The organism is Streptomyces sp. LE64, assembly GCF_052606915.1.
On sequence record NZ_CP199708.1, the window covers coordinates 5,232,843 to 5,290,513 of the forward strand.

Below are 57,671 nucleotides of genomic sequence, written 5' to 3' on the forward strand. Positions count from 1 at the left end.
GGGAGGGGTGTCCCGACCGGTCGCGGGGCCGTCAGGCCGGGTGGTGCTCCTCCTGCTGGTCGCTCCCGACGAGCGGTGCGGACGGGAGCGCGGGCCTGGCCAGTCGGCGGTAGCCGAGCAGGCCGACGACCACGGCGAGGGCTCCCGAGACGCCCGAGACCGCGTAGCCGGCTCCGGCGTCGGCGGCGTCGATGACCCAGCCGGAGGCCGACGAACCGAGGGCGACGCCCACCGCCAGCCCGGTGCTCACCCAGGTCATGCCCTCGGTCAGTTGGGCGCGCGGGACGTGCTTCTCGACCAGGGCCATGGTCGTGATCATCGTGGGGGCGATGGCGAGGCCCGCCACGAACAGCGCCACGGACAGCGGGGCCAGCCCGTCGACCAACTGGAGCGGAACCATGCTCACGCCCATCCCCACCACCCCCACCAGCCACCGGCGCGGCGCCTCGCCGCTGAAGCGCATCAGCCCGAAGAGCACGCCCGCGAGGCAGGAGCCCGCCGCGTACAGGGCCAGCACCACGCTGGACAGCGCCTTGCGCCCCTGCTCGTCCGCGAAGGCCACGGTCACCACGTCCACCGATCCGAAGATCGCCCCGGTGGCCACGAAGGTGGCCACCAGCACCTGGAGGCCCGGCGAGCGCAACGCCGAACCCCGCGTGTGGTGGGCACGTGGGTGCGGCACCGGCTCGGTGGCCCGCTGGGAGGTCAACCAGAAGACGCCGACGGCGAGGAAGACCGCTGCCAGCAGCGGGCCCGCCGCGGGGAACCAGACCGTCGACAACCCGATCGAGATGATCGGACCGAAGATGAAGCACACCTCGTCGATCACCGATTCGAGTGAGTACGCGGTGTGCAGGTGTGGGGTGTCCCGGTAGATGGTGGCCCACCGCGCCCGGGTCATGGAGCCGACGCTGGGGGTGAAGCCTATGAAGGCGGAGAAGAGGAACAGCGTCCAGTCCGGAGCCGAGAACGAGGCGGACAGCAGGAGCCCCGTGGCGGCGGACAGGGTCACCAGGGTGGCCGGCCGGAGTATCCGGCGCTGGCCGTACCGGTCCACCAGGCGGGACACCTGGGGGCCGACGACCGCCGCCGAGAGGGCGATGGTCGCGGAGAGGGCCCCTGCCAGTCCGTAGCGGTCGGTGAGCTGGGACACCATGGTCACCACACCGATGCCCATCATCGACAGCGGGAAGCGGCCGATGAACCCCGCGAGGGAGAAGGAACGGGTGCCGGGGGCGGCGAAGATCACGCGGTAAGGGCTGGGCACGGCACGCTCCGTTGCGGGCCCCGCTGCGGAGCCGGTGGGCAGGGCATATCGATGGCCAATACAGCTTATTGGTCGATCGAGCTTACTTGTGGCGGAAGGGGCTCATCGTACCGGTGGTGAGGCAGCGCTCGCCGGGGCGCGCGAAGCGCCCGCGCGCGCATGGCCGTGTCGGTGCCGTCACCGCCGAGTGGCAGGATCACAGACATGTCCGACGTCTTCGATCCATCCCTGTCCCCCGCCCCGTACGACGCGCTGTTGCTGTTGTCCTTCGGCGGCCCCGAGGCCCCCGACGACGTGGTCCCGTTCCTGGAGAACGTGACCCGGGGGCGCGGCATCCCCAAGGAACGGCTCAAGGAAGTCGGACAGCACTACTTCCTGTTCGGCGGGGTCAGCCCGATCAACGACCAGAACCGCGCCCTGCTCCACGCCCTGCGCAAGGACTTCGCCGACCACGCGCTCGAACTCCCCGTCTACTGGGGCAACCGGAACTGGGCCCCGTACCTCACGGACACCCTGCGCGAACTCGTCCGGGACGGCCACCGCCGCGTCCTCACCCTGGTGACCAGCGCCTACGCCTCGTACTCCGGGTGCCGCCAGTACCGCGAGAACCTCGCCGAGTCGCTGGCCGCCCTCCAGGCGGAGGGGCTGCCGGTACCCCGGGTCGACAAGCTCCGGCACTACTTCAACCACCCCGGGTTCCTGGAACCCATGGTCGACGGCGTGCTCGCGGCGCTCGCCGAACTCCCCGCGGACGTCCGCGGCGGCGCCCACCTGGCGTTCACCACCCACTCCATCCCCACCGCCGCGGCCGACGCCTCCGGCCCCGTCGAGGACCACGGGGACGGCGGCGCCTACCTGGCCCAGCACCTGGAGGCGGCCGGCCTCATCGCCGCGGCGGTGCGGGAACGCACCGGCCGGGAGCACCCCTGGCGGCTCGTCTACCAGTCGCGCTCCGGCGCCCCGCACATCCCGTGGCTGGAGCCGGACATCTGCGACCACCTGGAGGAACTGCACGACGCCGGCGCCCCCGCGGCCGTGATGGTCCCCGTCGGGTTCGTCTCGGACCACATGGAGGTCAAGTACGACCTCGACACCGAGGCCGCCGCCAAGGCCGCCGAACTGGGTCTGCCGGTGAGCCGCTCGGCCACGGTCGGCGCCGACCCCCGGTTCGCCGCCGCCGTGCGCGAACTGGTCCTGGAACGGGCCGCCACCGAGAGCGGTCGCCCCGTGGAGCGCTGCGCCCTCGGCCGGCTCGGCCCGAGCCACGACCTCTGCCCGGTCGGCTGCTGCCCGGCGCGCACCCCGAAGCCCGCCGCGGCGGGGGCGGACGGCCCCCGCCCGGGGGAGGCGCCCCGATGAACCGCGCACCGGCCGAACTGCACGCCGAACTGCTCGACGTCGCGCTGGAGGCGGCCCGCCGCGCCGGTGACCTGCTGCGCGACTCCCGCCCCGCGGACCTGGGCGTCGCGGCGACCAAGACCAGCGCGGTGGACGTGGTCACCGAGATGGACCTCGCCTCCGAGCGGCTGATCACCACCCTGCTGGCCGACCGCAGGCCCGACGACGCGGTGATCGGGGAGGAAGGCGCCGACCGCGCGGGAACCTCCGGAGTGGAGTGGGTGGTCGACCCGCTCGACGGCACGGTGAACTACCTCTACGGCCAGCCCGCCTGGTCGGTGTCGATCGCGGCGCGCCGGGACGGCGAGACCGTGGTCGGAGTGGTCCGCGCCCCCCTGCGGGGCGAGACCTACCGCGCGGTGCTCGGCGGCGGCGCCTTCGTCAACGACCGGCCCGCCCGCACCCGCCCCGCCCCCCCCTTCGACCGCGCCCTGCTCGGCACCGGCTTCGGCTACCTCGCCGAGCGGCGCGCCCGGCAGGCCGAGGTGGTCGCCCGGCTGCTGCCCCAGGTGCGCGACATCCGCCGGGGCGGTTCGGCCGCGATCGACCTGTGCGACGTGGCCACCGGCCGGCTGGACGCGTACTACGAGCGCGGGCTGAACCCGTGGGACCTGGCCGCCGGGGACCTCATCGCCCGGGAGGCCGGCGCCCGCACCGGCGGCCGGCCGGGCGAGCCGGCCTCCGGCGACCTGGTGGTGGCGGCCCCGCCGGGACTCTTCGAGCCGCTCCAGGTGCGCCTCGACGAACTCGGCGCCTGGCACGACTGAACGCGTGCGTACGGGCCCCGGCGGTGATCACCGCCGGGGCCCGTACGGAGAAGGGGAGTGGGCCCGGGGCGTGGCCCGTACGGCGGATGCCTGCCGTCGGGCGGGAGCTCCGGAGCGGGTGCTCCTCGGTGGTTCGGTCAGACGTGCGCGGTGCTGCCCTGCTCGACGGTGACGCCGTGTTCGGCGGCCAGTCGGTGGAGGTCGTCCAATTCGGACTGCTCCACGTCGACAAGGAAGTCGTCGCCCGTTTCGCGGGCACGGCTCAGGTCGGACTCGGTCGTCCTGATGCGCTGCAGGAGTCCTGCGGTGAATGCGTCCATGGTTGCGCCCCCTCGTCCTGGGTCGTGGGTCGGCGGCACGGTGTGTGCCCTGGGGAGGGGCGATCACGTCGGAGCACGGCTCTGCGGTAGCCGTCGTGGCGTGCCACTGCACGGTGTGATCGCGGGTGTGTGGTCGTCCTCCCCCCGCTCCCCGCGGCGGAAACCTCCCCGCCGGAGAAACTGCGGGAAAGCCGGATGCCCGCCGGCCGTGCCGCGCCCGTTCGCCCCCGGTTCCCGACGGGTTCACCCGGGAGCCGGTCCGCGGGCGCGCCGGCCCCGGCCGGCGGCCGACCGGGAACGGTCCGGGCGTGCGGTGTCGCCCCCGCCGATCGGCTCCGCGCCGGCCTCCGCCTTACCGCCGGTTTATGAGCTCAGGGGGCAGGATGGAGCCTCACCCCACGATCGACGTCACCCCACCTCCCGCGGGCGGTGGGGTGCCAGAGGAAGGACTAACGACGTGCGCGTACTCGTCGTCGAGGACGAGCAGCTGCTCGCCGATGCGGTGGCCACCGGACTGCGCCGGGAGGCCATGGCCGTCGACGTCGTGTACGACGGTGCGGCGGCCCTGGAGCGCATCGGGGTGAACGACTACGACGTCGTCGTGCTCGACCGGGACCTCCCGCTCGTCCACGGGGACGACGTCTGCCGCCGGGTCGTGGAGCTGGGCATGCCCACCCGGGTCCTGATGCTCACCGCCTCCGGCGACGTCAGCGACCGGGTCGAGGGCCTGGAGCTCGGCGCCGACGACTACCTGCCCAAACCCTTCGCGTTCAGCGAGCTGATCGCCCGGGTCCGGGCGCTCGGACGGCGCACCAGCGTCCCCCTGCCTCCGGTGCTGGAGCGGGCCGGCATCAAGCTGGACCCCAACCGCCGAGAGGTCTTCCGCGACGGCCGTGAGGTGCAGCTCGCGCCGAAGGAGTTCGCGGTCCTGGAGGTGCTGCTGCGTAGCGAGGGGGCCGTGGTCTCGGCGGAGCAGCTGTTGGAGAAGGCGTGGGACGAGAACACCGACCCGTTCACCAACGTGGTCCGGGTCACCGTGATGACCCTGCGCCGCAAGCTCGGTGAGCCCGCGGTGATCATCACCGTGCCCGGTTCCGGATACCGGATCTGATCGACGTGGCCGCGACACCCCCGCCGCCGCCCGCAGCGCCCCCGAAACCCACCTGGCCCCCCAGACGTCCGGACGCGCCCTTCCCCTGGCTGCGGCCGACCATCCGGATAAGGCTCACCCTGCTCTACGGCGGCATGTTCCTGATCGCGGGCATCCTGCTGCTGTCGATCATCTACCTGTTGGCGGCGCAGGCCGTGCACGACGGCACGACGCTGCCGTTCAAGCTGATCTCCGGCGAGGTCCGCATCACCAGCCAGATGTGTCCGCAGCTCTCCGACTCGGCGAACAGCAAGGGGGAGGCGTTCAACAGCGCGCTGGACGCCTGCATGGGCAGCCAGCGCCGGCACGCGCTGGACGCCCTGCTGAGCCGGTCCCTGATGGCGCTGCTGGGGCTGAGCGTGATCGCCTTCGCCTTCGGCTACGCGATGGCGGGACGGGTCCTCTCGCCGCTGGGCCGCATCACCCGCACGGCGCGTCGGGTGGCCGGTTCCGACCTGACCCGGCGGATCGAGCTGGACGGCCCGGACGACGAGCTGAAGGAGCTGGCCGACACCTTCGACGACATGCTGGAGCGTCTGGAGCGCGCCTTCACCGCCCAGCAGCGGTTCGTCGGCAACGCCTCGCACGAGCTGCGCACCCCGCTCGCCATCAACCGCACCCTGCTGGAGGTCCACCTCTCGGACCCCGGTGCACCGCCGGAGCTCCAGCAGCTCGGCAAGACCCTGCTCGCCACCAACGAGCGCAGCGAACAGCTGGTGGAGGGGTTGTTGCTGCTGGCCCGGAGCGACAACCAGATCGTGGAGCGCAAGCCGGTGGACCTCGCCGAGGTCGCCTCGCGGGCCATCGAGCAGGTGCACGCGGAGGCCGAGCAGCGCGCCGTGGCGATCCGCGGGGTGCAGGAGCCCGTGGTGGTGCAGGGCAACGGCGTTCTGTTGGAACGGATCGCGTTGAACCTGGTGCAGAACGCCGTGCGCTACAACATCGCCCGGGGTGGCTGGGTGGAGGTGTCCACCGAGGCCCAGCACGGCCAGGCGGTGCTGGTGGTGTCGAACACCGGGCCCGTGGTGCCCGCCTACGAGGTCGACAACCTCTTCGAGCCCTTCCGCCGGCTGCGCACCGAGCGGACGGGCAGCGACAAGGGCGTGGGGCTCGGCCTCTCGATCGCCCGCTCGGTGGCGAGGGCCCACGGGGGACGTATCATCGCGGAGCCCCGCGAAGGGGGCGGGCTCGTGATGCGCGTCACGCTTCCGATCTGACACACTGCCCCCCGACACGCAGAGGATGTTCGCTTTGAGCGGAATTTTCGGGATTCGCTCCTGACGTCTTCCTGTGTGATCGATCACAGGGGCCGCATTCCGGTCGTCTACTCTTCGTGATCGTCCGTACCCCTGGAGGGCCGGGAAAGTCCGGGTTTTCAGGGGTCCCGGTCACGGGAAGTACACGGGGTGGCGCCTGTGAGCAGCAATGACGGGACCAGGTAGGGTCCCGACCGCCATCCACCCGGATCACCTCTGGGTCATCCGACTGGGTGTCGATTGAGTAACGGACCTTGATGTGAGGCAAAATCTCCGCTTCAGGTCGGGCACAACCCCGGCCTCCCATGCGTTACGAGCGCTGAGACACCCGCAGACACCCAGAGGGGGAGAGCGATATGGCAACGGACTACGACACTCCACGCAAGACCGATGACGACCTCAACGAGGACAGCATCGAAGAGCTGAAGTCCCGGCGGAACGACAAGTCGGCGTCCACGGTGGACGTCGACGAGTTCGAGGCCGCCGAGGGGCTGGAACTGCCCGGAGCGGACCTCTCGAACGAGGAACTGGCCGTCCGGGTCATGCCCAAGCAGGCGGACGAGTTCACCTGCATGAGCTGCTTCCTGGTCCACCACCGCAGTCAGCTGGCCCGTGAGAAGAACGGCCAGCCGATCTGCCGCGACTGCGACTGAGGCGGGGTCGGCCGTGACTGGCTCGACCCCACCCCGGAAGCGCCGCTTCCGTTGGCGGGGAGCGGACGAAGCGAGCACCGAACCGTCATCGGGACCGGCACAGCGGTCCACGGACGCGCATGACGACGAGCGGGGCCGTCCGGCCTCGCTCGAAGCGCGGGGCGGAGCGGACGGCGCTGCGGGGCACCAGGAGGTCACACCCGAGGGCGAGGCGGAGGCATGGGTGGACGCCCTGCACGCCACCGGAGCCGTCGTCGTGCCCGCGGACCGTCCCGGGGCGCCCGAGGAGCGCCCCCGGGGCCGCATGGCCGCCGTCCGGGACGGCGTCCGCAAGGGCGGCGACCGCGCCAAGGCGGGCGTGGCGTACCTCGCCGACCGGATCATCGAGAACGCCCCCAGGATCCCCGTCCGCGACCTGGCGACCCTGCGTCGACAGTTCCCCGGCCTCTCGCCGGAACGGCTGGCGGACAAGCTCGTGAACGGTGCCGCGAACGCCACCTCGACGGTGGGCGCCGGCGTCGGTGCGGCGGCGATGCTGCCCGCCCCGCCCGCCATGCCGGCGGAACTGGCGGCCGAGATCACCGGCGTCGCCGCGATCGAGCTGAAGCTGATCGCCGAGTTGTACGAGGTCTACGGACAGCGTCCGCCCGGCGGTCTCAAGGAGCGCACTGCCGTCTACCTGACGACCTGGTCGGAGGAGCGCGGCATCGACGTGACCAAACCGTCGACGATCAACGCCGCGCTCGGCGTCCAGATGAAGCGCGAACTGCGTCAACAGATCATGAAACGCATGGTGCGCAACCTCCCCAACCTGATGCCCTTCATGGTCGGGGCGGCCGTCGGCGCCGTCATGAACCGGCGGGACACCCACAAGCTGGCCCGGCGCATCCGGGACGACCTGCGCGTGCGCCAGGTCGCCTGGGCCGACCTGCCCGAGATCCCCCTCGGCGCGGACGGCGGCGCCCTCGGCGGTGCCCCCGGGCGCCGCGAGATCGAGGGCTGAGCCCCGCCGGGGGCTCAGCCGGTGCGGGACGAGGTGAGGGCCGCGGCCAGGGCCTCGGGCGCGCGGGTGGAGACGTACACGTAGGGCGTGGGGTCCTCGGGGTCGGTCACCGGGACCCGCAGCGCCGTCGGGATGTACCCCCGCAGCAGCAGGTACGCGCGGGGGTCCGCCTTGTGGGTCCGCCAGGCCCTGGCCTCCTCGGCGTCCAGGACCTCGGGTTCGCCCAGCGCCGAGAGCGGGATCCGGGCGTCGCCGGCCACCAGCGAGTCGCCGACCACCCTGATCCGCGCCGATCCGTACGAACTGGTGATCACCGCGGCCAAGGCCGTGCCGCCGACCAGACCCCCGAGCATGGCGAGCGCACCGAACGGCAGGCCGATCAGCCCCAGGGAGACACCGGCCAGCAGGGTCACCAACCACCACGAACGGGGCGCGGTGAGACGTTCTTCGTAGGGCGCTGCCGAAAGGTCCATGACCGCTAGCTTGGCACGCCCCCGCGTCCGTCCCGGTCCCAGGGCCCGCCCGTCCGGAGGGGCGCGGACGGGCGGGTAAGGTCTGCGCCTGTGAGTGGTACTTCGACCGTCCTGACGCCTCCCGCGGACGCCATAGCGCCGGTACGGCACCCCGATGCCCCCGCGCCCGGCGAACCGCTCGGTTCCCACTACGACCGGTGCTTCGGCTGCGGCGGGGAGCAACCCCACGGGCTGCACCTCGTGGCCCGCGCCGAGGAGGGGGTACGGGTCAGCGCCGAGTTCACGGTGCGCCCCGCCCACCAGGGCGCGCCCGGGCTGGCGCACGGCGGTGTCCTCGCCACCGCGCTGGACGAGACGCTCGGCTCCCTGAACTGGCTGCTGCGGGTCATCGCCGTCACCGGTCGTCTGGAGACCGACTACCTCCGCCCCGTGCCCGTGGGCACCGTGCTGCACCTCGACGCCGAGGTGGTCGCCGTCGCCGGGCGGAAGATCTACTCCCGTGCGTCGGGTCGGATCGGCGGCCCCGACGGTCCCGAGGCGGTGCGCGCGAACGCCGTGTTCATCGAGGTCGAGGTGGAGCACTTCGTGGACAACGGCCGCACCGAGGAGGTCCGGGCGGTCCTCGGCGACCCCGACGCCCTGCGCCGTGCCCGTGCCTTCGAGGTGAACCCGTGAGCGCCGACCGTTCGACGCCGTCGCCGGGCCCGGCCGTCGCCCGCCCCGAGCTGCCCGTCCTCATCCGACGGGTCGACCCCGAGGTGCCGCTGCCCGGGTACGCGCTGCCCGGCGACGCGGGCGCGGACCTGCGCACCACCGAGGCCCGCGACCTCGCGCCGGGCGAGCGGGCCGTCCTGCCCACCGGGGTCGCGATCGCGCTGCCGGACGGCTACGCGGCCTTCGTGCACCCGCGCTCCGGGCTCGCTGCCCGGCTCGGTGTCGCCCTGGTGAATGCGCCGGGGACGGTTGATGCCGGGTACCGTGGGGAGATCAAGGTGATCGTGGTGAATCTCGATCCGCGCGAGCACGTGCGGTTCGAGCGCTTCGACCGGATTGCCCAACTGGTTGTCCAGCAAGTCGAGAGGGTGAGCTTCCGGGAGGTCGCGGACCTTCCCGGTTCGGCGCGGGCCGAGGGGGGCTTCGGGTCCACCGGCGGTCATGCCTCGGTGGACGCTCCGGATGGGCCCGTGGGTGGGAATCAATACGCATCGGTCGGAACCGACCGGGAAGGACGATGACGTGTTCGGACGTCGCAAGAAGATGAGCTCCCCCGAGGACGCGGAAGACGCGACGGCGGCGGACGCGACGGGCGAGGCCGAGCAGGTCGACGACGGCGACGGGACGGAGCGCGTCCGGTTGGAGCCGGAGCCCCGTCCCGACGGCCCCTGGGACAGCTCCGAGGTGCGCGAACCGGGCGAGGGCCGGGTCGACCTGGGCGGGTTGTTCGTGCCCGGGGTCGACGGCATGGAACTGCGCGTCGAGGTCGCCGGGGACGCCATCGTCGCCGCGACCGTCGTGCTCAAGGACAGCGCCATCCAGCTCCAGGGCTTCGCCGCTCCCAAGCGGGAGGGCATCTGGGGCGAGGTGCGCGAGGAGATCGCCTCCGGCATCACCCAGCAGGGCGGCGTCATCGACGAGGTGCAGGGACCGCTCGGCTGGGAGCTGCGGGCCCAGGTGCCCGTGCAGTTGCCGGACGGAACGGGCGGCTTCCAGGTGGTGCGGTTCGTCGGTGTCGACGGCCCCCGCTGGTTCCTGCGCGGGGTGATCTCCGGCCAGGGCGCGGTGCAGCCGCAGGCCGCGGGGCTGCTGGAGCAGATCTTCCAGGACACCGTCGTGGTCCGGGGCGACGGCCCGATGGCTCCCCGTGACCCGATCGTCCTCCAGCTCCCGAACAACGCCCAGATGGTGCCCGAAGGGGTCCAGCAGGAGGAGCAGGGCACCTCCCGCTTCTCCGGGGGCATGGGCCAGCTCGCCCGGGGCCCGGAGATCACCGAGGTCCGCTGAGCGCGGAGCACGCTCCGTGTCGTGACGTGCGGGTCGTGACACGGAGTCGACTCCCACCGGTCCCGTGCGGACCGTTGCTCCCGATGGCGCGGCGTGACCATACTGTCGGACGGTTCGGAGCACGGGTACGGGAGCGGGCATGACACGGGGGGCCACAGGGGTGGACGGGGCCGTGGCGGCCCACGGTTCGACGACGCGGACCACGGAGCCCGCCCGGGGCCCCATGGTCCGGGTGGCGGACCTCCGCCGGTCCTACGGCACCGGCGCCGCCGCGGTGCACGCGCTGAAGGGCGTGACCTTCACCGTCCCGCGCGGCGAACTCGTCGCCCTCAAGGGGCGCTCCGGCTCCGGCAAGACCACCCTGCTGAACCTGGTCGGCGGGCTCGACTCCCCGGACCAGGGCACCGTCCACGTCGACGGCCACGACCTGGCCGACCTGGACGAGGCCGGTCTGCTCCGGCTGCGACGGGACCGCATCGGCTTCGTCTTCCAGTCCTTCGGGCTGATCCCGATCCTCAGTGCCGCCGAGAACGTCGGCGTGCCCTTGCGGCTGCGCGGCGTGCCCGCGGCGGAACGCGACGAACGGGTGGCCCTGCTGCTGTCGCTCGTCGGTCTCGCCGACCACGCCCGGCAACGACCCGGGGAGCTCTCCGGCGGCCAGCGGCAGCGGGTGGCCATCGCCCGTGCCCTCGCCAACCGGCCGTCCCTGATCATCGCCGACGAGCCCACCGGCCAGCTTGACGCCGAGACCGGCCAGGCCGTGATGGAGCTGCTGCGCGCGGTCGTGCGCAGCGAGGGCGTCACCGCGCTGGTGGCGACCCACGACGCGGCGCTGCTCGACCTCGCCGACCGGGTGCTCGAACTCAGCGACGGGGAGATCGTCGAGGGCGCCTGACCCGGGCCGGCCCTCTGCGCCCGTCCGGCGTTCCACGCCCCCACCAGCGGCTTTGTACGTGAAGTCGGTCCATCAGGGTTCCGTCAAGGTGCCGCAATAGTCGATCATTCGTCCGATTTGTCGAATGTCGGGGCTGTACCGTCGGAGCGCGATCAACGGTGGTGCGCGGGTGTGAGTGGAAGACAATGGGGCCATGGGACGCGGCAGGCTAAGGATTTATCTCGGTGCGGCGCCGGGTGTGGGGAAGACGTATGCGATGTTGTCGGAGGGGCATCGGCGGGTGGAGCGGGGGACGGATTGTGTGGTGGGGTTCGTGGAGCATCATGGTCGGCCGCGGACGGAGGTGATGTTGCACGGTTTGGAGCAGGTGCCTCGGGTGGGAGTGGGGTATCGGGGTGGGGTGTTTGAGGAGATGGATGTGGTGGGGGTGTTGGCGCGGCGGCCGGTGGTGGTGTTGGTGGATGAGTTGGCGCATTCGAATGTGCCGGGGTCGCGGAATGCGAAGCGGTGGCAGGACGTGGAGGAGTTGTTGTCGGCGGGGATTGATGTGGTGTCGACGGTGAACATTCAGCATTTGGAGTCGTTGGGTGATGTGGTGGAGTCGATTACGGGGGTGCGGCAGCGGGAGACGGTGCCGGATGAGGTGGTGCGGCGGGCGGATCAGATCGAGTTGGTGGATATGTCGCCGCAGGCGTTGCGGCGTCGGATGGCGCACGGGAACATTTATCAGTCGGACAAGGTCGATGCGGCGTTGTCGAATTATTTCCGTCCGGGGAATTTGACGGCGTTGCGTGAGTTGGCGTTGTTGTGGGTGGCGGACCGGGTCGACGAGTACCTCCAGCAGTACCGGGGCGAGCACAACATCCGCAGCACCTGGCAGGCCCGGGAGCGGATCGTGGTGGGGGTGACGGGGGGTCCGGAGGGGGAGACGTTGATACGGCGGGCGGCGCGGTTGGCGGAGAAGGGTGCGGGGGGTGAGGTGTTGGCGGTGTACGTGTCGCGGAGTGACGGGTTGACGGCGGCGTCGCCGAAGGAGTTGGCGGTGCAGCGGGGGTTGGTGGAGGGGTTGGGGGGGACGTTTCATCATGTGGTGGGGGATGATGTGCCGTCTGCGTTGTTGGAGTTTTCTCGTGGGGTGAATGCGACGCAGGTGGTGTTGGGGTCTTCGCGGCGTCGGGCGTGGCAGTACGTGTTCGGGCCGGGTGTGGGTGCGACGGTGGCGCGGGATTCGGGTCCTGATCTGGATGTGCACATCGTGACGCACGAGGAGGTGGCGCGGGGGCGTGGGTTGCCGGTGGCGCGGGGTGCGCGGCTGGGTCGGCAGCGGATCGTGTGGGGATGGCTCACCGGTGTCCTCGGTCCGATCGTCCTCGCCCTGACCCTCACCAACGTCGACGCCCACCTTGGCCTGGCCAACGACATGTTGTTGTTCCTGACGCTCACGGTGGCCGCGGCGCTGCTGGGCGGGCTCTGGCCGGCACTGGCCTCCGCGGCCTTCGGCTCCTTCCTGCTGAACTGGTTCTTCACCCCGCCGCTGCACCGCGTCACCATCGCGGACCCCAAGAACATCGTCGCCATAGTGATCTTCGTGGGCGTGGCGGTGGCGGTGGCGTCGGTGGTGGACGTGGCGGCGCGGCGTACGCATCAGGCGGCGCGGTTGCGGGCGGAGTCGGAGGTGTTGTCGTTCTTGGCGGGGAGCGTGTTGCGGGGGGAGACGTCCTTGGACGCGTTGTTGGACCGGGTGCGGGAGACGTTCGGGATGGAGTCGGTGGCCTTGCTGGAGCGGGCGGGCGACGTGGCGCCCTGGACGTGTGCGGGGAGCGTGGGCCCCGCACCGGTGAAGCGTCCGGAGGACGCGGACGTGGACGTGCCGGTCGACGACCACCTGGCGTTGGCGCTGTCCGGGCGGGTGCTGCCGGCCGAGGACCGCCGCGTCCTGGCGGCCTTCGCGGCGCAGGCGGTGGTGGTGCTGGACCGCCGACGCCTGCGCGAGGAGGCCGAACAGGCCCGCCGCCTCGCCGAGGGCAACCGCATCCGCACCGCCCTCCTCGCCGCCGTCAGCCACGACCTCCGCACCCCCCTCGCCGGCATCAAAGCAGCCGTCTCCTCGCTGCGCTCCGACGACGTCGCCTGGTCCGAGGAGGACGAGGCGGAGCTGCTGGCCGGCATCGAGGCCGGCGCCGACCGCCTGGACCACCTGGTGGGGAACCTGCTCGACATGTCCCGGCTCCAGACCGGCACCGTCCAACCCCTGATCCGCGAGGTGGACCTCGACGAGGTGGTGCCGATGGCCCTGGCCGGCGTCCCCGAGGGCAGTGCGTGCCTCGACATACCGGAGACGCTGCCCATGGTCCGCGTCGATCCCGGACTGCTGGAGCGCACCGTCGCCAACGTCGTCGAGAACGCCGTCAAGTACAGCCCCGAGGGCCGGCGGGTCCTCGTCGCGGCCAGCACCCTGGGCCCCCGGGTGGAACTGCGGGTCGTCGACCGCGGGCCCGGGGTTCCCGAGGAGGCCAAGGAGCGCATCTTCGAGCCCTTCCAGCGCCACGGGGACGCCCCGCGCGGTGCCGGGGTCGGCCTCGGGCTCGCCGTCGCCCGCGGCTTCGCCGAGTCCATGGGCGGCACCCTCACCGCGGAGGACACCCCCGGCGGCGGCCTCACCATGGTGCTGACCCTCACCGCCGCGCCCGGCCACGCCCGGTCCGGACCGGAACTCCCCGCCACGGTCACCTCGTGACCGCACACCCCGCCCGGGCCGCCGTGGTCCCGGACGCACCGGCCCCGGACGCCCGGGCCACGGACAACCAGAAAGGCAGGCGCTCATGACCCGGGTGCTCGTGGTCGACGACGAACCCCAGATCGTCCGCGCGCTCGTGATCAACCTCAAGGCCCGCAAGTACGAGGTGGACGCCGCCGCGGACGGCGCCACCGCGCTCCAGCTGGCCGCCGCCCGCCACCCCGACGTCGTGGTCCTCGACCTCGGCCTGCCGGACATGGACGGGGTCGAGGTGATCAAGGGACTGCGCGGCTGGACCCGGGTGCCCATCCTGGTGCTGTCGGCACGGCACAGCTCCGACGAGAAGGTCGAGGCGCTGGACGCCGGCGCCGACGACTACGTGACCAAGCCCTTCGGCATGGACGAACTGCTGGCCCGGCTGCGGGCAGCGGTCCGCCGCGCCGAACCGACCGGCGGCGGGGACGACGACGTGGTGGTCGAGACGGCGGACTTCACTGTCGACCTGGCCGCGAAGAAGGTCAACCGGGGCGGGCGGGACGTCCGGCTCACCCCCACCGAGTGGCACCTGCTGGAGGTGCTGGTGCGCAACGCCGGGCGGCTGGTGAGCCAGAAACAACTCCTCCAGGAGGTGTGGGGCCCGTCCTACGGGACCGAGACCAACTACCTGCGGGTCTACATGGCCCAGCTCCGCCGCAAACTGGAGGCCGACCCCTCGCACCCCCGGCACTTCATCACCGAGCCGGGCATGGGGTACCGGTTCGAACACTGAGGCGGCTCCCCGGCCCCTCCCGTCCGGGGCGTCCACGGCGCGGCGGCGCACTCCGCCGACTGGGTACCCTTCCCCTATGAGTGCGCCACGTTCCGACAAGCCGACGGGCCGGTTCCGCCGGATGCTCGACCGGCTCGCCGACATCTCGGCCTCCCAGGAGGACCTGGAGTCCGAGGAACTGCGCGAGGACGCGGAGACGGCCGGTTGCATCCGGATCGGTGACTGCCAGGACCGGCAGATCGTCACCGTTACTGGTACCTTGCGCACGGTCACCCTCCGCCCCCGGGCGGGGGTCCCGGCCCTGGAGGCGGAGCTCTTCGACGGCTCGGCGGCGCTCGACGTGGTCTGGCTCGGCAGGCGCTCCATCGTGGGCATCGAGCCGGGGCGCAAGCTGATCGCCTCCGGTCGGATCGCGATGAGCCGGGGCCGCCGGGTGCTCTTCAACCCGAAGTACGAACTCAGACCCCTTGGACGGGAGTAGCCGGTGACGTCCCTCGACAAGCCGACCGACCACCGGAGCACGGCCCAGGACGGCGACCCGGGACCCGCGCCCGCCGACGGGCCGCCGGGGCAGGACGCCAAGGCGGTGACCGAAGCGGCGCTCTTCGAAGCGTTCGGCGGGGTGCGCGGCATGGTCGAGACCGTCGTCCCCGGGCTCCTCTTCGTCACGATCTACACCGTCAACAAGGACCTGCACCTCTCCGCCATCGCGGCCCTCGCGGTCTCGGTGCTGATGGTGGTGGTCCGACTGGTGATGAAGGACACCGTCAAGCACGCCTTCAGCGGGGTCTTCGGCGTCGCCTTCGGCGTGGTCTTCGCGATGATGACCGGCAACGCCAAGGACTTCTACCTGCCCGGCATGCTGTACACGCTCGGGCTCGGCCTCGCCTACGTCGTCACGGCCCTCGCGGGCGTTCCCCTGATGGGGCTGGTGCTCGGCCCGATCTTCAAGGAGAACCTCTCCTGGCGGACCCGCAACCCGGGCCGCAAGAAGGCGTACGCCAAGGCCAGCTACGCCTGGGGCGGCATCCTGCTCGCCAAGTCCGCGATCCTGTTTCCCCTGTACTGGTGGGCCGACACCACGCAACTCGGTTGGGTCCTGGTGGCCTTGAAGATCCCGCCGTTCCTGCTGGCGGTCTGGCTGACCTGGATCTTCCTCGCCAAGGCCCCGGCCCCCATCGACGTGTTCGCCGAGATGGAGGAGCGGGAGGCCGCCGAGAAGGCGGCCAAGGAGGCGGCGAAGGACGCGGCCGCAACGGCGCGGACCGAGTAGCCGCGAGAAGCACCCGCCGAACGGAACGTGGAGGGGCGGCCCCGTCGGGGCCGCCCCTCCACGCGGTTCACCACGTCAGCCGCTCACTCCTCGGACGGCCCGCGCCGCACCGACAGCAGGACCTCCAACTGCTCCTCGCGGGCCGGAGCGGCGACGAACAGCAACTCGTCACCCGCCTCCAGGGAGTCGTCCCGGGTGGGCGTGAGCACCCGGGTGCCGCGGATGATCGTCACCAGGGAGGTGTCCTGGGGCCAGGGGACGTCCCCGACCCGGGTGCCCGCGAGCGCCGACTCCGGCGGCAGCGTCAACTCGACCAGGTTCGCGTCACCGTGGCTGAAGCGCAGCAGCCGCACCAGGTCGCCGACGCTCACCGCCTCCTCGACCAGCGCCGACATCAGCCGGGGGGTCGAGACGGCGACGTCCACGCCCCAGGACTCGTTGAACAGCCACTCGTTCTTGGGATTGTTCACCCGGGCGACCACCCGGGGCACCCCGTACTCCGTCTTGGCGAGCAGCGAGACCACCAGGTTCACCTTGTCGTCGCCGGTCGCCGCGATGACCACGTTGCAGCGCTGGAGCGCCGCCTCGTCCAGGGACGTGATCTCGCAGGCGTCCGCGAGCAACCACTCCGCCTGCGGCACCCGCTCCACGGAGATCGCGGTCGGCGCCTTGTCGATCAGCAGGACCTCGTGACCGTTCTCCAACAGTTCGCCGGCGATGGAACGCCCGACCGCACCGGCTCCCGCGATGGCGACCCTCATCAGTGACCGCCCCCTTCCTCGGGGCCCTGCGCGAACGAGGCCTCCACCGTGTCGACGTCCTCCGGACGCATCACCACGTGCACCAGGTCGCCCTCCTGGAGCACGGTCCGCGAGGTCGGCAGGATCGCCTCGCCCAACCGGGTCAGGAACGCGACCCGCACCCCCGTCTCGTCCTGGAGCCGGCTGATCGTGTGGCCCACCCAGGACGTCGGGGTGTGCACCTCGGCGAGTTGCACCCCGCCGGTCGGGTCCCGCCACAGCGGCTCCGCGCCGGACGGCAACAGCCGGCGCAGCATCTGGTCGGCGGTCCAGCGGACCGTGGCCACGGTCGGAATGCCCAGGCGCTGGTAGACCTCGGCGCGCCGCGGGTCGTAGATGCGTGCCGCGACGTGGTCGATGCCGAACATCTCCCGGGCCACCCGGGCCGCGATGATGTTGGAGTTGTCCCCGCTGGACACGGCCGCGAAGGCGCCGGCCTCCTCGATGCCGGCCTCCCGCAGGGTGTCCTGGTCGAAGCCGATGCCCGTGACGCGCCGTCCGCCGAACCCGGAGCCCAGGCGCCGGAAGGCGGTGGGGTCCCGGTCGATCACGGCGACCGTGTGCCCCTGTTGCTCCAGGGTCTGGGCCAGAGCGGAACCCACTCTGCCGCAACCCATGATGACGATGTGCACGACCGTCCTTCCGACTGTCGATCTTCCGCTGTTCGTTGGTTCTCGTTGGTTCTCGTCGGTCCGGGGTCGGTGTCATCGCCCCCCGTCTCCGGGGACGTCGACGACGACGGCGGAGTTGCCCGGCACCGGCGACGGACAGGACAGCGTACGGGCCGCACGGCCCGTACCCGTGGAGCCGTCGGCGGTCGGTACGGCCGGGGCCAGCGGACTTGACCCGGGCTTTACCAAGTCCCCGCCGAACACGACGACTCAGGCTTAACAGGGTCTCAGACCGGGGCCAAAGCTACACACGCACGGTCACCCGACCGCGCCCTCCCGCCCCCCGGGGAGAGGTCCGCGAATCACCGCCACGCGTTCTGGGGTGGTGGGTGGGCGGGCCCGCGTTCGAACGCTTACGATCCTCTGCGTGTCCAAACTGACCGACGTGCCCAAACGGATTCTCATCGGGCGCGCCCTGCGCAGTGACCGGCTGGGGGAGACCCTCCTGCCCAAGCGCATCGCCCTCCCCGTCTTCGCGTCCGACCCGCTCTCCTCCGTGGCGTACGCGCCGGGCGAGGTGCTGCTGGTGCTCTCCGTCGCGGGCGTGTCGGCCTACCACTTCAGCCCCTGGATCGCCCTCGCGGTCGTGGTGCTGATGTTCACCGTGGTCGCGTCGTACCGGCAGAACGTGCACGCCTACCCCAGCGGCGGCGGGGACTACGAGGTGGCGAACACCAACCTCGGTCCCAAGGCCGGCCTCACCGTCGCCAGCGCGCTGCTCGTCGACTACGTCCTGACCGTCGCCGTGTCGATCTCCTCCGGAGTGGAGAACCTCGGCTCGGCGATCCCGTTCGTGGTCGAGAACAAGGTGGCCGTCGCCGTCGGCATGATCGTCCTGCTGACCCTGATGAACCTGCGCGGTGTGCGGGAGTCCGGCAAGCTCTTCGCGATCCCCACCTACGTCTTCGTCACCGGCGTCTTCGCGATGATCGCCTGGGGCGCCTTCCGAGGCCTCGTCCTCGACGAGACGCTGAAGGCGCCGACCGCCGACTTCGAGATCCAGGCCGAACACCAGGGGCTCGCCGGCTTCGCCCTCGTCTTCCTGCTGCTGCGCGCCTTCTCCTCCGGCTGCGCCGCGCTCACCGGCGTCGAGGCCATCAGCAACGGCGTCCCCGCGTTCCGCAAGCCCAAGTCGAGGAACGCGGCCACCACCCTGGCCCTGATGGGCCTCCTCGCCGTCACCATGTTCTGCGGGATCATCGGCCTCGCCATGGCCTCCGGCGTGCGGATGGCCGAGAACCCGGCCAAGGACCTGCTCCACGGCGGTGCCCCGGTCGGCGACTCCTACGTCCAGGACCCGGTGATCTCCCAGGTCGCCGCCGCGGTCTTCGGGGAGGGCACCTTCTTCTTCGTCCTGCTCGCCGCCGCCACCGCCCTGGTGCTGTTCCTCGCCGCCAACACCGCGTACAACGGCTTCCCGCTGCTCGGCTCGATCCTCGCCCAGGACCGCTACCTGCCGCGCCAGCTGCACACCCGCGGCGACCGGCTCGCCTTCTCCAACGGCATCGTCCTGCTGGCGGGCGCCGCCGCCCTCCTCGTGGTCGTCTACGGAGCCGACTCCACCCGGCTGATCCAGCTCTACATCGTCGGCGTCTTCGTCTCCTTCACCCTCAGCCAGACCGGCATGGTCCGCCACTGGAACCGGCTGCTGCGCACCGAGCACGACCCCGACAAGCGACGCCACATGAAGCGGTCCCGGGCCATCAACGCCTTCGGCGCCTTCTTCACCGGCCTCGTCCTGGTCGTCGTCCTGGTCACCAAGTTCACCCACGGCGCCTGGGTGGCCCTGCTCGGCATGGTCATCTTCTACGCGGTCATGACCGCGATCCGCCGCCACTACGACCGCGTCTCCGAGGAGATCAGCGCCCCCGAGGAACCCACCGACGACATGGTGCGCCCCTCCCGGGTGCACTCCATCGTCCTGGTCTCCAAACTCCACCGCCCCACCCTGCGGGCCCTGTCCTACGCCCAGTTGATGCGCTCCGACACCCTGGAGGCGCTGAGCGTCAACGTCGACCCGGCGGAGACCAAGGCCCTCAAGGACGAGTGGGACCGCCGTGACATAGAGGTCCCCCTCAAGGTCATCGACTCGCCCTACCGCGAGATCACCCGGCCGATCATCGAGTACGTCAAGAACCTGCGGCGAGAGTCCCCGCGCGAGGCGGTCAGCGTGATCATCCCCGAGTACGTGGTGGGCCACTGGTACGAGCACCTGCTCCACAACCAGAGCGCCCTGCGGCTCAAGGGCCGTCTGCTGTTCACCCCCGGAGTGATGGTGACCTCGGTGCCCTACCAGCTGGAGTCCTCCGAGGCGGCCAAGAAGCGGGCCCGCCGGCGCCAGGACTGGAGCGCGCCCGGCGCCGTGCGCCGCGGCCCCGTGGAGAAGCGCAGCAAGGAGCCCACCGGCAAGGGGTGAGGCACGGCGACCGCCGACCCGGACGCCCGCGCGGGGACGTAGACTGGTGGGCTGTTGTCCCGCAGTCCTTCCCTCACCACTCGTGGAGTCACCCCGCCATGCAGGCAGAACCGAAGAAGACGCTGGTGGGCCAGGAGTACGAGGTCGAGGTCGGCGCCGTCGCCCACGGCGGCCACTGCGTCGCCCGCACCGAGGACGGCCGGGTGCTGTTCGTCCGGCACGCCCTCCCCGGCGAGCGGGTCCTGGCCCGCGTCACCGAGGGCGCCGAGGACTCGCGCTTCCTGCGCGCGGACGCGGTGGAGGTCCGCGAACCCTCCAAGGACCGGGTCACCCCGCCCTGCCCCTTCTCCGGGCCGGGCCGCTGCGGCGGCTGCGACTGGCAGCACGCCAAGCCGGGCGCCCAGCGACGCCTCAAGGGCGAGGTCGTCGCCGAACAGCTCCAGCGCCTCGCCGGCCTCACCCCCGAGGACGTCGGCTGGGACGGCACCGTGATGCCCGCCGAGGGCGACAAGCTGCCCGTCGGCGAGGTCCCCGCCTGGCGCACCCGGGTCCAGTACGCCGTCGACGAGGAGGGCCGCGCGGGTCTGCGCCGCCACCGCTCCCACGACGTCGAACCGGTCGACCACTGCATGATCGCCGCGCCGGGCGTGACCGAGTTGGGCGTCGAGGCCCGCACCTGGCCGGGCATGGCCGCGGTCGAGGCCATCGCGGCCACCGGCTCCCAGGACCGTCAGGTGATCCTGACCCCGCGCCCCGGCGCCCGGCTCCCGCTGGTCGAACTGGACCGTCCGGTGTCGGTGCTCCGCGTCGACGAGCGGGACGGCGGGGTGCACCGGGTGCACGGCCGCCCCTTCGTCCGCGAGCGCGCCGACGACCGCACCCACCGGGTCGGCAACGGAGGCTTCTGGCAGGTCCACCCCAAGGCGGCGGACACCCTGGTCAAGGCCGTGATGCAGGGCCTGCTGCCCCGCAAGGGCGACACCGCACTGGACCTGTACTGCGGCGTCGGCCTGTTCGCCGGCGCCCTCGCCGACCGCGTCGGCGAGCGCGGCGCGGTCCTCGGCATCGAGTCGGGCAAGCGCGCCGTCGAGGACGCCCGGCACAACCTCCGCGACTTCCCCCGGGTACGGGTCGAGCAGGGCAAGGTCGAGCAGGTGCTGCCGCGCACCGGCATCACCGAGGCCGACCTCGTCGTCCTCGACCCCCCGCGCGCCGGCGCCGGCCGCCGCACCGTGGAACACCTCGCCGCCCTGGGCGCCCGCCGCATCGCCTACGTGGCCTGCGACCCGGCGGCCCTCGCCCGCGACCTCGCCTCCTTCCGCGAAGCGGGCTACCGGGTACGGACGTTCCGGGCCTTCGACCTCTTCCCGATGACCCACCACGTGGAGTGCGTGGCGATCCTGGAGCCGGTGGGGAAGGGTGCTTGACCTGCGCACGCGACTCGACCGTGCCCCTTCGATTCCGGCCGGGCGTCGGGCCTTCCCCGTGGTGGTGGACACGACTCTTTGATCACGCGGTGAGCGTGAGCTTGGCGGTGTGGTGTCGGCGTTCGTATTCGTTGGGGCTGAGCGGGTGTTGTAGCGGGTCAGCCAGGCGAAAACCTTGTTCCTGCACTCGGCGGGGCCGCCGTAGTCGCGGGCGCCCTGGAGGGTTTCGCGTTTGAGGGACGCGTGGAAGCTTTCGCAGGCGGCGTTGTCCGCGCTGTTGCCGACGGCACCCCTGGACCGGGTGACCTTCAGCTGGTCGTAGAGGTCGGCGATGGCCCTGGAGCCGTACTGGGCTCCGTGGTCGGAGTGAAGGACGGAACCGTCCAGACCGCCGCGGGTCCGGGCCGCCGTGCGTAGGGCGTCGGCGACCAGGGTGGTGCGCATGTGGTCGGCGATGGACCAGCCGACGACCTTGCGGCTGAAACAGTCCAGAACCGTCGCGAGGTAGAGGAACGTGCCGTCGGCGAGGCAGGTAAGTGATGTCGCCCATGTATGTGAGGCCCGGCCCGGCGGCGGTGAAGTCCCGCCGGAACAGGTCCGGGACCTGTGAAGCGGCCGGGTCCGGGAGCGTGGTGCGGACACGTCTGCGCAGGCGGACGCCGGTGATGGCGAACATGCGCATGACGCGGGCGACCCGCTTTTCGTTGACGTGCAGGCCCGCCTCTCTGAGCTCGGCGGTCACCCCCGGGGAGCCGTAGGCGCCGCCGGATTCCGTGTGGACCTCACGAATCCTCGCGGCCAGGCGCTGGTCGGCCCGCTGCCGGACAGTCCTGGGCTCGCGGCCGGCCAACCACTTGTAGTAGCTGGACCTGTTCACCTCAAGGACCTCGCAGAGCCGCTTCACCTCGAAGGCGTCCCGGTGGTCGTCGACGAACTGGAAGCGACTCCTCACCAGTTCGTCTCCCCGGCGAAATACTTGGCCGCCTTGCGGAGTATGTCCCGCTCGGTCGCGAGCTTGCGCTCACTGGCCTCGAGTTCGGCCACCCGGGCCTCGAGCTGCCGGATCCGTTCGTCCGGTTCCGCGGACGGCACCACTGGCGCGGACGGGCCACAGTCCTGGCGCCCCGGGCTGTGGCCGGGCCGGCGCCACGGCGTTCGCGGTCCCGCAGCACCCAATTCCGCAGTGTGTTCCTGTTGACGCCCAGGTCAGCGGCGATGCTCTTGTACGTTGCCCCGGGTGTGGACTCGTACAAGGCCACGGCATCGGCCTTGAACTCGTCCGAGTAGTCCTTCATCGCCATCAGCGGTCTTCTCGCTTCCTCCGGATCAAGCAGATCCAGTATCAGCGTGTCCACCACTCAGGGGGAGGCTCCCTCGTCGGCTCCATGGTGTCGGGCCTCGCCCAGTCCATGGGCCAGCTCATCGGCTTCCGGGTGCTCCAGGGCCTCGGCGCCGGAGGTCTGATGGTCGGTGCGCTCTCCCTCATCGGCGAGCTGCTCACCCCGCAGAAGCGCGGCACGTTCCAGGCCATGTCGTCGGCCGTCATGGGCGTCGCGATGGTCGGCGGTCCGTTGGCCGGCGGGTTCCTCACCGAGCACCTGGGCTGGCGCTACTGCTTCTACATCAACGTGCCGTTCGGCCTTGCCGCCTTCATCACCGTCGCCGTGGCGCTGAAGCTGCCCGAGCGGCGCTCCCGGGCTCCCATCGACTACCTGGGCGCCGTGCTGCTCGCTGCGGTGATCACCTCGCTGGTGCTGCTCACCACGTGGGGCGGTACGCAGTACGACTGGTCCTCGCCGGTGATCACGGGCCTGATCGCGGTCGCCGTGGCCGGGGCCCTCGCCCTGCCCGCCGTGGAGCGCCGCGCGGTCGCCCCCGTACTGCCGCTGACCGTCTTCCGCAGCGCCAACTTCAGCTGGGCCAACGCCATCTCCTTCCTCTACGGGTTCGTGATGGTCGCCGCGCTGACCTTCCTGCCCATCTACCAGCAGGCCGTGCAGGGTGCCTCCGCCTCCAGCGGCGGACTGCTCACATCAACGGTACCGCCTGAAGCCGGGTGTTCCGCTGATCTCCTCGGGAGGGGGGGACCATTCGCGCGGGAGGGTTCCTGCCGGGTGGTCCCGCAGCGGCCCAGGACGCCTCCGTCGTCGGGCCGGTACGGAGTGGGGCGAGGAGCGCACACGGGTCGGCGGGGCCGTCATGATGGCCGCATGCACAAGCTCGAAGCGCACGAGATGCCCCTCCACAAGGTCTTCAGCAGTGACTACGACTTCCGGATCCCGGACTACCAACGGCCGTACGCCTGGCAGGAGGAGCAGGCGGTCCAGTTGCTCACGGACCTCGCGGAGGCGCTGGAGCGGGGGACCGAGGAGCCGTACTTCCTCGGTTCGTTGGTCCTGGTCAAGGAGAGCGGACAGCCGAGGTCCGACGTCATCGACGGCCAGCAGCGTCTGACCACGCTCACCATCCTGTTGTCGGTGCTGCGTGACCTGACGGACCGGGCCGAACTGCGTGAGGCCCTGCACAAGCTGATCAACCAACCCGGTGACCCGATTCTCGGGAGGAAGCCCCAGCCCCGGTTGCGGCCCCGCCAGCGGGACGCCGACTTCTTCCACGAGTACGTCCAGACCGGCGGCGCCATCGACGTGCTGCGCGTACTGGACAGGACCGCCTTGGCGACCGACGCGCAGAAGGCCGTCCGGGACAATGCGGCCGCCCTGCACGGCGAACTGGCGAGCTGGTCCGAGGAACGCCGCCTCGGCCTGGTCAGGATGCTCGGCGAGCGGACCTACCTGGTCGTGGTCGCCACCCCCGACCTGGAGAGCGCACACCGGATCTTCAGCGTGATGAACTCTCGCGGCCTGGACCTTTCTCCCACCGACATCTTCAAGTCGCAGATCATCGGTGCCCTGGAGGACCCCGGGCAGTCGGCGCACTGCGCCCGCAAGTGGGAGGACGCCGAAGAGACCCTGGGCAGGGACGACTTCGCCGACCTCTTCCTCCACCTGCGCATGATCTACGAGAAGAAGCGGGCCGAGAGGGAGCTGCTGAAGGAGTTCCCCAAGCAGGTGCTCGACCGCTACCTTCCGGACAAGGCGGACGTCTTCGTCAACGACGTCGTCGTCCCGTACGCCGAGGCGTACGCCCAGATCCGCGACGGGCGTTACCAGGCGTCGTCCGGTGCCGAGCAGGTCAACGCCTGGTTCAAGCGGCTCCAGCAGACGGACAACAACGACTGGCGGCCCGCGGCGCTGTGGGCGCTGCGCAACCACGAGCACGAACCGGATTGGCTCGACCGCTTCTTCCGGGCCCTGGAACGGCTGTCGGCCAGCATGTTCATCCGCCGCGTCTACACCACCCCGCGCGTGATGCGTTACGCGGAACTGCTCCGCCAGCTCGACCAGGGACAGGGCCTGGACTCGCCGGCGTTCGAACTGACGGAGACCGAGAGGTCCGACACCCGTGCCCGCCTCGAAGGCGAGGTGTACCTGGTCGGCAAGATCCGCAAGTACGTGCTGCTCCGTGTCGACGAGATCCTCTCCGAGGCCCACGGCGTGAAGTACGACCTGCCGCTCATCACCGTGGAGCACGTCCTCCCGCAGAACCCGGAGGCCGGCTCGCGGTGGACGGAGCTGTTCGACGAGGACCAGCGGGGGTACTGGACCCACCGGCTCGGCAACCTGGTCCTGCTCAACCGGGTGAAGAACTCCACCGCGCAGAACTACGACTTCGCCGCGAAGAAGGCCCGGTACTTCACCGGCCGTGGGGGAGCAGCCCCGTTCGCCCTGACCAGTCAGGTGCTCCGGTACGAGGACTGGACGCCGGACGTACTGGAGGCCCAGCAGAAGCAACTGGTCGACCTGCTGGTCGCGGAGTGGACTCTGTGACCGTCGCGGTGCCCGGTGCCGCGGCCGGGCCGTTCGCCTCCGGCCACCGGGCGCGGATCTCCACCGGGAGGGGCGGCAGTCCGGCCCGGTTCCTAGGATGGTCTCGCTAGTCAGGTGGGGATGTGAGAAGGGGGACGCATGGTGTACGGCCGCGCGGACGGACCATCGGCGGTTGAGTTCCGGCGAGCGCGTGAGGAGTGGATCGACGGCAGGATCCAGGAGCTTGCCGAGGTACTGAAGACCGCCGGTCCGGATCTGTACGAGCTGCTGCCGGCGGATCTGGGAGAACCCCGCCGGGTCGCGGCGGCAGTGGTGACCCGGGTGGCCGTGGACGAGGCGCGCGCTCTGCCGCTGGTGGAGACCGCCCGCTGGATCGAGCGCCTGATTCCCGGCGGGCACCGCCACGACCTGGCGGGAGCGGCCCGGGTGCTCCGCTCGCGACTGGCGACCCTGGGCGAGCCGGCGCTCTGGTCCTGGAGCGCCGCAGCCTGGCAGGAGATGGCCCTGTGGTGGTGGCGACGGCATCAGCCGCACACCGGTGATCCCGCACGGGACTTCGCCGAATGGCGCTCGCGCTGGTCGGCGGAGGTCCCCGGGAACGGGGACGTCGACGAGCCCGAACGGGCACCGCGACGCCACGGCCGCACGCTCCTCACGCTCACGGAGTTCTTCGCGTCGGAAGCCGAACCGCTGAGACTGCTGGCCCACGCGGTGCTGAGGTCGCCCCGAACGGTCGCCGCCGTCGAGGACGCCGTCCTGCTGCGCGAGGAGCATCTCCAAGGCGCGGGGCACCTGAGGTGGCTGGCCGAGCAGCAGGCCTGCGCCGAGCAACTCGAAGCCTGGCGCAGAGCTCAGCAGGAAACCGGGTCCGAGGCCACGCGGGCCTTCCTGGCGGAGCTGTCAGAAGCCGTCAAGCGCTATGCCACGCTCGTGCTGCAACCCGTCGTCAAGGCCCTTCCTGCCGGTGAACGCGCGCTCCTGCACGGCAGTCGACCCGGTGCCCACCGCACTGCCGCCGACTACCTGGACGTGTTCCTCGACTGGCAGGTGCAGCCCGACGAGGACGCCTGGAAGGACGGGGTACCGAGCGCCGACGTCACGCGGCAGGCCAGGGAGCGCCGAGAACGGGGGGAGACGACCTGGCAGGGCATGCGGGGCTCCGTGCCCGTCTGGTACCACATCGTCACCTCTCCGCAGGAGAAGGCGGCCGCTCTCGCCTACTCGGGTCGGCCGTCGGCATCCGTCGTCCGCGTCCGGACCGGCGACGACGGGGTGACGGTTCCGAGCCCCTCTCCGTTCGAGGGGTTGTTCCACGAGGCCGACGAGTCGGCGGACTGGTACCCGGACCCCGGCATCGACGTCCCCTACCAGCCGGACAGCGCGTTCGACCTGTGCGCACTGCTCGCCCTATCCCAACTCGGCCATGCCAGGCTGGAGTTCCTGACGGTCCATCCGGACGGGGCGGTGCACACCCTGCGCACGGTCCGTGCCCTGGTGCGCGAGGACGACGCGAACGCCTGCCGGCGCTGGGCCCTGGCCGCGCTGGCGGAGTTGGCTCCCGACCCGGAGGACCTCGCCGACCTGATGGCCAGGGACGAGGAGGTGGGCGGGGACCAGTCGGACGAGGTCGGCGGTCCGAAGGGCACGGGCGCTGGAGGCGGCCCCGAGGGGTCGCCCGCTCCCGAGCCGCAGACCCCTTCCGCCGGCCGCCGCGCCACGGGCGGAAGCCTTCCGCCCGAGCTGCTCGGCAAGGTGAGGTCCCTGCTCCGCAAGGCCGAGAACGAAGCCGCCACGGAAGAGGAGGCCCGCGCCTACCTCACCAAGGCCACGGAACTCATGGCCAAGTACGGCATCGAACAGGCCATGCTCGACGATCTGGCCGCACCCAGCGGGCCCCTGGACAGGGTTGTCGAGGTCCACCCGCCCTACGCCAAGGAGATGCGGCGCCTGCTCAGCTCGATCGCCGGGGCCATGCGCTGCCGCTCGGTCTACCCCGGAGGCAAGGCGCACCGCCTGCGGGTCCACCTCTTCGGCTTCGAGCCCGACATCCAGGCGAGCGAGCTCCTCTTCGCCAGCCTGCGGCTGCAGATGCTGGACGGAGCGGACCGCGCCGACCGTCGGTACCGTCCGCCGGGGGAGGACGCGCGGGCCTACAAGCGTTCGTGGATGCTCGGGTTCATCCGAGAGGTGACCGACCGGATCGGGGCCGCACAGGAGACGGCACGGTCGGCTGCGGAGCGCGAGCAGGAGGGCACGGGGAGCGCGGGACGCAGTGTGGCCCTGGTCCTCGCGGACCGGTCGACCGTGGTGGCCGCCCGCCTCAGCGAGCGCTATCCCAAACTGGGCAGGTCGCGCCCCACGAAGTTCACGGGGACGGGCTACTGGCAGGGACGCATCGACGGCCGGCAAGCCGACATCGGCGGGCCCAACGTGGTTCCCGACCCGGGTGCCGGACGGCTCGTCGGCTGATCGCGCGCAGCGGACGGCGAGGCAGGCCCCGTCGGCGGGGCGGACCTCGCCGTCTCCCGCGGCCGGAGGGCGGTGCGGCTCGGGCCCGTGCGCCGCCGCACCCCGGCGGGGTCGGAGCGGCCCGGCGGCGGCTGCCGGGCCGGGGCGGGTGCGTACGGGGGCTGCCCCCTTCCCGTCTTCCGTAGACTGATCGGCAGCGGTGCGGCGGGGCACCGCGAGGAGAGCACGGGGGAACGAGAGCGCCGATGGAGCCGTTGGACGCCGACAAGGACCCGCGGGTGCTGGGTCCGTTCGAGCTGCTGGCCAGGCTGGGGGCGGGCGGCATGGGCGTGGCCTACCTGGCCCGGCGGATTCCGCTGGACGACCCCGCGGACGAACTGGCCGCGATGTACCGCCTGGCCGAGCCGGACGAGGCGGTGGACGCCGCCGAACCGCGGCTCGCCGTGGTGAAGACGATCCAGCAGCACCTGCTGGACCAGCCCGGGGCCCGGGAGCGCTTCGCCAGGGAGATCGACTCCGTCCGGGCCGTCGTCAGCGACCGGGTGCCCGCACTCCGCGCGGCCGACACCGAGGCCACGGAGCCGTGGTTCGCCATGGACTTCGTCCACGGTCCCCCGCTCTCCACCCTGGTCGAAGGGGCCGGCGTGCTGCCCGTCGGCCCGTACGCCGCGCTCGGGCTCCACCTGGTGGACGCCCTGCGCGCCATCCACGGCACCGGCCTGCTGCACCGCGACCTCAAGCCGGACAACGTGGTGCTGGGGCCGGACGGTCCCGTCGTCCTGGACTTCGGACTCGCGACCCTCATCGAGCGGCGCACCAGCCAGATGGTCACCGGCCCGGGGGAGGCCTGGGGCACCAAGCGGTACATGTCCTACGAGCAGCTCCGCGACTTCCGCCGCACCAGGGAACCGACCGACGTGTACGGGCTCGGGGCCACCCTGTTCTTCGCGTCGACCGGACGGGCGCCCTACGCGCACGAGCCGCTGCTCACCCCTCCCGACTGGCAGGGCGTCGACGCCGCTCTCCGTCCGTTGCTCGCACAGATACTGGTCCCCGCCCCCGAGCGCCGCCCGGACCTGGACGGGGTGGAGATGGGACTGCGCGCCATCCTCCACGAGGCTGCCCTGACCGAGGAGCGGGCGTTCGAGGAGCTCCGGGTGTGGGTGCGGGAGGCCGCTCTCGCGCCGGAGCTACCCCCCGAGGCGCTCTCGGGCCGGGTGGACCCGGCGGTCAGGGAACGCGCGCAGCGAGCGGTCGACGAGGGCGACGCTCCGGACCGTCCCTGGGCCGGAGCCGCCGGCGGGCACGATCCCGAGAGCCCCTGGGGCGGCAGCGCCGGGTTCTTCGGCATCGTCGACGCCGAAGAACCCGAGCCCGTCGAACCGGACGCCCCCCGGCCGGGCACGCCGCCCGGGTACACGCCGACGGTCGTCGACGAACCGGCGGCCGAACCGGCCCGGCCGGCCGCCCCTCCCGAGCCGCCGCCGGACGCCGCCCCCACCAGCTACCCGCTGCCGGCTCCCCGGCCCACCGAGGAGCCGCCGCCGGGCGTGCCACGAACCGTGCGGCGCGTCGCCGAGAGGCTGCGGAAGACCTACGCGCACAGCAGAAAGCTGTAGGGGAACCGGAACCGGGCCGACCCCCGTGCGGCCGGCGAGCCCTCGGGCAGCCCGGTGCGGGCGGTAGCGCCCCGGAACCCCCTCCCCGCCCGTTTTCGTCCCCGCCTCCCGGAGCCCTAGGCTTCGGGGGCGCACCGTCGGCGACGGACCCCGTACGCCGCCCCGCCTCGCCGCAGCGCGCGAGGAGACGACCCCGAGAGGACCCGCCAGCCATGCCCGACACAGCGCCCGGCCGCACCGAGGACCGTCCCGCGGCGGAACCCGAGGGCGCCCCGCCCGCCGGCGCGGTGATCGAGGTGCGGGACGAGGAGTGGATGGTCCGCACCAGCAGGCAGGTGCGGCCCGGGGAGTTCCTGGTGGAGGCGGTCGGCGCCTCCGACCTGGTGCGGGGACAGGAGGCCCGGTTCCTGGTGCCGACCATGGACGAGCTGCGGGTGCTGCGCCCGGAGGACACCGCGCTGGTCGGCGACTCGTCCCCGCACTTCCGGCGCAGTCGCCTCTTCCTGGAGGCCGTGCTCCGCAAGACGCCGCTGCCGCAGACCGAACGCCGGCTCGCCCTGGCCGACGGCTTCCTCCTCGACCGCATGGACTACCAGCTGCGGCCCGCCGCGAAGGCCCTGGCCAACCCGCTGCGGCCACGACTGCTGATCGGCGACGTGGTGGGGCTCGGCAAGACCCTGGAGATCGGGGTGCTGCTCAGCGAGCTGATCCGGCGCGGCCGGGGCGAGCGCATCCTCGTCGTCACGCCCGCCCCCGTGCTGGAGCAGTTCCAGCACGAGCTGTGGACCCGGTTCTCGCTGCCGCTGGTCAGGCTGGACAGCGCGGGCATCGCCCGGATCGAGCGGAAGATCCCCGCGGGCCGCAACCCGTTCACCTACTTCAAGCGCGTGATCATCTCCATGGACACCCTGAAGAACCCCCGGCGCTACCGCCCGTGGCTGGAGGACGTCCGCTGGGACGCGGTGGTCATCGACGAGTCCCACAACCTCATCAACCAGGGCAGCGACCGGCGGGCCCTCGCCGACCTGCTGGCCGAGCGCACCGACGCCCTGGTCCTGGCCAGCGCGACCCCCCACAACGGTGACATGGCCGCCTTCACCGGGCTGGTCCGCCTGCTGGACCCGATGGCGGTCCAGGACCCGAGGAACCCCCGGGCCGACGAACTGGACCACCTGATGCTGCGCCGCACCAAGGTCAGTGCCGAGGTCGCGGAGCAGCTCGCGGACCACTGGGCGCCGCGCGGCGGCTCCCACCCGGTGCGCTGCCCTGCCAACGAGCTGGAGGAACAGGTCTTCCAGGAGCTCGCGGACCACTGGCTGACCCGCCCCGGCACCCCCGTCGGCACCGAGGACCGCCTCTTCCCCTACGTCCTGCTCAAGTCGTTCCTCTCCTCCCACCGGGCCCTCTTCGGCACGGCCCGCCAGCGACTGCTGAGGACCGGGCACCAGCTGCCCAAGGGCCACGAGATCACCGACGCCCCCCTGGACGGGGTCGAGACGCGGACCCCGGAGGCCGACTCCCTGCTGCGCCTGGTGGAACTCGCCCGGAGCATCGAGCGGGCGACCGCCGAGGACGGCGGGCTCGCCGCCACCTCCAAGCTCCGCGGGCTGGTCGAGGAACTGACCCGGATCGGGGTGAAGGCCGGCAGCACGGTCCGCGCGGTGGTCTTCTCCGAGCGCCGGGAGACCCTCGACTGGCTGGGGAAGGCGCTGCCCCCGCTGCTCGGCTGGCACGAGGAGCGGGACGCCCGGGCCGCGGTCAAGGTCCTCCACAGCACCGGCGTCTCGGACCGGGTGCAGATGGAGTACGTGGACGAGTTCGCCCGCGCCGGCGGCGACGTCCGGCTGCTGCTCACCGGCGACGGCGCCTCCGAGGGCGTCAACCTGCACCGGCAGTGCCACCACCTGATCCACTGGGACCTGCCCTGGAGCCTGATCCGGGTCGAGCAGCGCAACGGCCGCATCGACCGCTACGGCCAGACCCGGCCGCCCGAGTTCCGCGCGATGATCCTCGAATCGGCCGTCGAGGGCGCCCTCGACGACACCGACATCGCCGAGAAGGTCCTCGCCCGCGAGGAACGGGTGCACACCGTGCTCGGCGCCGTGGAGGCGGCGACGAAGGAGAACGACGGCGCCTTGGAGGAGAAGCGCGTGATGGAAGCGCTCCTCAAGGGCGCCCCGCCGCAGCAGGCCGTGGCCGACCTGGAGGCCGTGTCCCCGGACGAGGACGGGGACACGGACGGGCTGCCGCTCCCGCAGCGCCTGAACGCCGAGTTCGGCACCGACGAGGACGCCTTCGACGACGCCGGCTTCGGCTTCGACTTCGGGGACGACGAGGAGGGCGGGGACGCCGGCTTCGACTTCGACGCTCCCCAGGACGCCCCGCCCGCCGCGGACGCCCCGACCCGGCCCGCACCGGACGGGCGCAAGGCCCCGGCGCCGCTGCGCTTCGTCGAGGAACTGCGCCTCTTCAAGGACCGCCGGGACTACGTCCTCGCCGGCCTCGACGAACTCGCCGACCTGGAGGCGTTCCGCCTCGACACCACGGTCGACGGCACCGACCTCAGCTTCGACACCCCCGAGGACCTCGCCGACCGGCTCGACGTGCTCCCCGCCGGCTACCTCCGCGACCACGGCATCACCCGCCGCATGAAACTCACCTTCAGCCCGGCCCACGCCGCCGACTCCCTCCGGCGGGCCCGCGAGGCCCCCGACTCCGCCTCGCTCTGGCCGGACGCCCACTACGTCGGCGAACTCCACCCGGTGCTGGAGTGGATCACCGACAAGGTCCTGGTCCAACTGGGCCGCCAGCAGGCCCCGGTGATCCAGGTGGACGCTGCCCGCGTCCCCGACCCGGTCTTCCTCACCCAGGGCGTGTGGTCCAACCGGGACGGGCGCCCCACCGTCGTCGCCTGGCTGGCCGTCGACCGGCTGGGCCGTCCCGGCGAGGAGCCCCGGATCAGGAAGCTCGACCGCGCCCTCCTCACCGACCTCGGGGTCGGCCCGGACATGCCCGACCACTTCGCCGACGGCGACCACGGGGAACTCCGCCGCCACGTGCCCGCCGCGGTGGCCGCCACCCGCGCCGAGATGCAGCGCCGACGGGCCAAGGCGGAGCACCTGGTCGACGGCCCCCTGCGGGAGTACGAGGAACGCGTCGGGCACTGGCGCCAACAGCGCCTGCCCGGCTTCAGCGGCGGGCACACCGCCCGCGAACGCGCCGCCGAGAACCTGGAGCAGGCGGCCTCCCGCCTACGCACCACGGGCGACCCCATGGTGCGGCTGCTGGCGGTACTGGAGCCCAGCGCATGAGCACGTTCCGATCCACCACCGACGCGAACCGGCGGGAGCAGCACGCGTGAAGTTCGACGCTCTGACCAACGAGGGCGAGTACTTCCCGCCCTTCTACCTGGACGAGATCCTGCCCAAGCAGCTCCGAACCGGCCTCCTCAAGGAGTGGACGGCCCAGGAGCGCCAGGGACGCCACACCCCCCGCCAGGGCCTGCGCGACCTCACCGGCCCCTACCTGGACGTGCGCCTGAACGTGGGCGGCGAGGCCGAGAAGCACAACCCGCTCGCCGACCCGGAGGGCATCGCCGCCCAGGAAGCCGCCGCCGAGGCGCTGAAGGCCCACCCGACCGCGGAGCCACCGCCCGCCTTCCTGCCCGGGCCCACGCCCCGCAGCCAGGGCGGCCACACCCCCGAGGACCGCTGGCGCGCCGACCTGGCCGCCTGGCACACCCGCGTGCTGGGCGCGCTCGGCTTCACCCCGCGCCCCGGACACCTCACCGCGCACGGCGCCGCCGGCCCGGTCGCGGTGCCGGTGGCCCACTGGGAACCGGGCATCGCCGTCCTCACCGGCGGGTTCGCCGACGAGGTCGACGCCACCCGGGGCGAGGGCTCCGCCAACCGCCTCGCCGTCCCCGTCCGGGTGGCTTCCGGCAAGACCCTCACCACCGTCACCGACCTGGCCGCCTGGCTGCTCTCCACCGAACACGCGCCCCGCTACGTGCTGCTCCTCTTCGGCGGGATGCTCGTCCTCGCCGACCGGGAGAGCTACGCGCGCGGCCGCCACCTCGCGGTCAGCCTGGAGGTGGCGCTCCCGCGCAAGGGCGTGAAGGGCGCGACCGCCGGCGAACTCGACGTGATCGCGGCCCTGTTCGGAGCCCCCTCGCTGCGCCCGGCCGAGGACGGCGGGGACGACTCCATCGCCCGTCTGGTGGCCGAGTCCCGCGACCACTCGGTGGGCGTCACCTCGGACCTGCGCGAGGGCCTCAAGAAGTCGGTCCAGCTCATCGCCAACGAGGTCCTGGAACTCGCCGGCCAGCAGGGCGTCCGCCCCGCCGACCTCCCCGAGTGGCTCCCGAACGCCCTCGCGGAGCCCGGGGCCCTGCCGCGCTTGCTGACCAAGGAGTCGCTGCGCTACCTGTACCGCATCCTCTTCCTGCTCTACGCGGAGGCCCGCCCCGAGCTGGACATCCTCCCGATGCGCAGCGAGGAGTACGCCTCCGGGTACAGCGTGGCCCGGCTGCGCGAACTGGTCGTCCAGGAGAAGCTGTCCAGCGCCTCCCGGGACCGCCACCACTTCCACGACTCGCTCGCCCTGCTCTTCGAGAAGGTCTACACCGGCCACCCGGTCGCCGACACCGCCAGTACCCGCCAGGAGGCCACGCCTACGGTGCCGGCCGACGGGGCGTCCGACCTCGCCGAGGACGACGGCTACGAGGGGGTCCGCATCGAGGCCCTGCGCTCCCGGCTCTTCGACCCGAGGTCGATAAGGCTGGTCGACCGCACCCTCACCCACCCCGACGACGTCGCCGCCGACGGCACGTCCGTCCCCGGCGCGCGCACCCTCGACCTGCGCCTGCGCAACAAGGTGCTCCACCAGGTGCTGCGCAACCTCACGGTCGTGGAGGGCCGGGGCCGCAGCGGGCGCGGCGGCTTCATCTCGTACGCCAACCTCAGCATCAACCACCTGGGCGCGGTGTACGAGGGCCTGATGTCGTACACCGGCTTCATCGCCGACGAACCGCTGTACGAGGTCGCCAAGGGCGGTGACCCGAGCGGCGGTTCCTGGCTGATCCGGGCCAGCCAGGTCGCCTCGGGCCGCTACCCGAACGACGTGTTCGTGACGACGGAGGTCAACCCGGAGACCGACGAGCGGGTGCCGGTGCCCCGCAAGGTCGACTCCTACGTGTACCGCCTCGCCGGCCGCGACCGTCAGACCAGCGCCTCCTACTACACGCCCGAGTCCCTGACCCAGGCCACCGTCGAACAGACGCTGCGCTTCCGCCTCGACGAGAACGGCGAGGCCGACCCGAAGGACCCCGAGAAGGCGTGGGTCAACGCCGCCGACGTCCTGAAGTGGCGGGTGTGCGAACCGGCCCTGGGCTCCGGGGCGTTCCTCAACGAGGCCGTCAACCAGCTCGCCGAACTCTACCTGCGGCTGGCCCAGCGCGAACGCGGCGTGGACATCGACCCCGAGGACTACCAGCGCGAGTTGCAGAAGGTGAAGGCGTACATCGCCCTGCACAACGCCTACGGGGTCGACCTCAACGAGACCGCCGTCGAACTCGCCGAGATCTCCCTCTGGCTCAACACCATGCACCGGGGCATGAAGGCCCCCTGGTACGGCCTCCACCTGCACCGCGGCAACTCCCTGATCGGCGCCGCCCGCAAGGTGTACCCCGGCAACTCCCTCAGCAAGGGCGGCTGGCTCACCGCGAAGGCTCCGCAACGGCCCCGGCACGCGCCCCTGGCGGAGAAGCTCCGGGCCCGGGAGGTGCACCAGTTCCTGTTGCCCGCGATGGGCTGGGGCTCCATCGGGGAGAAGGTCTCCCTGCGGACCGTCAAGAAGGGCACCCCCGCGGAGACGGTCAAGGCCGTGGTCGACGGCGACGTTGTCGACTGGCTGGAACCGCAACTGGTCGACGCCCTGCGCAAGTGGCGGTCCGCGATCCGCCGCAACCCGAAGGGCGACCCCCGACGGGCGGCACCCAAGCCGAAGGTGGCGCCGACCCAGGAACAGCAGGTCGAACGGGACGAGGCCCTGGGCCAGGGCGCGTTCGACCTCGGCCTGGACATCTGGGAACAGCCGACTCTCGGGATCTCCTCGGCGAGCAGTGGCAGCAACGCCGGCACGCCCCGGGCCAAGGCCCCGGCGGCGCCGGCTGCCGCCCCTTCCGACGACGAGGGCGAGCCCGGCCCCCGGACGCAGACGGGACGTCTCATCGGCCTCGCCCGCCGTGTCGAGTACCTGTGGGACCTCGTGGTGATGCGGCTGACGCTCTCTGAGCAGGAGATCTCCCGCCACGTGAACGTGTGGGGCGCGGCGGCGCCCCCTCAGGCCCAGGGGCCGGACGGCAAGCCCCGACCGCCCCGACCCCCGATGGACCGTGACGCGGTCCTGGAGGCGCTGCACCGCACGGGTACTCCCTACTGGCGCCTCAAGCAGGTCATGGACGCCTGGTGCGCCCTGTGGTTCTGGCCGCTGGAGGGGATCGGGCTCTTGGACGGCACCGACGAGTTCGAGTACCGGCCCGGCGGCGAGGACCGCCTCGCCCTCCCCAAGGGCCACGCCCGGCGCCGAGTCGCCCTCCGCTCCCTGGACGACTGGCTGGAGTTCGCCGAAGCCGTGCTCGGTCGGGTCGACGTAGACACGGGGGAGGGGCAGCAGGTGTCGCTGCTCTCCTTCGACGGCGTCGGCGACCTGAGCGAGCTGGACGAGAAGGAGACGGAACTCGACGACAAGATGAGCGAGGCCACGATCTGGGCCCGGCCCGTGGACCTCGGGGACAAGTTCCCCTGGTACGAGACGGTGGGGCGGATCGCCGCGGACCGGGGCTTCTTCCATTGGGAACTGGACTTCGCCCACGTCTTCAAGGAGGGCGGCTTCGACCTGATGGTGGGCAACCCGCCGTGGGTCCGCCAGGAGTGGTTTGAAAATGAGGTTCTCGCTGAGAAAGAACCGTGGTTTGTTCTTGGCGGGAAGGAGACAGAGAAAGGCCGGGAACGGAACGTAGCTGAGGTACTCGCTAACCCGGAACACCGGTCCTTCTACCTGTCTGAACTCGGGACTGTGGCTGGTGTCTCCGCGTTCCTCTCGTCGCCTGACACGTACCCGGATTTGGTGGGAACCAGGCCGGATATGTATCGAGCATTTATGTTGCTTTCTTGGCGGGCTACAAGTGGGCGAGGTGCTGCTGGTCTGATTCATCCATCAACGCATCTGACGGGATCTAGAGAGAAGGTTCTGCGAGGGGCTACTTATCGACATCTGCGGTTCCATGCGGACTTTGTGAACGAGCTGTTTCTCTTCTCGCGACCTGTTGGTAACAGTAGCCACTTCAGTGTCAATGTGTATGGTGATGATGGCGCGATTCAGTTCCAGCATATGAGTTGGTTGCTGCATCCAAGTGTGCTGGTTGACTCTATCCGCCATAACGGGAACGGCCCGATTCCTGGCGTGAAGAAGGCCGGGAAATGGGACTTGCGTCCCCATAAAGATCGCATCGTTACTGTGAATCGCGAGGTTCTCCGAAAGTGGCGCGAGCTGACCAGCGAAGAAAATTCTCCACCGGTTGAACAAGTGAAGCTCCTGTATCCGGTCACGCGAGCTGAGGAGTCGGCGATTTCAGCGCTTGCGAAATGGCCCCACCGGCTAGGCGCATTCGACCCTCGCATCACTATCGGTCTCTATGAGACAACGGATCGCGCGGCTGGTTACTTTGCTTGGGCGCCTGGTGAAGTGAATCATTGGCGTGAGGTTATTCTTCAGGGGCCGCTCATTAGTGTTGCTACCCCGCTTCATAAGCAGCCTCCAGAGAATGGATCGAAGAGCGTACGTGATTACGAAGCGTGGGATCATGTCGCTCTGGGTGTCGGTGACCTCCCGCGCACCAATTATCGCCCGGTAGGATTGCATTCGCGGTTTCTTGCCAGGCAGGAAAGTTGGGTGGATCATAGTCGACTTGCGCAATTGCGAGCTGACTCAGCTGCTGTCGCTGCTGTGGAGTGCGATGTTAAAGCGGATTACCCTGAGCTGAGGGGAGGTGATTTCGATAGATCTGTTGAGTCGCTAATGCGAGAGGCGAGCATGCGGCCATATTCTGAGTTCTATCGTGTGGCTTGGCGTGAAATGATCGCCTCCGACACGGAGCGCAGTCTTTATGCAGCGATCATTCCGCCAGGAGTCAGTCACGTTCACGCGGTGCGCAGCGCAGCTCTGGCCTCGCGAAGCCTCACGGCCCTTGCAGCAGGATTCTTTGCTTCACTTCCCCTCGATTACTTCCTGCGGAGTTCGGGCCGCGGTCACCTGGGCACATCCGACGCCAAGGTCATGCCCGCCCCCACCCCAGGTCACCCCCTGGAAGCCGCCCTGCTCCTCCGCACCCTCCGGCTGAACTGCCAGACGAACGCGTACGCCCCGCTCTGGGAGGAGCTGTACGACCCCGTCTGGCAGCAGGACAGCTGGGCCGCGGCCGAGCGCTGGCCGGAGGGCACGCCCCCACTCGCCGACGGGGTGGGCCCCGAATGGGTGTGGGGCACCCCGCTCCGCGCGGAGTTCGCCCGTCGGGCGGCCCTGGTGGAGATCGACGCCCTGGTGGCAGTCTGGCTGGGGATCAGCGCCGACGAACTCGTGGCCATGTACGACGCCCGGTTTCCCGTGCTCCAGCAGTACGAGGAGAACATGTGGTTCGACGCCACCGGGCGCCGTATCGCCAAGGCGCACCAGCAGCACGGCTACGGGCAGCCCAAGGAGGCGTGGAAGCAGCTGAGTTCGCACGAGGCGTTCCCGAACGAGTACACGGTCCCCGAGGGTTACTCCGGCCCCCTCTACCGTGCCGACCGTAAGGAGGAGATGCGGGCCGCGCACGCGGAGTTCACCCGCCGACTGCGGGAAGCCGGCTGGGAGCCCGGCGACACGGAGCCCCCGGAGGGTGCTCCCGGCGTCTGAACGGCGACTGACGCACGAGAGCCCTGCCGGGGTCCGACGAGGACCGGCAGGGCTCTCGCTGCACGTGTGACGTCAGGCGCCCCGCTCGTCGACCGGAGCGACGGCCACGAAGCCCGCCCATGCCCGATGCGATACCCGCAGGACTGACCCGGCAACAGCCTTGGAGTCCCGGACGTGCACGGCTCCTGTACTGGCCGCGACCTCCACGCACTGACCGCCTTCGGTTCCGCTGTAGCTGCTCCTGAACCAGGCGAGACCGGATGTGTCGGCCGAGGACTCAGCGATGTTCATAGCTCTCCCAGCAATCCTTCGATGAAGTCCAGTGACTCTCGCGGAGCGAGAGCCTGCGATCGGATGATCCCATAGCGTGCCCCGGCGAGAACTGTCACTTCCGTGTCCGTCTCCAGTGTGCTGGTTGCGTGCGTCTCCGAGTACACGAACTTCTTGCCGTCCTTGCGTGTGACCACGGTGAACGGCCCGTTCACCCCCGGGTTGTCCTCGCAGGTGAGCGGCATGACCTGGATCTCGACGTTCCCCTTCTGCCCGATGAGAAGGAGGTGTTCCAACTGTCCCCGCAGGACGCCCACACCGCCGTAGCGATGGCGCAGCACGGCCTCGTCCATCACGAAGCCCAATAGCGGCGTGGGTCGGCGTTCGAAGATGTCCTGCCGCGCCAGCCGGGCGGTCACTCGCTGATCAACCGTCTCCTGATCCAGCAGGGGGCGACGCATGGCCAGCAACGCCCGCATGTACTCCTCGGTCTGGAGCAGACCGTTGACCACCAGGGCGTCGTACATGAGCAGTTCGACGCACTCCTTCTCCAGCGCCGCCATCCCCTGGAAGAACACCGGGTACTGGGCCCGTTCCACCTGCTCCTTCCACAGGGTCAGCAGCCCGTCCGCGCCCAGGATCTCGTCCGCCTTGTCGATCGTCCGGGGCGAGGGAATCCGTCGGCCCTGCTCGAAGGAGGCGACGCTGGACGCCGAGTAGCCCAGGCGCCGTCCGAACTCCTCGCGTTCCAGGCCGGCCCGCAGCCGTAGGGTCTTCATGCTCTGCCCGAAGGCCAGGACCACTCCCTGGCCGGATCGGTCCGCGGCGCGACCGCCCGTTCCGTCGTTCCCGTCCCAACCGTCCCCGAGGGGCGCCCTCGTCCCGTCCGTCGTCATCGCGGTTCCGCCTTCGTCGTCCGTGGTCCACCCGTACCGCCCTCGCCTGCACAACGCCCCTGCCGGGGGCGGCGTCACGCCGCGCGGCGCGTACACGTGTCGGTGTCACGCGTACAGATCGGCGCCCGGTGCGTCACGACCGGTCACGCTACGCGAGCGACGGCGACACCGGCGGCGTGATCCACGAACCGGGCGAATCCTGCGGATGATCAACGCTCCCGTATCGCAGGTCACTTGGCCCGGGGTGTTCTCCGACCTCGTATCGTGGGTCGGGCCGGTCGGTGACGGCCGACCGTCAACCCCGTGGAACTGTCGGCGTGCTTCAGGCGTGTCGATCGGCGCCTTCGATCCCGCTTCGTTCGCCGACCGGGAGCCACGGGGGAATCCCGAGGTTGAGGAACTGGAACATGGAACGTGACGCCAGCAGAGAGGCAGCGGGGCGAGGCCGCCCGGGACGGCGGTCGGTGAACCGTCGCATCCGGCTCGCCGTGGCGGTGGGGCTCGTCCTCGTCGCCGGGGTGGTCGTCGCGCTGGGCGGGACGTCCGAATCGGAGCCGCAGCCCACCCCGTCGCGGGTGTACTCCTCCTGCCTGGCGATCGACAACAAGCCGGGCGATCCCTGCGGCGAAGGCCGGTGACGCGCCGCCGCCGCGAGGGGTGGGCGGCGGGGGCGGGCGGATCAGCCAGGTCGTCGGCCCGCACGCCGACGGAAGCGCCGACCGTACTCCCGGGCGGCCCCGTGCTCACCCCGGTGCACCGCCCGGCCGGGGTGTCCCGGTCGCCGTCGACACGGGTGCCGACGTCCCTCCCGCGCCCACCGGGTTCATCGCTCCGCCCGTACCGCCCTCGCCTGCACAACGCCCGTGCCGGGGGCGGCGTCACGCCGCGTGCCGCGTACACGTGTCGGTGTCACGCGTACAGAACGCCGCGTCAGCGCGTCACGACTGGTCACGGTACGCGATCGACGGAACCGTTGACGGCATGATCCACGAGTCGGGCGAATTCCGCCGCAACGAGCAATGCACCCGTGCCGCGCGCCACTTGGCCCCGCGGTCCGTCCCCCTCGGCCTGACCTTCGGCATGTGCTTCACCTCCACCGTGCGCGGTGCCCGGCTCGCCCGGCGGCTCGTCGCTCAGCGGCTGGACGCGTGGGGGGTCCCGTACGGCAGCGCCTCGCACGACGCGGTGGTGCTGGTCGCCGCCGAGCTGGCGGCCAACGCCGTGTGCCACGGCCATGTGCCGGGCCGGGACTTCCACCTGCGGCTGCGCGTGCTGGCCCCGCAGCGGACGGTACGGGTCGAGGTCACCGACAACCGTCCCGGTGGGGTGCCGCCCCGCCCCGAGGCGGTCCGCCCGCCAGCCGCGGAGGACACCGGCGGTCGAGGGCTGCTGTTGGTGGGCGCGCTGGCCGCCCGCTGGGGTTGGCACCCGCGGACCGACGCCCCGGGCAAGACGGTCTGGGCGGAGTGCGCCCTGCGGGCTGACGTGCCCACCGCCGTGGTGACGGAGCCCCGCGTCCACGGCTGACCCGCGCCCCACGGCCCCCGCCCCGGCGATCTTCGCGGACGCCGGGGCGGCCTGTCGGTGCCCGGTCGTAGAGTGGAGCGTGATCAGCCCTGCCGTGGAGGCGGCGGGGCCGGTCCGAGCGCACACACCGGGACACGGAAGACGGGGGCCACCGCGCGTCATGAGACCCACACTCGCCGCGCAGGCCCTGCGTGACACCACGGTCGAGTACCTGACGACGACCTTCGCGTTGGCCGAGCCCGACACCCAGGACGCGCTGGAGGAGTTCCTCACCGACCCGGCCGACGGGCTGTTCCGCGGACCGTACCTGCGCGTCCGACGTCCCTTCCGGGCCGCCCCCGACGGCTGGGAACGCCACCTGGACTGGTATCCGGGCGGCTTCCACCCCTACGCCCACCAGGCCGAGGCGTTCGCCCGGCTGACGAGCAAGGGCGGGCACCGGCCCGAACCCACGCTGGTGACCACCGGTACCGGTTCCGGGAAGACGGAGTCCTTCCTCTTCCCGGTGCTGGACCACTGCCGACGGGAGCGGGCGGCCGGCCGGGCGGGGATCAAGGCCGTCCTGCTGTACCCGATGAACGCCCTGGCCGGAGACCAGGCCGGGCGGCTCGGGGAACTGCTCGACCAGGACGGCCGGCTCGACGAGGTGACGGCGGGCCTGTACATCGGCGAGGCGTCGGCGCGGGGCTCGGCGCCCCCGTACGGACGGGTGATGGTCGACCGGGCCGAGATCCGCCGCAACCCGCCGGACGTCCTGATCACCAACTACAAGATGCTGGACCTGCTGCTCCAGCGGCAGCAGGACGCCTCCCTGTGGCGGGACGCCGCCCCCGCGTACGTGGTGATCGACGAGTTCCACACCTTCGACGGGGCGCAGGGCACCGACGTGGCGATGCTGCTGCGCCGTCTCGCCGCCGTCGTCGGCGTCGCGCGGGAGGGACGTCCGCTGGGGTCGATCTGCCCGGTGGCGACCTCCGCGACCCTCGGGTCCGGCGAGGCGGCGGGCGGCGCCCGCGCCATGCTGGACGTGGCCTCGCAGGTGTTCGGGACCCGTTTCCCGGACACGGCGGTGGTGGGGGAGGACCGGCGGGACATCGACGACTTCCTCTCGCCCGTCGACCGCGCGCTGCCGGTGCCCACCCCCGACGAGTTGGCCGCCCTGCCCGACCCCGGGCGGACGCCCGGCGGCATGGACGCGGTGGCCCGGGCCACCGTGGGCTGCGACACCTCCGACCCGCGCGAGGTGGGCCGGCGCCTGCTGGCCCACCCGCTCACCCGGGCGCTGCTGCGGACGAAGGACGCACCGTTGACGGCGGTGGAGGTGCTGGAGGACTTCGACGCCGCCCCGCGGTGGCGGGAGGCGGTCGCCCACGATCCCGAGCGGGCCGCCAGCGCCCTGGCCCGCTTCGTGGCGCTGATCTCCGTGGCGCGCGATCCGCGGGCCCCGGTCGGCACGGAACGGCCGCTGCTGCTGGTGGAGACCCACCTGTGGCTGCGGGCGCTCTCCCGGGTGCTGCGGTTCGTGGCTCCGGAGCCGGTGTTCTCCTGGTCCGACGTCGACCAGGCCGCGCTCGCCGAGCAGGACCGCCGCCGGGACGCGGAGCGCCGGGCACTCGCCACGACGGCGCAGGCGGAGCGCCGGCTTCGGGTCCGGTCCTCCGGTCGGCTGCCGGCCGCCTACTGCCGGCACTGCGGCCGCTCGGGATGGTCCGCGATCTGCCCGGACCGCAACGCCGAGCGGCTGGTGCACGCCCCGGACGAGATCTACCGGGCCAGCGCGACCGGCGGCGCCGCCAAGGGCCGGGTGCGGGCGTTGATCGCCGCGACCCCCGCCGAGGCCGCCGAACAGGCCAGGGCCGTGCTCGCCCGGCGGGCCCAGCGCGGCCGGCGGGGCGCCGCGCACGACGCGACCCTGATGGTCCTGGAGGACAGTGGGAAGGCGCTGCGCAGGCTCGACCCGGACGAGGTCCTCCGGGGCGGCGGCCGGATCGCCTCCGCCCCGGACAACGGGGTCTACGTCTGGGTGTGGTTCGACAACCAGGAGCGGAGCGACTACTCCAGACAGGACCGCTGCCCGGCCTGCGGGCAGGCCCAGGGCGTCCGCTTCCTCGGTGCCGGTGTCGCACCGCTCGCCTCGGTGGTGGTCACCCAGCTCTTCACCGGTGGCGAACTCCCCGACCGGGACGAGGCCGGGCAGGACCGCCGCAAGACGCTGGTCTTCAACGACTCGGTGCAGGACGCGGCCCACCGGGCCGGCTTCGTGGCCAGCCGTGCCTGGAAGTTCTCGCTGCGCTCGCTCATCCACGAACAGTTGACCGAACGGGTGCGCACCGAGGCGGCCTTCGCGGCCGACGGCGTCCCGCTCAACGAGCTGATCGCCTCGCTGGTGAGCCGGGCCGCCGTCCAGGAGCAGCGCATCCTGGCCTCGGTCATCCCGCCCGACCTGCACGACGTGGACCAGGTCAAGCGACTGCTCGCGGGCCGTCCCCGCATCCCGGAACGGACCTGGGAACTGGTCGGCCAGCGCCTCGCCTTCAACACCCTGCTGGAGTTCGGGCTGCACTCCCGGCTGGGCCGCACCCTGGAGCTGACCCGCACGGTCGCCGCCGAGGTGCACCTCCCCGCGCCGGAGCGGGCCGCCGCCGCAGCCGAGGCGCTGTTCCGCGTCGTCTCGCGGCGGATGCTGCCCGGTACGGCCGAGGGCCTGGGCGTGGACCCGTCGGTCGCCGTGCCCGAGGAGGGAACTCCCGAGCGGCTGCGCTACTTCGAGGGCTACGTCCGCGGACTCCTGGAACACGTCCGGCAGATCGGCGGCATCCACCACCGCTGGCTGGACCGCTTCATCGACGAGGAGGGCCGCAGCCGCCACCCGGTCACCACCGGCCGCCCCCCGGGCATGCCCGCGTTCGGCCGGCGCTCCGAGGCGCCGGCGTTCGTGCTGGTCGGAGCCCGCAGCGGACGCACCGAGTTCGAGCGGGTGGACACCCGGGACAGCTGGTACGTCGACTTCACCCAGCGCTGCCTCGGCCTCGACCGCGACGCGGCCGGCGCCTACCTCGCCGAACTGTTCGAAGCCCTGGCCGGCGAGGACATCGGGGCCCTGGCCCGACGGCGGACCGACACGGCCGACAAGCGGCAGGGGCACGGCGTGTACGGGCTCACCCCCGGCCACGTGCGGGTGCGACCGCTGGACGACGAGCAGACGGCGCTCGCCGTGCTCACCTGCCCCGAGTGCGGCTGGACGCAGACCGTGCCCCCGGAGCGCGCCCCGGTGTGGCAGGGCACGCGGTGTCCGCTGAAGCGGTGCGAGGGCACCGTGACCCGGCCGTCCCCGGAGGCCGGGGGCCGGGCCGCGCGCGACCACCGCTCCGACTACTACCGCCGGCTGTACCGGGAGGCCAAGCCGTACAGCGTGGTCGCCGCGGAGCACACCGGAGTCCTCGGGCGCAAGGAGCGCGAGGAGGTGGAGAAAGGTTTCCGGCGCGGTGCCATGCACACCGACCCGAACGTGCTCTCTTGTACCCCCACACTCGAACTCGGCATCGACATCGGGCAGTTGGAGGCCGTCATCCTGGCCTCCCTGCCGCCGTCCACCGCCGGCTACGTGCAGCGCGTGGGCCGGGCGGGACGCGCCACCGGGAACGCCTTCATGGTCTCCCTGGCCGACACCAGTCCCCGGGCGCTCTATCACCTCGCCGAGCCGCGACACCTCATCAACGGGCCGATCCTGCCGCCGGGCTGCTTCCTGTCCGCGGGGGAACTGCTCTGCCGCCAGTACACCGCCTTCCTGATCGACCGGGCGGCCCGCGGTGCCCTCGACGGCGTGCCGCCACTGCCCGACCGGATCACCCAACTCGTCGGCCGCACCGGCTGGCTCAAGCAGCTCCGGCAGGCCACCACCGGACGCACGGACCTCGCCGACGCGTTCCTGAGCCTCTTCCCCGAGATCGACGGGGTCCCCGACTCCGGTGCCTCCCCGGACGCCCGCAGGACACTGCGGCGCTTCGCGACGGCCGGACTCGCCGAGGACCTGAAGGCCGCCGAAGCCGCCTGGGAGGCCGAACGCGTCGAACTCGTCCGACGTCGCGCCATGATCAACGAGGCGGCGGAAGCGCTCCAGGAGTCCGTGGACGACGAGGCCCGCGAGAAGCGCGCCCTGGTCCGGGAGTCCCGCGGCCTCGCCAAGCGACTCCACCAGATGACCCAGGCCGGCGCGCAGGGCTTCCTCGTCGAACACGGTCTGCTGCCCAACTACAGCCTGGTCGAGGACGGGGTACGACTGGAGGCGATGCTCAGCTACAAGGAGCCCGCCCGCCGGACCCGCTCGAAGGGCCGGGACGGGGAGGGCGCCGCCACTTCGGAGGCCACCTGGAGTTCCGAGCCGCGCGCCTACCACCGCCCCGCGGAGGCCGCCCTCACCGAACTCGCCCCCGGCAACACCTACTACGTGCGCGGCTACCGGCACACCGTCGACGGCTTCGACCTCGGCCCCGCCCCGGCGGGCGAACCAGACGGCCTGCCCACCGGGCTGCTCACCTGGCGGGTCTGCAAGGAGTGCGGCCACGTCCGCACCGGGGAGCGCGCCGAAGCGGACCACTCGCCCTGCCCGCGCTGCGGCGGCCCCGGCATCGGCGGACGCAACGCCCTCCACCGGGTGGTCGTCCCCCACAAGGTCACCGCCCACGACAAGCGCGACGACGCCCGGATCGTCGACGACAACGACAGTCGCATCCGGACCCCGTACACCACCGTCGCCGCGGTCGACATCGACCCGAAGGACATCGAGGACACCTGGCGGCACCAGAGGACCACCTTCGGCGTGGACCACGTCCGCGAGGCGGTCATCCGCCGCTTCAACCTCGGGAAGACGCGGCACGGCCGCCGCGCCGACACCTCCTTCGCCGGCGCCGAGGTGGCCGCCCCCACCGGATTCACCGTCTGCCCCCGGTGCGGCGGCGCCACCGACCGGGAGCCCGGCAACCGCCCCGTCCAGGACTCGCTCAGCCAGTCCCTGCTGGCCCGCGCGGACCTGGCCCACCACCGGCCGTGGTGCTCCGTCCGCAGGCGCGACAAGCAGGCCGAACCCGAGGACGTGCCGGTGATCACCGCCACCGAGCACCGCACCGAGGCGCTGCGCATCCTGCTGCCCGCCGCCACCCTGAACGTGCCCGAACGGCTCGCCTCCTTCTCCGCGGCGCTCCACCTGGGCCTCGCCCTCAGCTACGGCGGCGACCCCGCACACATCCGGTCCACGCCCGCCACCGAACCCGACCGGGAGACCGACCTCACCCGCCACTACCTGGTGCTGTACGACGCCCTGCCCGGCGGCACCGGCTACCTCCAGCGCCTGGTGGACCGCGACGGCGAGGAGTTCCGCACCGTGCTCGCCGCGGCCCAGCGGGCGCTGGGCGCCTGCCCGTGCAAGGACACCCCGCGCCGCGCCTGCCACCGCTGCCTGCTCGGCTACGCCCCCGAGCGGGACTACCGGGACCTCGACCGGCAGGAGGCCCTGTGGATGCTGGACAACCTGCTCGGTGCCGACGGGCACAGCGGATGGGACGTCCGCAGGGAGTCCACCGACGCGCCGCTCCGGTTCGTGGACCAGGCGGAGAGCGACCTCGAACGCCGCTTCATCGAGTGCCTCTTCTCCTGGCTCCCGGCACACGAGGACGGCGCCGGGGCCGGCCACCAGCAGACCCCGACGGGCCGCCAGGGCAGACAGTTCACCCTGACCCGACCCGGTGGCGGCCCGGTCCGCTGGGAGGTCGTCGCCCAGAAGGACCTGCACGGCCTGCGCACCCGCCCCGACCTGCTCTTCCGCCCGGTGGCCGGGGACACCGCCTCCGACGGGGCGCCGCCCCTGCCGATCGCCGTCTACCTCGACGGCTACCGCTGGCACGCCTCCTCCCACACCAACCGGATCGCCTCCGACGCGGCCAAGCGCGCCGGGCTGCGGGCCGAGGGGATGCTCGTCTGGCAGATCACCTGGGACGACGTCGTCGCCTGGGAGAAGGAGTTGCAGGGCGCCCCGGCCGAGGAGGTCGACCAGCCCCGTGACCCGCTGGCCCCCGTGCTCGCCGGACCCGCCGCCGACGCGGCCTGGCCCCCGTACGAGGTGGCCTCCGCCCAGGGCCCGGGCGCCATGGTCCGGGACCAGTGGCGCAAGCTGCGGCGCGACCCCGGCGAGGTCGACGAGCTGCTGTTCCGCGGCGCGATCCCGTCCTTGCTGGGCTTCCTGCGCGACCCGCGACCCGGCAAGTGGCAGCAGCTCGCCCAACTCGCCGTGAGCGCGCCGGCCTTCCTGCGCCGCAAGCAGCTCGTGGACGCCGACCCGGCGGCTGCCGCCGGCTGGATCGAGTCCGCCGTGCGTCGGGAGCCCACCCCCGCGGTCACCGGATCGGGTGTCAAACTGCTGGCCCTGCCGGACGACTCGGGTCTGCTCCTGGTCCTCGTCGGAGCCCGGCGGGCCGATGCCAACGCCCTGCGCTGGAGCGCCCTCGCCGTGCTCGACGACCGGCCCCCCGCGGTCGAGGGCGACCGGCCCGAGCACAAACGCCGCTGGAAGGCATGGCTGAACTGGGCCAACGTCATCCAGTTCCTCGACCCCACCGGATCGGGCCGGGCCGACGGGCTCGCCCTGGCCCGCAGTGCGCTGGACTCCTTCGACGCCTCCCTGCTCGCCGCCACCGCCGGCCCGGGCACCGGACTGCTCCCCGCGCTGCGGAGCGACCACCCCGGCACCGGCTTCCTCCGCCCCGACGCCCCCGCCGAGGCCGACCTCCCCCCGGACGCCGAAGCGGCGGCCAGCCCCGTCGACGCCGAGGAGCCGGCACCCCCGCGGGCCGCACCCGCCGGCGACGGCACGACCCCCCTGGAGCGGGCCTGGCAGGCACTTCTCGCCGACCTCTCCCAGTACGGCGATCCCCAGGTGGCCGCCCTCGCCGAACGGCTGTCCGCCCACGGAGGCGTCCCCGTGGGGCAGGAGAGCTGGGACGTCGACGGCCTGTCACGCACCGTCGAACTCGCCTGGCCGGACCGTAAGATCGGCATCGTCCTCCCTGAGGACACCGAGGACACGGAGTACATGGCCCGGTGCGCGGCGGCCGGCTGGCAGGTGCGCGCGCCGGACGACTGGGAAACCGAGGAACTCGCCCGACTGCTGGGCGGGGAGGGGGACGCACCATGAACCACGGGGCGGGGCGTGGCGGGGGCCGGCGCAGGACCAGGGTGCAGGTGGGCCAGCAGGCGCACGAGGACATCAGGCGCCGTGGCGGCGCCGTGGGGGACGAGGTCGCCGCCTTCGTCCACCGGCTCCGCGCCGACCGCACCAACCGGGCCCTGCGGCTGAGCCCCCTGCGGGCCGCCGGCGACAACGGTGACCTCTACCTCGCGCACGCCGGCACCCGGTGCACGATCCTGCTGCTGTCCACCGACGGCGGGGACGAGATGCGCGTCCTCGCGGTGCGGGAGGGGGACCGGGCCCGCGAGGAACTCACCCGCCTCACGGTCGAGATCAACCCCGTCTCCGGCGCGATCGAGGTCGTCGACCAGAGCGAGGTCAGCGCCAACGTCGTCGCCCTGCCGGACCGCACCGGAACGGCCGCCCCGGACCGGGAGGCCCCGCGGGACGCACCCACCGCACCGCCGGGAGCGCCGGACGGCGGGACGACCGCCACCAGCAGCCTCCGCCCCGCGCTCTTCGCCCGCCACACCGACGGAGTCCTCCTCGGCCTCGGCATCATCCCCTCCCTCCTGCCGGCCCTGCGGAAGGTCCGGACCGAGGAGCAGTTCGACGCGCTCCTCACCCACAACCTCCCCGAGCTGACCCGGGACGTCCTCCTCGCCCTGCGCGACCACGTCGAACCGGACGACGTACGACGCCACATCACCGACCAGTGGCGCTCCGAGGACGACGTCAACCCCCGCGACTGGGCACAGGCCGCCCGGCGGGCCGTCTCGCAGGCGGAGACGGACGACAGTGCCGTGCTCGGCGCCCTCGGCAAGAGCTTCGACGCCTGGCGCCTGTTCCTCCACCCCGAACAGAAGCGCCTCGCCGTCGGCGACTTCAAGGGATCGGCGAAGGTGACCGGCGGCCCCGGCACCGGCAAGACCGTCGTCGCCCTCCACCGGGTGCGTCACCTGGTGGACCGCCTCCCGCCCGGGTACTCCCGCCCCGTCCTGCTCACCACCTACAACACCAACCTCGCCCTGGAACTGGAGGAGCGACTGCGTCAACTGGGCGGCGAGGACCTGTTGCGCCGCGTCGACGTCAAGTCCGTGGACCACATCGCCCGCGACATCGTCGAGGAGGCCCGGGTGGCCATGGGCCGGCCGATCGAGGACCAGACGGCCATGGAGCTCTGGCACCGGGTCATCGGCGAGGCCGGCGGGGCCGCGTTCGACGCCGACTTCCTCGACGACGAGTTCAAGCACGTGATCGTGGCCGGCCGGTGCGGCTCCTGGGACGTCTACCGCCGCGTCGGCCGTGCCGGACGCCCGCGCATCAGCACCGCCCAGCGCCACCAGGTGTGGCAGCTCGTGCTCGCCTACCGGGCGCTGCTGGACGCCCCGCCCCGGCGGACGACCTACGCACTGATCGCCGACCAGGCCGCCGTCATCGAACGGAGCCGGATGGACCGGATCGAGGAACTGGCCCGTTACAAGGAGGAACAGCAGGGGCGCGACCTCATCCACCGCGAGGCCGGGAGCGGCATGTGGCTCAAGCCGCGCTACCAGCACGTCGTCGTCGACGAGGCCCAGGACCTGTCCGCCTCGCACTGGCGGATGCTGCGGGCGATGGTCCGCAAGGGCCCCAACGACATCTTCCTCGTCGGCGACGCCCACCAGCGCATCTACGGCCACCGGGTCGTCCTCGGTCACCAGGGCATCACGATCCGAGGCCGGGCCTCACGACGCCTCACCCTCAACTACCGCACCACCCGGCAGATCCTCGGCAGCGCGAACGCCCTGATCACCGGCACCGCCTTCGACGACCTCGACGCCGGCACCGACTCCCTCGACGGCTACCGGTCGGTCCTCACCGGGCTGGCCCCGCAACTCTGGCGGGCCCCCGACCGGACGACCGAGATGCGTGCCGTGGCCGCCCTCGTCAAGGAGCGCCACGACACCCACGGCACCCCGTACTCCGCGATGGCGGTGAGCGCGCCCGACGGCGCCACCGCGCACGAGTTCGCCGCCGTCATGGCCGGTGCCCCGTACGGGATCCCGGTGGTCGAACTGGGCAAGGGCCGTGTTCGCGACCACGACGCGGTGCGGGTCGGGACCATGCACCGTTTCAAGGGCCTGGAGTTCCAACGCGTCTTCCTCACTTCGGTCGGCGAAGGCCAGGTCCCGCACCAGCGCATCGAGCAGTACCGGATCAGCTACCCGGACCGCTACCGGCAGGAGGAACAGCGAGCCCGCTCCCTGGTGTTCGTCGCCGCCACGCGCGCCCGGGACGAGCTCGTCATCACCTGGAGCGGCAGGGCCAGCAGGTTCCTCCCCGAGGACGCCGACGCGACCGCGCACCGGGCGGTTGACCTGCTCAGGAGCGACGGGCCTCCGTCGGGTTCGTCGGGGTCCGCCGTAGCCTGAGGGCGTCAGGGCCGGGAGCGGTGTGGTGCGCGGTCGCACGGACGACCGGGTGAACCGCCCGCCCGCGGGGACGGACGGCTCGGCGTTCACCGGAGCGGTCGGCTCACCGCGCCGCGCGGCCCGGGGGGCGCAGCAGAACGGGCAGGGCGAGGACGTCGTTGCCGATGAACGACGACTGGGGGGCCGGAGCGTTCCCCCCGTCCGCGAGCACGATGTCCGGGAACCGGGCGAAGAGGGCGGGCAGGGCGACGGCGGCCTCCAGCCGGGCGAGCGGGGCGCCGAGACAGTAGTGGATGCCGTACCCGAAGGCCAGGTGGTCCCTGTCCACGCGGTCGATCTCGAAGTCGTGCGCGGCGTCATGGCACGACGGGTCCCGGCCGTGCGCCCCGAACCCGATGAGGATGGCCTCCCCGGCCGCTATGGTGAGGCCCTCGCCGAGGTCGATGTCGCGGAGCGCGAACCGCAGCGGAAGGTGGACGACCGGCGGATGGAGCCGCAGGGTCTCCTCGATGGCGTCGGCCCAGCGGGTGGGCTCGGCCAGGATCGCGTCCAGCTGCTGACGGTGGGTGAGGAGCGCCCGTACGGCGCTCCCGATCAGTGCGATCGTGGTCTGGCTCCCGGCGCCGATCATCAGGATCAGAGTGGAGATCAGCTCCGTCTCGGTGAGCCGGTCCCCCTCGTGGGCGGTGAGCAGCAGACTGGTCATGTCGTCACCGGGCTCCCGTCGCTTCGCCGCCACGAGCCGGCGCATGACGGTGATCAGCCCGTTGGCGACCCGCTCCGACTCCTCCCGGGGGACGTCGGTGGCCAGGATCGCGTCGGCGACGGCGAGCACGTCGGGGCGCTGGTCCTCGGGAACGCCGAAGAGGTCGCAGATCAGACGAGTCGGCACACCGTGCGCGAAGTGCGCCCGCAGATCCACTGCCGCTCCGTCCTCCAGGGCCTCCAGGCCGTCCAGGAGGTCGGTGACGATGGACTCGATCGAGGGCCGCAGCGACTGCATGCGTCGCGGTGTGAACGCGGGACCGATCAGCCTCCGCAACCGGGTGTGCTCGGCTCCCTCCGAGGTGGCCATGGAGTGGACGTCGATCCAGGGGGAGAGCCAGGGGACGGCGCCCGGCCGGTAACCCGTCCAGGCGCCACGGGCGTTCCTGGTGACATCCGGATGGGTGACCAGCCGCCTGACGACGTCGCCGCGCGTGACGGACCAGGCGATGACGTTCTGGGGCAGCCGGACCCGCACGGCGGGCCCGGCGGCGCGGAGTTCCTCGATCTGCTCGTACAGTCGGTCACCTCCGTCGCTGTCGAGGACCGGGACGGAAGCCTCGTGGCTGGTGGTCATGGGACACCTCCGGTCACGCGGGACGGCCCGTCAGTGGGAACGGCCACGAGGGTGCGGCCTCTCCCGCGCGCTGGGCCGCGCCGGTGCGTGGATGGGTGGACTTCGCGACGACGACGGGGCATCGGTACCGGGGATTGTGCTGCGCCCACCCGGGCTCGCATAGAGGAGAATCGGACTCCTGTCTGACTTTTGAGCCGATTCGGGACGGTCCGGGATGCTGTGTGCGTCCACGGAGGGCGCGGTGCACGGAGAGGGCGCGCCGGGAGCCGCCTTCGGGGAACGCGGGGCGGGCCCGGGGCACTCGCCGACGACGTACGGAGCACGCCGTCGCCCGCCGGGAACGGGCGGACGCCTACGGTGATGTCCTCCAGTGGTTCCCGTGGCAGTCCGAACGCCTCCCGCACGGCGCTCAGGGACGCGGGCACCTCTCCCGCCGCACTCGACCTGCCCCACGCTCCGGTCGAGCGGGTGTCCGTCCCACCGGTCACGGCCGGAAACCCGCCGCGCTGAGCGGTGGGTTCCCGTGCTCCCGCGGCGCGTCAAGCGCCGCGCTCGGCCGGGGCGAGCCCCGTGCGGACCCGGCCCGCGGGTGTCGTGGTGTCCGGTCGGTGCCGCGTCAGGCGGAGCGGGACGCGATGTGCTCGCGGACGGTCGTGATCACGGCGGCTGCGTGGTCGTTGAGGTAGAAGTGTCCGCCGGGGAACGTGTGCAGGGCGAACTCCGCCGAGGTGTGCTCGGCCCAGCCGTGGGCCTCCTCGACGCTCGCCACCGGGTCGTCGTCGCCGAGCAGCGCCAGCACGGGGCAGGGCAGGGCGGGGCCGGGGCGGTAGCGGTAGGTCTCCACGGCCTCGTAGTCGGCACGGATCACCGGGAGCAGCAGGGCCCGCAGTTCGGGGTCCTCGAAGGCACGCGGGTCGGTGCCGCCGAGCCGGGCCATCTCGGACACGATCCCCCGGTCGTCGCGGCGGTGCACGTTCTCGTCGCGGTGGCTGGTGGGGGAGCGGCGGCCGGAGACGATGACGGAGAGCGGCGGGGCGCCTTCGTCGGCGAGTCGGCGCGCGGCCTCGAAGGCGACCAGGGCGCCCATGCTGTGTCCGAAGAGGGTCAGCGGACGGTCGGCCCAGGGGCGCAGCGCCTCGGTGGCCCGGTGGGCCAACTCCTCGACGGAGCGCACCACGGGCTCCGTCCTGCGGTCCTGACGACCCGGGTACTGGACGGCGAGCACCTCGACGTCGGGCTTCAGCGCCGCGGACACGGGGTGGAAGAAGGTGGCGGCGCCGCCCGCGTGCGGGAAACAGACGAGCCGGGTCCTGGCGTCCTCGGACGGGTGGAAGCGCTGGATCCACGCGCTCTTCTCCTGAACGCTGCTCGTCACGTGGGTTCCCCTTACGGATGGGTGGAGGGCCAAAGCGGGCGGGCGCCCGCGGTGGAAGCCTCTCAACGGGGCCCGCCCCGGGCCAACCCCTAGCAGGGGTGCCTAGGGGCCGGCGGGAGCGGGGGAGAGCAGGGGAAGGAAAGGGGGTCCCCACCGACCCGGGGGAGGGCGGTGGGGACCCGGTCGGATGCCCTCGGGGGATTTGGGGCATCCGGCCTTCGGGGTGGCTCTGCCCGGTGGCCCCGGGGGGCCGGGCCACCGGGCTGTCGCTAGGCGGCCGAGGTGGCCGCCTCCACCGGACGGGACATCGTGGCGCGCCAGGTCGGTACCAGGGTCGCCGCGAAGGCGATCACGACGGCGCCGGCCACGACCGTGAAGTAGATCCACAGCGGCACCGAGGGGACCACGTCGTCCAACTTGGCCATGCTGTAGGGGAAGATGGTGATGGTGGCCGCGACGGTGCCGAGGAAGACTCCGACGATCGCGGTGAGCGCGCTCTCCAGCCCCATCATCACCATGACCTGCTTCCTGGTGAATCCGGTGAGCTGCTGGAGCCCGAACTCCCTGCGCCGGCGACCGGTGGCCGCGATCAGGGTGTTGATCACGGAGATCGCGGTGTAGCCGACGATCAGCCCCACCACCATGTAGTTGATGGTGGCCAACTGCTGCTGGCCCCCGGTGCGTGCGGCGCTCAGTGCCTCGCTGTCCGACACCTCGACGCCCGGCTGGTCCTTGACCAGCGCGGTCACCGCGGCGGTCACCTCGTCGGGGTCGGCGCCCGCCGCGTGGCGCACCAGGATCTGCTTCGCCACTCCGTCGGTGGTGTGCGTGACCAGCAGCGGGGCGGGCAGCAGCAGCGCCGTGGCATCGCCCTTCGGGTGGTAGGTCGCCACCACCGTCACCTTGACCGGGGTGCCGTCGCCGAGCCTGAGGGTGATGCTGTCGCCGACCTTGCGGCCCAGGGCCTCGGCGCGTTCGACGGGCAGGACGACGCTGTTGCCGCGCAGGTCGGCCAACGAGCCGGTGGCGGCGGGCACCGCGAGGTTGGCCACGTCGTCGATGCCCTGGAGCGGCCAGCCGTCGCCGGTCTGGTCGGCGTCCTCGGGGCTCTGCACGAAGCCGGTGCTGGTCACGTAGGAGGACGCGGCGTCGACGCCCGGCGCCTGCCGCACCCGGTCGAGGGTGCCGGGGGCGAGCCCGCCGACCTCGGAGGTCACCACGTTGTCCGCGTGCAGGACCCCGTTGCGGGAGGTCCGGTGCGAGGCGTCCTCGATCTGCTGCATGTACAGGGTGCCGGTGGCGACACCGGTCAACAGGACGATCGGAGTGACGGTCGAGGCCATCCGGATGGTGTGGGCACGGGAGTTGAGCACCGCCATGTGTCCGGTGAGGCCGGCCAACAGACGCATCGGGCCCTGGAGCAGCCAGACGATCGCCTTGGTGAAGCCGGGGGCGAGCAGTGCCAGCCCGATGGCCCACATGATGCAGGCGGGGCCCGCGGTGCTGGCCGTCAGGTCGCCCTTCATCATGGTCACGGTCATGACGGCCATGGCGACGCCACCGGTGAGGAAGAGCACCGACAGCACGATCCGGACGCGGGTGAGCCAGCCGCCCTCCTGGGCGCTGCTGGCCAGGGCGTCGGTGGCCCGGGTCTCGGCGACCTTGCGGGCGGTGAGGTAGGCGGCGCCGACCGCCGCCACCAGCGAGGCCACGACGGCCACGACCGCGGGGATCAGGCTCTGCCGGAACTCGATGGCCCCCGAGATGATGCCGGCGTCGACCAGCTGGTCGAAGAGGAGTTCGCTGAGCAAGGCCCCCGGCAGACAGCCCAGGACCGCGGCCAGCACGGCCACGACCAGGGTCTCCCCGAGGATCATGAGGCGCAGTTGGGCGGGGGTGGTGCCGATCGCCTTCAACAGGGCCATCTCGCGCTGCCGCTGCTGCACGGTCAGGCCCAGCGTCGAGGACGCCCCGAACATGGCGACCAGGACCGCCCAGCCGCCGAAGATCGCGGAGAGCATGACGAGGTTCTTCTGGCTGGCGGCGGCCTGCGGGAACTCGGCGAGCCCCCGTTCGTCGCCCGTCAGCGTGACGGCACCGCCGTCGAGGACCTCGTCGATCCGCTCGCGCAGCTCGGCGGTGTCGGTGCCCGGCTCGGGCAGCACCCCGATCGCGTCCACGGCACCGCCGTCGAACGCCCTGGCCTGGACGTCGCTGAAGAACACCGCGGGCTGGGACGCCGCACGCCCGCCGGACTGCTCGACGACGCCGGTGAGCCGGAACTCCTCGCCGCGGCCGGCGACGACGATCCGCACCCGCTCGCCGACGCGGGCACCGGCCCGCTCGGCGAGACCGCTGTCGAGCACCACCTCGCCCGTCGCGGTGGGCCGCTCCCCCGAGGAGAGGGTGTAGGGCGCGAGCCGGGCGGACTCCCAGGCGTGACCGAGCGGGCGGTGCTCGTCGCCGGTGGCGCTGTCCGGCAGGTCCGTGACCGGGCGGCCGTCGCGAACGACGGCCACCGGGAAGGACGCGTCGGCGACCGCCCGCTCCACCCCGGGCACGTTCTCCACCGTGCGCACCTGCGCCTGGTCGAGCCGCACCCGTTCGGCGAGCGTGGAGCCGTCGTACTTCTGGTCACCCGTCACCACGATGGGCGCGGCGGCGAACCGCTGTGCCGGCACCGCTTCGCGGACGCCGCTCTCCATGAGCCCCCCGCAGGCCATGATGAGGGCCGAGCCGAAGAACAGGGCGACGAAGGTGGCCACGAATCCGCCGAGGCGGAACCGTAGCGTCTGCATGGCCAGGGACAACATCAGTACGTGCCTCCGGCCGCGGTGGTCTGCTGGCCGTACGCGCCGCGTGACTCGTCACCCCACGCGCCGAGGCGGGTCATCCGCTCGGCGACCGCCTCGGCCGTCGGGTTGTAGAAGTCCCCCACGAACCGGCCGTCGGCGAGGAACACCACCCGGTCCGCGTAGGACGCGGCCACCGGGTCGTGCGTCACCATCACGATGGTCTGCCGCAGCGCCCGCACCGACTCCTGCATCAGCAGCAGCACCTCGCGGGCCGTGCGGGTGTCGAGCGCGCCGGTCGGCTCGTCGGCGAAGACCACCGCGGGCCCCGTCACCAGGGCGCGGGCGATCGCCACGCGCTGCTGCTGACCGCCGGAGAGCTCGGCGGGACGGTTGTTCCTGCGGTTGCCGAGCCCCACCCGCTCGATGACCTCCGCCACCCGCCGGCGGTCGGGACGGCGCCCGGCCAACTTCAGCGGCAGGGTCACGTTCTGCACCACGGAGAGGGCGGGCAGCAGGTTGAACGCCTGGAAGATGAAGCCGATGCGCTCGCGCCGCATCTTGGTCAGCGTGGTCTCGTCGTACTGGCTCAGGTCCTCGCCGTCGAGGAGGACGGTGCCCGAGGTCGGCCGGTCGAGCCCCGCCGCGCAGTGCAGGAAGGTGCTCTTGCCCGAACCCGAGGGACCCATCACGGCGGTGAAGCTGCCGCGCTGGAAACTCAGGCTGACGCCGTCGAGGGCCGTCACCGAGTTGGCGCCCTGGCCGTACACCTTGCGAACGGTGTCGAGCCGTACTGTGTCGTCTACAGCGGTGCTGGTGTCCATCCAAACTCCCTGAACCCGTCGCGTGGGAGACGCGATCACGTGGTCCACGCTACGGACGGGCGAGGGCCGGGCCGATGGGTCTTCTTCCACACCCGGGGTAGAGAAATCCCTACCCCCGACCTGGGGCAATCCCCACCGCCCGACCGGGCTCCGCGTGCGATCCTTCACCAGGACGTGGGACCGGGCCGGGTCATGGGCCGGACCACCCGGAACGGCCGGCACCTCCCCACCGCGCGCGGCACGAGCGCGCACGCGGGGGCGTGCGCGGTCGGGGGAAGAGCAGGAGGTCGGGACAGTTGGACGAGGTTGGGGCCGCGCGGTCACCGAAACGGCGCGGGATCACGGAGCGGCTGCGCTGGTGCACACGGGGACTGCTGGTCGCCGTGCTCTCCCAGGCGGGGAGCGTCGTGCTGTTGGCCGTCACGATCACCACCTTCGCCACCATGGTCATCGGCGTCGGCTTCCTCATCCTGCCGGTCGTCATGGTCGCCGTGCGCGGTCTCGCCAACTTCCACCGGCGCACCGCGCTGGAGTGGTCGGGCGAAGCCATCGACACCCCCTACCGGGACACCGCCGGGGACGGCGCCTACGACACCGCGGGCACCTTCGCCCAGTGCCGGCGACTGCTGGCCGACCCCGCCACCTGGCGGGACGTCCTGTGGATGGTGCTCGACAGCGTCGTGGGCCTCGTCCTCGGGCTGCTGCCCGCGGCCCTCGTCGCCTACGGCCTCAACGGCATCCTCGTCACCCCCCTGCTGTGGGAGAGCATGGGCCCGCACTGGGGCTTCGGCGCGACCTGGTTCATCACCGACCAGGGCGACGCCAACCTCGCCATCCCCCAGGGC

The 57,671-nt window shown here is 72.0% G+C and carries 37 protein-coding genes and 1 pseudogene (1 of these 38 only partly in view); 26 read left to right on the plus strand and 12 right to left on the minus strand.

Annotated features, from left to right (window positions below):
- Window positions 1-31 precede the first annotated feature (31 nt).
- The gene (locus tag ACSMX9_RS23660) at window positions 32-1,267 is read right to left on the minus strand and encodes an MFS transporter (RefSeq protein ID WP_445396748.1); all 1,236 of its coding nucleotides are present in this window, start codon (window positions 1,265-1,267) and stop codon (window positions 32-34) included.
- A gap of 204 nt (window positions 1,268-1,471) precedes the next feature.
- Between ACSMX9_RS23660 and ACSMX9_RS23665 the strand changes: the two genes are divergently transcribed.
- Window positions 1,472-2,626: a ferrochelatase gene (locus ACSMX9_RS23665; RefSeq protein WP_445396750.1), complete on the plus strand. Its 1,155-nt coding sequence runs from the start codon at window positions 1,472-1,474 to the stop codon at window positions 2,624-2,626.
- Complete coding sequence (locus ACSMX9_RS23670; protein WP_445396752.1) at window positions 2,623-3,432, plus strand: inositol monophosphatase family protein; 810 nt, start codon at window positions 2,623-2,625, stop codon at window positions 3,430-3,432. The genes ACSMX9_RS23665 and ACSMX9_RS23670 overlap by 4 nt, the downstream gene beginning before the upstream one ends.
- 137 nt (window positions 3,433-3,569) lie before the next feature.
- Here the strand turns inward: ACSMX9_RS23670 and ACSMX9_RS23675 are convergent, their stop codons facing one another.
- Window positions 3,570-3,752 (minus strand): hypothetical protein, encoded by a 183-nt coding sequence (locus tag ACSMX9_RS23675; RefSeq protein WP_351243705.1) that lies wholly within the window; start codon window positions 3,750-3,752, stop codon window positions 3,570-3,572.
- Window positions 3,753-4,209: 457 nt separating this feature from the next.
- Between ACSMX9_RS23675 and ACSMX9_RS23680 the strand changes: the two genes are divergently transcribed.
- From ACSMX9_RS23680 to ACSMX9_RS23695, 4 genes are all read left to right on the plus strand, one after another.
- Complete coding sequence (locus ACSMX9_RS23680; protein WP_351243707.1) at window positions 4,210-4,863, plus strand: response regulator transcription factor; 654 nt, start codon at window positions 4,210-4,212, stop codon at window positions 4,861-4,863.
- 5 nt (window positions 4,864-4,868) lie between these two features.
- Window positions 4,869-6,119, plus strand: coding sequence for a sensor histidine kinase (locus tag ACSMX9_RS23685; protein ID WP_445396754.1), 1,251 nt, complete (start codon window positions 4,869-4,871; stop codon window positions 6,117-6,119).
- Between the two features lie 395 nt (window positions 6,120-6,514).
- Window positions 6,515-6,811, plus strand: a complete 297-nt coding sequence (locus ACSMX9_RS23690) for a DUF4193 domain-containing protein (protein ID WP_351243711.1) — start codon at window positions 6,515-6,517, stop codon at window positions 6,809-6,811.
- 13 nt (window positions 6,812-6,824) lie between these two features.
- A complete protein-coding gene (locus ACSMX9_RS23695; protein WP_445396756.1) occupies window positions 6,825-7,814 on the plus strand; it encodes a hypothetical protein in 990 nt (329 codons plus the stop codon).
- Window positions 7,815-7,828: 14 nt separating this feature from the next.
- On the opposite strand, the gene ACSMX9_RS23700 is transcribed toward ACSMX9_RS23695, so the two are convergent.
- Window positions 7,829-8,287, minus strand: coding sequence for a DUF3093 domain-containing protein (locus tag ACSMX9_RS23700; protein WP_366117577.1), 459 nt, complete (start codon window positions 8,285-8,287; stop codon window positions 7,829-7,831).
- A 90-nt stretch (window positions 8,288-8,377) separates the two neighbouring features.
- Between ACSMX9_RS23700 and ACSMX9_RS23705 the strand changes: the two genes are divergently transcribed.
- The 8 genes from ACSMX9_RS23705 to ACSMX9_RS23740 all read left to right on the plus strand — a co-directional run bounded on the left by ACSMX9_RS23705 (window position 8,378) and on the right by ACSMX9_RS23740 (window position 15,962).
- Entirely contained in the window at window positions 8,378-8,962 is a 585-nt protein-coding gene (locus ACSMX9_RS23705) for a PaaI family thioesterase (protein ID WP_366117576.1), read from the plus strand.
- Complete coding sequence (gene dut / locus ACSMX9_RS23710) at window positions 8,959-9,522, plus strand: dUTP diphosphatase (protein ID WP_445396758.1); 564 nt, start codon at window positions 8,959-8,961, stop codon at window positions 9,520-9,522. Before ACSMX9_RS23705 ends, dut begins: the two co-directional genes overlap by 4 nt.
- A gap of 1 nt (window position 9,523) precedes the next feature.
- A complete protein-coding gene (locus ACSMX9_RS23715) occupies window positions 9,524-10,288 on the plus strand; it encodes a DUF3710 domain-containing protein (protein ID WP_445396760.1) in 765 nt (254 codons plus the stop codon).
- A 139-nt stretch (window positions 10,289-10,427) separates the two neighbouring features.
- Window positions 10,428-11,183 (plus strand): ABC transporter ATP-binding protein, encoded by a 756-nt coding sequence (locus tag ACSMX9_RS23720; protein ID WP_445396762.1) that lies wholly within the window; start codon window positions 10,428-10,430, stop codon window positions 11,181-11,183.
- Window positions 11,184-11,376: 193 nt separating this feature from the next.
- Window positions 11,377-13,920: an ATP-binding protein gene (locus ACSMX9_RS23725; RefSeq protein WP_445396764.1), complete on the plus strand. Its 2,544-nt coding sequence runs from the start codon at window positions 11,377-11,379 to the stop codon at window positions 13,918-13,920.
- A gap of 85 nt (window positions 13,921-14,005) precedes the next feature.
- Window positions 14,006-14,689, plus strand: a complete 684-nt coding sequence (locus ACSMX9_RS23730; protein ID WP_351243722.1) for a response regulator — start codon at window positions 14,006-14,008, stop codon at window positions 14,687-14,689.
- Window positions 14,690-14,765: 76 nt separating this feature from the next.
- Window positions 14,766-15,170, plus strand: coding sequence for an OB-fold nucleic acid binding domain-containing protein (locus tag ACSMX9_RS23735; RefSeq protein ID WP_351243724.1), 405 nt, complete (start codon window positions 14,766-14,768; stop codon window positions 15,168-15,170).
- 3 nt (window positions 15,171-15,173) lie between these two features.
- Window positions 15,174-15,962 carry a DUF3159 domain-containing protein gene (locus ACSMX9_RS23740; RefSeq protein WP_445396766.1) on the plus strand — a complete coding sequence of 263 codons (789 nt, stop codon included), beginning with the start codon at window positions 15,174-15,176 and terminating at the stop codon, window positions 15,960-15,962.
- An 83-nt stretch (window positions 15,963-16,045) separates the two neighbouring features.
- Here ACSMX9_RS23740 and ACSMX9_RS23745 read toward each other — a convergent pair whose 3' ends face one another.
- Window positions 16,046-16,723 (minus strand): potassium channel family protein, encoded by a 678-nt coding sequence (locus tag ACSMX9_RS23745; RefSeq protein WP_351249436.1) that lies wholly within the window; start codon window positions 16,721-16,723, stop codon window positions 16,046-16,048.
- The gene (locus ACSMX9_RS23750; protein WP_351249434.1) at window positions 16,723-17,394 is read right to left on the minus strand and encodes a potassium channel family protein; all 672 of its coding nucleotides are present in this window, start codon (window positions 17,392-17,394) and stop codon (window positions 16,723-16,725) included. The genes ACSMX9_RS23745 and ACSMX9_RS23750 overlap by 1 nt, the downstream gene beginning before the upstream one ends.
- A gap of 406 nt (window positions 17,395-17,800) precedes the next feature.
- Between ACSMX9_RS23750 and ACSMX9_RS23755 the strand changes: the two genes are divergently transcribed.
- Both ACSMX9_RS23755 and ACSMX9_RS23760 read left to right on the plus strand, forming a co-directional pair.
- On the plus strand, window positions 17,801-19,849 hold the full coding sequence (locus ACSMX9_RS23755; RefSeq protein WP_445396768.1) for an APC family permease: 2,049 nt from the start codon (window positions 17,801-17,803) through the stop codon (window positions 19,847-19,849).
- A 98-nt stretch (window positions 19,850-19,947) separates the two neighbouring features.
- Window positions 19,948-21,276 (plus strand): class I SAM-dependent RNA methyltransferase, encoded by a 1,329-nt coding sequence (locus ACSMX9_RS23760; RefSeq protein WP_445396770.1) that lies wholly within the window; start codon window positions 19,948-19,950, stop codon window positions 21,274-21,276.
- Between the two features lie 141 nt (window positions 21,277-21,417).
- On the opposite strand, the pseudogene ACSMX9_RS23765 reads toward ACSMX9_RS23760, so the two are convergent.
- A pseudogene (locus ACSMX9_RS23765) lies at window positions 21,418-22,577 on the minus strand (IS3 family transposase); the annotation flags it as partial.
- A 33-nt stretch (window positions 22,578-22,610) separates the two neighbouring features.
- On the opposite strand from ACSMX9_RS23765, the gene ACSMX9_RS23770 reads away from it, so the two are divergent.
- The 5 genes from ACSMX9_RS23770 to ACSMX9_RS23790 all read left to right on the plus strand — a co-directional run bounded on the left by ACSMX9_RS23770 (window position 22,611) and on the right by ACSMX9_RS23790 (window position 38,206).
- The gene (locus ACSMX9_RS23770; protein ID WP_445403077.1) at window positions 22,611-25,163 is read left to right on the plus strand and encodes an MFS transporter; all 2,553 of its coding nucleotides are present in this window, start codon (window positions 22,611-22,613) and stop codon (window positions 25,161-25,163) included.
- A 138-nt stretch (window positions 25,164-25,301) separates the two neighbouring features.
- Window positions 25,302-27,632 (plus strand): DUF2786 domain-containing protein, encoded by a 2,331-nt coding sequence (locus ACSMX9_RS23775; protein WP_445396772.1) that lies wholly within the window; start codon window positions 25,302-25,304, stop codon window positions 27,630-27,632.
- A 245-nt stretch (window positions 27,633-27,877) separates the two neighbouring features.
- Window positions 27,878-29,251, plus strand: coding sequence for a serine/threonine protein kinase (locus ACSMX9_RS23780; protein ID WP_445396774.1), 1,374 nt, complete (start codon window positions 27,878-27,880; stop codon window positions 29,249-29,251).
- A gap of 212 nt (window positions 29,252-29,463) precedes the next feature.
- Window positions 29,464-32,562, plus strand: a complete 3,099-nt coding sequence (locus tag ACSMX9_RS23785; RefSeq protein WP_445396776.1) for an SNF2-related protein — start codon at window positions 29,464-29,466, stop codon at window positions 32,560-32,562.
- Between the two features lie 46 nt (window positions 32,563-32,608).
- Complete coding sequence (locus ACSMX9_RS23790; RefSeq protein WP_445396778.1) at window positions 32,609-38,206, plus strand: Eco57I restriction-modification methylase domain-containing protein; 5,598 nt, start codon at window positions 32,609-32,611, stop codon at window positions 38,204-38,206.
- A 72-nt stretch (window positions 38,207-38,278) separates the two neighbouring features.
- On the opposite strand, the gene ACSMX9_RS23795 is transcribed toward ACSMX9_RS23790, so the two are convergent.
- Together ACSMX9_RS23795 and ACSMX9_RS23800 are read right to left on the minus strand one after the other, a co-directional pair.
- A complete protein-coding gene (locus tag ACSMX9_RS23795) occupies window positions 38,279-38,497 on the minus strand; it encodes a DUF397 domain-containing protein (RefSeq protein ID WP_445396780.1) in 219 nt (72 codons plus the stop codon).
- Window positions 38,494-39,372 carry a helix-turn-helix domain-containing protein gene (locus ACSMX9_RS23800; protein ID WP_445396782.1) on the minus strand — a complete coding sequence of 293 codons (879 nt, stop codon included), beginning with the start codon at window positions 39,370-39,372 and terminating at the stop codon, window positions 38,494-38,496. Before ACSMX9_RS23800 ends, ACSMX9_RS23795 begins: the two co-directional genes overlap by 4 nt.
- A gap of 464 nt (window positions 39,373-39,836) precedes the next feature.
- Here ACSMX9_RS23800 and ACSMX9_RS23805 point away from each other — a divergent pair, with 464 nt between their 5' ends.
- From ACSMX9_RS23805 to ACSMX9_RS23820, 4 genes are all read left to right on the plus strand, one after another.
- Window positions 39,837-40,010, plus strand: a complete 174-nt coding sequence (locus tag ACSMX9_RS23805) for a hypothetical protein (RefSeq protein ID WP_445396784.1) — start codon at window positions 39,837-39,839, stop codon at window positions 40,008-40,010.
- Window positions 40,011-40,353: 343 nt separating this feature from the next.
- Window positions 40,354-40,899 (plus strand): ATP-binding protein, encoded by a 546-nt coding sequence (locus ACSMX9_RS23810; RefSeq protein WP_445396786.1) that lies wholly within the window; start codon window positions 40,354-40,356, stop codon window positions 40,897-40,899.
- A 160-nt stretch (window positions 40,900-41,059) separates the two neighbouring features.
- The gene (locus ACSMX9_RS23815; RefSeq protein WP_445396788.1) at window positions 41,060-48,085 is read left to right on the plus strand and encodes a DEAD/DEAH box helicase; all 7,026 of its coding nucleotides are present in this window, start codon (window positions 41,060-41,062) and stop codon (window positions 48,083-48,085) included.
- The gene (locus tag ACSMX9_RS23820) at window positions 48,082-50,493 is read left to right on the plus strand and encodes a UvrD-helicase domain-containing protein (RefSeq protein ID WP_445396790.1); all 2,412 of its coding nucleotides are present in this window, start codon (window positions 48,082-48,084) and stop codon (window positions 50,491-50,493) included. The genes ACSMX9_RS23815 and ACSMX9_RS23820 overlap by 4 nt, the downstream gene beginning before the upstream one ends.
- A 103-nt stretch (window positions 50,494-50,596) precedes the next feature.
- Here the strand turns inward: ACSMX9_RS23820 and ACSMX9_RS23825 are convergent, their stop codons facing one another.
- The 4 genes from ACSMX9_RS23825 to ACSMX9_RS23840 form a co-directional block, all read right to left on the minus strand.
- Entirely contained in the window at window positions 50,597-51,835 is a 1,239-nt protein-coding gene (locus ACSMX9_RS23825) for a cytochrome P450 family protein (RefSeq protein WP_445396792.1), read from the minus strand.
- 616 nt (window positions 51,836-52,451) lie between these two features.
- On the minus strand, window positions 52,452-53,210 hold the full coding sequence (locus ACSMX9_RS23830; protein ID WP_445396794.1) for a thioesterase II family protein: 759 nt from the start codon (window positions 53,208-53,210) through the stop codon (window positions 52,452-52,454).
- A gap of 269 nt (window positions 53,211-53,479) precedes the next feature.
- On the minus strand, window positions 53,480-56,023 hold the full coding sequence (locus ACSMX9_RS23835; RefSeq protein WP_445396796.1) for an FtsX-like permease family protein: 2,544 nt from the start codon (window positions 56,021-56,023) through the stop codon (window positions 53,480-53,482).
- The gene (locus ACSMX9_RS23840) at window positions 56,023-56,826 is read right to left on the minus strand and encodes an ABC transporter ATP-binding protein (RefSeq protein ID WP_351248149.1); all 804 of its coding nucleotides are present in this window, start codon (window positions 56,824-56,826) and stop codon (window positions 56,023-56,025) included. The genes ACSMX9_RS23835 and ACSMX9_RS23840 overlap by 1 nt, the downstream gene beginning before the upstream one ends.
- Before the next feature lie 296 nt (window positions 56,827-57,122).
- Between ACSMX9_RS23840 and ACSMX9_RS23845 the strand changes: the two genes are divergently transcribed.
- On the plus strand, window positions 57,123-57,671 hold the start of the coding sequence (locus ACSMX9_RS23845) for a sensor histidine kinase (RefSeq protein WP_445396798.1). Its footprint extends 738 nt past the window's final position; 549 of the gene's 1,287 nt are visible here — the first part of the coding sequence; the start codon lies at window positions 57,123-57,125; its stop codon lies off the right edge, out of view.

Excerpts from the sequence above, each read along its gene's own strand:
- ACSMX9_RS23825 (WP_445396792.1), bottom strand. The coding sequence starts at position 51,835 with ATGACCACCAGCCACGAGGCTTCCGTCCCGGTCCTCGACAGCGACGGA.
- ACSMX9_RS23775 (WP_445396772.1), top strand. The coding sequence starts at position 25,302 with ATGGTGTACGGCCGCGCGGACGGACCATCGGCGGTTGAGTTCCGGCGA.
- ACSMX9_RS23780 (WP_445396774.1), top strand. The coding sequence starts at position 27,878 with ATGGAGCCGTTGGACGCCGACAAGGACCCGCGGGTGCTGGGTCCGTTC.
- ACSMX9_RS23730 (WP_351243722.1), top strand. The coding sequence starts at position 14,006 with ATGACCCGGGTGCTCGTGGTCGACGACGAACCCCAGATCGTCCGCGCG.
- ACSMX9_RS23665 (WP_445396750.1), top strand. The coding sequence starts at position 1,472 with ATGTCCGACGTCTTCGATCCATCCCTGTCCCCCGCCCCGTACGACGCG.
- ACSMX9_RS23835 (WP_445396796.1), bottom strand. The coding sequence starts at position 56,023 with ATGTTGTCCCTGGCCATGCAGACGCTACGGTTCCGCCTCGGCGGATTC.
- ACSMX9_RS23745 (WP_351249436.1), bottom strand. The coding sequence starts at position 16,723 with ATGAGGGTCGCCATCGCGGGAGCCGGTGCGGTCGGGCGTTCCATCGCC.
- ACSMX9_RS23820 (WP_445396790.1), top strand. The coding sequence starts at position 48,082 with ATGAACCACGGGGCGGGGCGTGGCGGGGGCCGGCGCAGGACCAGGGTG.
- ACSMX9_RS23800 (WP_445396782.1), bottom strand. The coding sequence starts at position 39,372 with ATGACGACGGACGGGACGAGGGCGCCCCTCGGGGACGGTTGGGACGGG.
- ACSMX9_RS23760 (WP_445396770.1), top strand. The coding sequence starts at position 19,948 with ATGCAGGCAGAACCGAAGAAGACGCTGGTGGGCCAGGAGTACGAGGTC.
- ACSMX9_RS23795 (WP_445396780.1), bottom strand. The coding sequence starts at position 38,497 with ATGAACATCGCTGAGTCCTCGGCCGACACATCCGGTCTCGCCTGGTTC.
- ACSMX9_RS23815 (WP_445396788.1), top strand. The coding sequence starts at position 41,060 with ATGAGACCCACACTCGCCGCGCAGGCCCTGCGTGACACCACGGTCGAG.
- ACSMX9_RS23735 (WP_351243724.1), top strand. The coding sequence starts at position 14,766 with ATGAGTGCGCCACGTTCCGACAAGCCGACGGGCCGGTTCCGCCGGATG.
- ACSMX9_RS23690 (WP_351243711.1), top strand. The coding sequence starts at position 6,515 with ATGGCAACGGACTACGACACTCCACGCAAGACCGATGACGACCTCAAC.
- ACSMX9_RS23720 (WP_445396762.1), top strand. The coding sequence starts at position 10,428 with ATGACACGGGGGGCCACAGGGGTGGACGGGGCCGTGGCGGCCCACGGT.
- ACSMX9_RS23810 (WP_445396786.1), top strand. The coding sequence starts at position 40,354 with ATGATCCACGAGTCGGGCGAATTCCGCCGCAACGAGCAATGCACCCGT.
- ACSMX9_RS23725 (WP_445396764.1), top strand. The coding sequence starts at position 11,377 with ATGGGACGCGGCAGGCTAAGGATTTATCTCGGTGCGGCGCCGGGTGTG.
- ACSMX9_RS23700 (WP_366117577.1), bottom strand. The coding sequence starts at position 8,287 with ATGGACCTTTCGGCAGCGCCCTACGAAGAACGTCTCACCGCGCCCCGT.
- ACSMX9_RS23675 (WP_351243705.1), bottom strand. The coding sequence starts at position 3,752 with ATGGACGCATTCACCGCAGGACTCCTGCAGCGCATCAGGACGACCGAG.
- ACSMX9_RS23840 (WP_351248149.1), bottom strand. The coding sequence starts at position 56,826 with ATGGACACCAGCACCGCTGTAGACGACACAGTACGGCTCGACACCGTT.
- ACSMX9_RS23785 (WP_445396776.1), top strand. The coding sequence starts at position 29,464 with ATGCCCGACACAGCGCCCGGCCGCACCGAGGACCGTCCCGCGGCGGAA.
- ACSMX9_RS23670 (WP_445396752.1), top strand. The coding sequence starts at position 2,623 with ATGAACCGCGCACCGGCCGAACTGCACGCCGAACTGCTCGACGTCGCG.